The organism is Planotetraspora silvatica, assembly GCF_016863315.1.
In the GTDB taxonomy this organism is placed as follows: Bacteria; Actinomycetota; Actinomycetes; order Streptosporangiales; family Streptosporangiaceae; genus Planotetraspora; species Planotetraspora silvatica.
In genome coordinates this window covers 168,560-223,434 of record NZ_BOOQ01000010.1, presented here as the reverse complement: position 1 = coordinate 223,434, position 54,875 = coordinate 168,560, and the positions used below count along the sequence as shown (strand labels likewise).

61 protein-coding genes (2 of these 61 running past the window's edge) are annotated in these 54,875 nt (G+C 69.3%); 27 read left to right on the top strand and 34 right to left on the bottom strand.

Going from position 1 to position 54,875, the window contains the following annotated elements:
• On the top strand, positions 1-913 hold the 3' portion of the coding sequence (locus Psi02_RS10405; protein ID WP_203973243.1) for a glycosyltransferase family 4 protein. It extends 197 nt beyond the left edge of the window; only the last 913 of its 1,110 coding nucleotides appear in the window; its start codon lies off the left edge, out of view; the stop codon is at positions 911-913.
• A gap of 5 nt (positions 914-918) precedes the next feature.
• On the opposite strand, the gene Psi02_RS10400 is transcribed toward Psi02_RS10405, so the two are convergent.
• Positions 919-2,013, bottom strand: a complete 1,095-nt coding sequence (locus tag Psi02_RS10400; protein ID WP_203973242.1) for a class I SAM-dependent methyltransferase — start codon at positions 2,011-2,013, stop codon at positions 919-921.
• Positions 2,014-2,042: 29 nt separating this feature from the next.
• Here Psi02_RS10400 and rfbC (Psi02_RS10395) point away from each other — a divergent pair, with 29 nt between their 5' ends.
• Entirely contained in the window at positions 2,043-2,579 is a 537-nt protein-coding gene (rfbC, locus tag Psi02_RS10395) for a dTDP-4-dehydrorhamnose 3,5-epimerase (protein ID WP_203973241.1), read from the top strand.
• A gap of 2 nt (positions 2,580-2,581) precedes the next feature.
• Here the strand turns inward: rfbC (Psi02_RS10395) and Psi02_RS10390 are convergent, their stop codons facing one another.
• From Psi02_RS10390 to Psi02_RS10375, 4 genes are read right to left on the bottom strand one after another with little or no spacing between them, the layout of a single operon-like run.
• Positions 2,582-3,610, bottom strand: coding sequence for an NAD-dependent epimerase/dehydratase family protein (locus tag Psi02_RS10390; RefSeq protein ID WP_203973240.1), 1,029 nt, complete (start codon positions 3,608-3,610; stop codon positions 2,582-2,584).
• A 12-nt stretch (positions 3,611-3,622) separates the two neighbouring features.
• Positions 3,623-4,264 (bottom strand): PIG-L deacetylase family protein, encoded by a 642-nt coding sequence (locus tag Psi02_RS10385; RefSeq protein WP_203973239.1) that lies wholly within the window; start codon positions 4,262-4,264, stop codon positions 3,623-3,625.
• Complete coding sequence (locus tag Psi02_RS10380; RefSeq protein ID WP_203973238.1) at positions 4,261-5,043, bottom strand: glycosyltransferase family protein; 783 nt, start codon at positions 5,041-5,043, stop codon at positions 4,261-4,263. Before Psi02_RS10380 ends, Psi02_RS10385 begins: the two co-directional genes overlap by 4 nt.
• Positions 5,043-6,248, bottom strand: coding sequence for a class I SAM-dependent methyltransferase (locus Psi02_RS10375; RefSeq protein WP_203973237.1), 1,206 nt, complete (start codon positions 6,246-6,248; stop codon positions 5,043-5,045). The genes Psi02_RS10380 and Psi02_RS10375 overlap by 1 nt, the downstream gene beginning before the upstream one ends.
• Positions 6,249-6,319: 71 nt before the next feature.
• Here Psi02_RS10375 and rfbC (Psi02_RS10370) point away from each other — a divergent pair, with 71 nt between their 5' ends.
• Positions 6,320-6,910, top strand: coding sequence for a dTDP-4-dehydrorhamnose 3,5-epimerase (rfbC, locus tag Psi02_RS10370; RefSeq protein WP_203973236.1), 591 nt, complete (start codon positions 6,320-6,322; stop codon positions 6,908-6,910).
• Here the strand turns inward: rfbC (Psi02_RS10370) and rfbD are convergent.
• The 4 genes from rfbD to Psi02_RS10350 are packed head-to-tail and all read right to left on the bottom strand — an operon-like array spanning position 6,904 to position 11,195.
• Positions 6,904-7,785 (bottom strand): dTDP-4-dehydrorhamnose reductase, encoded by an 882-nt coding sequence (rfbD, locus tag Psi02_RS10365; protein ID WP_203973235.1) that lies wholly within the window; start codon positions 7,783-7,785, stop codon positions 6,904-6,906. The two genes, rfbC (Psi02_RS10370) and rfbD, sit on opposite strands and share 7 nt — an antisense overlap.
• Positions 7,782-8,705: a dTDP-glucose 4,6-dehydratase gene (gene rfbB, locus Psi02_RS10360; RefSeq protein ID WP_203973234.1), complete on the bottom strand. Its 924-nt coding sequence runs from the start codon at positions 8,703-8,705 to the stop codon at positions 7,782-7,784. The genes rfbD and rfbB overlap by 4 nt, the downstream gene beginning before the upstream one ends.
• Positions 8,702-9,766 (bottom strand): glucose-1-phosphate thymidylyltransferase, encoded by a 1,065-nt coding sequence (locus Psi02_RS10355; RefSeq protein WP_203973233.1) that lies wholly within the window; start codon positions 9,764-9,766, stop codon positions 8,702-8,704. Before Psi02_RS10355 ends, rfbB begins: the two co-directional genes overlap by 4 nt.
• A 1-nt stretch (position 9,767) precedes the next feature.
• Positions 9,768-11,195, bottom strand: coding sequence for a sugar transferase (locus tag Psi02_RS10350; RefSeq protein WP_239094768.1), 1,428 nt, complete (start codon positions 11,193-11,195; stop codon positions 9,768-9,770).
• Between the two features lie 369 nt (positions 11,196-11,564).
• On the opposite strand from Psi02_RS10350, the gene Psi02_RS10345 reads away from it, so the two are divergent.
• Positions 11,565-12,584, top strand: a complete 1,020-nt coding sequence (locus tag Psi02_RS10345) for an LCP family protein (protein ID WP_203973231.1) — start codon at positions 11,565-11,567, stop codon at positions 12,582-12,584.
• Between the two features lie 37 nt (positions 12,585-12,621).
• Positions 12,622-13,386 carry a crotonase/enoyl-CoA hydratase family protein gene (locus Psi02_RS10340; protein ID WP_203973230.1) on the top strand — a complete coding sequence of 255 codons (765 nt, stop codon included), beginning with the start codon at positions 12,622-12,624 and terminating at the stop codon, positions 13,384-13,386.
• A gap of 32 nt (positions 13,387-13,418) precedes the next feature.
• Here the strand turns inward: Psi02_RS10340 and Psi02_RS10335 are convergent, their stop codons facing one another.
• The 3 genes from Psi02_RS10335 to Psi02_RS10325 are packed head-to-tail and all read right to left on the bottom strand — an operon-like array spanning position 13,419 to position 15,377.
• Positions 13,419-13,781, bottom strand: a complete 363-nt coding sequence (locus tag Psi02_RS10335; RefSeq protein ID WP_203973229.1) for a hypothetical protein — start codon at positions 13,779-13,781, stop codon at positions 13,419-13,421.
• A 43-nt stretch (positions 13,782-13,824) separates the two neighbouring features.
• Positions 13,825-14,439: a GntR family transcriptional regulator gene (locus Psi02_RS10330; RefSeq protein ID WP_203973228.1), complete on the bottom strand. Its 615-nt coding sequence runs from the start codon at positions 14,437-14,439 to the stop codon at positions 13,825-13,827.
• Entirely contained in the window at positions 14,436-15,377 is a 942-nt protein-coding gene (locus tag Psi02_RS10325; RefSeq protein WP_203973227.1) for a DMT family transporter, read from the bottom strand. Before Psi02_RS10325 ends, Psi02_RS10330 begins: the two co-directional genes overlap by 4 nt.
• Before the next feature lie 373 nt (positions 15,378-15,750).
• Here Psi02_RS10325 and Psi02_RS10320 point away from each other — a divergent pair, with 373 nt between their 5' ends.
• Both Psi02_RS10320 and Psi02_RS10315 read left to right on the top strand, forming a co-directional pair.
• Complete coding sequence (locus Psi02_RS10320) at positions 15,751-17,805, top strand: sensor histidine kinase (protein ID WP_203973226.1); 2,055 nt, start codon at positions 15,751-15,753, stop codon at positions 17,803-17,805.
• Positions 17,802-18,155, top strand: coding sequence for a DUF742 domain-containing protein (locus Psi02_RS10315; protein ID WP_203973225.1), 354 nt, complete (start codon positions 17,802-17,804; stop codon positions 18,153-18,155). The genes Psi02_RS10320 and Psi02_RS10315 overlap by 4 nt, the downstream gene beginning before the upstream one ends.
• 59 nt (positions 18,156-18,214) lie before the next feature.
• On the opposite strand, the gene Psi02_RS10310 is transcribed toward Psi02_RS10315, so the two are convergent.
• Both Psi02_RS10310 and Psi02_RS10305 read right to left on the bottom strand, forming a co-directional pair.
• On the bottom strand, positions 18,215-18,619 hold the full coding sequence (locus tag Psi02_RS10310; protein WP_203973224.1) for a hypothetical protein: 405 nt from the start codon (positions 18,617-18,619) through the stop codon (positions 18,215-18,217).
• A 75-nt stretch (positions 18,620-18,694) separates the two neighbouring features.
• Positions 18,695-19,069, bottom strand: a complete 375-nt coding sequence (locus Psi02_RS10305; RefSeq protein ID WP_239094767.1) for a hypothetical protein — start codon at positions 19,067-19,069, stop codon at positions 18,695-18,697.
• A 245-nt stretch (positions 19,070-19,314) separates the two neighbouring features.
• On the opposite strand from Psi02_RS10305, the gene Psi02_RS10300 reads away from it, so the two are divergent.
• From Psi02_RS10300 to Psi02_RS10290, 3 genes are all read left to right on the top strand, one after another.
• The gene (locus Psi02_RS10300; protein ID WP_203973223.1) at positions 19,315-20,310 is read left to right on the top strand and encodes a zinc-binding dehydrogenase; all 996 of its coding nucleotides are present in this window, start codon (positions 19,315-19,317) and stop codon (positions 20,308-20,310) included.
• Between the two features lie 22 nt (positions 20,311-20,332).
• Positions 20,333-21,094, top strand: a complete 762-nt coding sequence (locus Psi02_RS10295; protein WP_203973222.1) for a class I SAM-dependent methyltransferase — start codon at positions 20,333-20,335, stop codon at positions 21,092-21,094.
• Positions 21,095-21,182: 88 nt separating this feature from the next.
• On the top strand, positions 21,183-21,557 hold the full coding sequence (locus tag Psi02_RS10290) for a hypothetical protein (RefSeq protein WP_203973221.1): 375 nt from the start codon (positions 21,183-21,185) through the stop codon (positions 21,555-21,557).
• Positions 21,558-21,577: 20 nt separating this feature from the next.
• On the opposite strand, the gene Psi02_RS10285 is transcribed toward Psi02_RS10290, so the two are convergent.
• Positions 21,578-22,759, bottom strand: coding sequence for an FAD-dependent oxidoreductase (locus Psi02_RS10285; protein WP_203973220.1), 1,182 nt, complete (start codon positions 22,757-22,759; stop codon positions 21,578-21,580).
• Between the two features lie 54 nt (positions 22,760-22,813).
• Between Psi02_RS10285 and Psi02_RS10280 the strand changes: the two genes are divergently transcribed.
• Positions 22,814-23,383 (top strand): PadR family transcriptional regulator, encoded by a 570-nt coding sequence (locus tag Psi02_RS10280; RefSeq protein WP_239094766.1) that lies wholly within the window; start codon positions 22,814-22,816, stop codon positions 23,381-23,383.
• Positions 23,384-23,392: 9 nt separating this feature from the next.
• On the opposite strand, the gene Psi02_RS10275 is transcribed toward Psi02_RS10280, so the two are convergent.
• The 9 genes from Psi02_RS10275 to Psi02_RS10235 all read right to left on the bottom strand — a co-directional run bounded on the left by Psi02_RS10275 (position 23,393) and on the right by Psi02_RS10235 (position 30,948).
• On the bottom strand, positions 23,393-23,989 hold the full coding sequence (locus tag Psi02_RS10275; RefSeq protein WP_203973219.1) for a dihydrofolate reductase family protein: 597 nt from the start codon (positions 23,987-23,989) through the stop codon (positions 23,393-23,395).
• A gap of 128 nt (positions 23,990-24,117) precedes the next feature.
• The gene (locus Psi02_RS10270) at positions 24,118-24,597 is read right to left on the bottom strand and encodes an SRPBCC family protein (protein WP_203973218.1); all 480 of its coding nucleotides are present in this window, start codon (positions 24,595-24,597) and stop codon (positions 24,118-24,120) included.
• Positions 24,590-24,973, bottom strand: coding sequence for an ArsR/SmtB family transcription factor (locus Psi02_RS10265; protein WP_203973217.1), 384 nt, complete (start codon positions 24,971-24,973; stop codon positions 24,590-24,592). The genes Psi02_RS10270 and Psi02_RS10265 overlap by 8 nt, the downstream gene beginning before the upstream one ends.
• A 234-nt stretch (positions 24,974-25,207) precedes the next feature.
• Positions 25,208-25,624 carry a PIN domain-containing protein gene (locus tag Psi02_RS10260; RefSeq protein WP_203954583.1) on the bottom strand — a complete coding sequence of 139 codons (417 nt, stop codon included), beginning with the start codon at positions 25,622-25,624 and terminating at the stop codon, positions 25,208-25,210.
• Positions 25,600-25,911, bottom strand: coding sequence for a hypothetical protein (locus Psi02_RS10255; RefSeq protein ID WP_203973216.1), 312 nt, complete (start codon positions 25,909-25,911; stop codon positions 25,600-25,602). Before Psi02_RS10255 ends, Psi02_RS10260 begins: the two co-directional genes overlap by 25 nt.
• 107 nt (positions 25,912-26,018) lie before the next feature.
• The gene (locus Psi02_RS10250; protein WP_203973215.1) at positions 26,019-27,500 is read right to left on the bottom strand and encodes an MFS transporter; all 1,482 of its coding nucleotides are present in this window, start codon (positions 27,498-27,500) and stop codon (positions 26,019-26,021) included.
• 75 nt (positions 27,501-27,575) lie between these two features.
• Positions 27,576-28,064: a MarR family winged helix-turn-helix transcriptional regulator gene (locus Psi02_RS10245; protein ID WP_203973214.1), complete on the bottom strand. Its 489-nt coding sequence runs from the start codon at positions 28,062-28,064 to the stop codon at positions 27,576-27,578.
• Between the two features lie 90 nt (positions 28,065-28,154).
• The gene (locus Psi02_RS10240) at positions 28,155-29,651 is read right to left on the bottom strand and encodes an MFS transporter (RefSeq protein ID WP_203973213.1); all 1,497 of its coding nucleotides are present in this window, start codon (positions 29,649-29,651) and stop codon (positions 28,155-28,157) included.
• 160 nt (positions 29,652-29,811) lie between these two features.
• Entirely contained in the window at positions 29,812-30,948 is a 1,137-nt protein-coding gene (locus tag Psi02_RS10235; protein ID WP_203973212.1) for a TIGR03364 family FAD-dependent oxidoreductase, read from the bottom strand.
• A 155-nt stretch (positions 30,949-31,103) separates the two neighbouring features.
• Here Psi02_RS10235 and Psi02_RS10230 point away from each other — a divergent pair, with 155 nt between their 5' ends.
• The 3 genes from Psi02_RS10230 (at position 31,104) to Psi02_RS10220 (ending at position 33,146) form a co-directional block, all read left to right on the top strand.
• Positions 31,104-31,886, top strand: a complete 783-nt coding sequence (locus Psi02_RS10230) for a GntR family transcriptional regulator (RefSeq protein WP_203973211.1) — start codon at positions 31,104-31,106, stop codon at positions 31,884-31,886.
• 7 nt (positions 31,887-31,893) lie between these two features.
• Entirely contained in the window at positions 31,894-32,568 is a 675-nt protein-coding gene (locus Psi02_RS10225) for a phosphonatase-like hydrolase (RefSeq protein ID WP_203973210.1), read from the top strand.
• Positions 32,569-32,702: 134 nt separating this feature from the next.
• Positions 32,703-33,146 carry a hypothetical protein gene (locus Psi02_RS10220; RefSeq protein WP_203973209.1) on the top strand — a complete coding sequence of 148 codons (444 nt, stop codon included), beginning with the start codon at positions 32,703-32,705 and terminating at the stop codon, positions 33,144-33,146.
• On the opposite strand, the gene Psi02_RS10215 is transcribed toward Psi02_RS10220, so the two are convergent.
• The gene (locus Psi02_RS10215; protein WP_203973208.1) at positions 33,136-33,750 is read right to left on the bottom strand and encodes a TetR/AcrR family transcriptional regulator; all 615 of its coding nucleotides are present in this window, start codon (positions 33,748-33,750) and stop codon (positions 33,136-33,138) included. The two genes, Psi02_RS10220 and Psi02_RS10215, sit on opposite strands and share 11 nt — an antisense overlap.
• 170 nt (positions 33,751-33,920) lie before the next feature.
• Between Psi02_RS10215 and Psi02_RS10210 the strand changes: the two genes are divergently transcribed.
• Entirely contained in the window at positions 33,921-34,754 is an 834-nt protein-coding gene (locus Psi02_RS10210) for an SDR family NAD(P)-dependent oxidoreductase (protein WP_203973207.1), read from the top strand.
• 704 nt (positions 34,755-35,458) lie between these two features.
• A complete protein-coding gene (locus Psi02_RS10205) occupies positions 35,459-37,042 on the top strand; it encodes a TROVE domain-containing protein (protein WP_203973206.1) in 1,584 nt (527 codons plus the stop codon).
• Between the two features lie 79 nt (positions 37,043-37,121).
• Here Psi02_RS10205 and Psi02_RS10200 read toward each other — a convergent pair whose 3' ends face one another.
• Positions 37,122-37,742, bottom strand: coding sequence for an MBL fold metallo-hydrolase (locus tag Psi02_RS10200; protein WP_275415179.1), 621 nt, complete (start codon positions 37,740-37,742; stop codon positions 37,122-37,124).
• Positions 37,743-38,035: 293 nt separating this feature from the next.
• On the opposite strand from Psi02_RS10200, the gene Psi02_RS10195 reads away from it, so the two are divergent.
• The 3 genes from Psi02_RS10195 (at position 38,036) to Psi02_RS10185 (ending at position 39,457) form a co-directional block, all read left to right on the top strand.
• Entirely contained in the window at positions 38,036-38,539 is a 504-nt protein-coding gene (locus Psi02_RS10195; protein WP_203973204.1) for a DinB family protein, read from the top strand.
• A 61-nt stretch (positions 38,540-38,600) separates the two neighbouring features.
• Positions 38,601-38,963 (top strand): metalloregulator ArsR/SmtB family transcription factor, encoded by a 363-nt coding sequence (locus Psi02_RS10190; protein WP_203973203.1) that lies wholly within the window; start codon positions 38,601-38,603, stop codon positions 38,961-38,963.
• A complete protein-coding gene (locus Psi02_RS10185; RefSeq protein WP_203973202.1) occupies positions 38,960-39,457 on the top strand; it encodes an SRPBCC family protein in 498 nt (165 codons plus the stop codon). The genes Psi02_RS10190 and Psi02_RS10185 overlap by 4 nt, the downstream gene beginning before the upstream one ends.
• Here the strand turns inward: Psi02_RS10185 and Psi02_RS10180 are convergent.
• The gene (locus Psi02_RS10180; RefSeq protein WP_203973201.1) at positions 39,430-40,245 is read right to left on the bottom strand and encodes an alpha/beta fold hydrolase; all 816 of its coding nucleotides are present in this window, start codon (positions 40,243-40,245) and stop codon (positions 39,430-39,432) included. The genes Psi02_RS10185 and Psi02_RS10180 overlap by 28 nt on opposite strands.
• Positions 40,246-40,317: 72 nt before the next feature.
• Complete coding sequence (locus Psi02_RS10175) at positions 40,318-42,681, bottom strand: ATP-binding protein (RefSeq protein ID WP_203973200.1); 2,364 nt, start codon at positions 42,679-42,681, stop codon at positions 40,318-40,320.
• A 217-nt stretch (positions 42,682-42,898) separates the two neighbouring features.
• Between Psi02_RS10175 and Psi02_RS10170 the strand changes: the two genes are divergently transcribed.
• Both Psi02_RS10170 and Psi02_RS10165 read left to right on the top strand, forming a co-directional pair.
• The gene (locus Psi02_RS10170) at positions 42,899-43,753 is read left to right on the top strand and encodes a TIGR03619 family F420-dependent LLM class oxidoreductase (RefSeq protein ID WP_203973199.1); all 855 of its coding nucleotides are present in this window, start codon (positions 42,899-42,901) and stop codon (positions 43,751-43,753) included.
• 65 nt (positions 43,754-43,818) lie between these two features.
• Positions 43,819-44,661 (top strand): class I SAM-dependent methyltransferase, encoded by an 843-nt coding sequence (locus Psi02_RS10165; RefSeq protein ID WP_203973198.1) that lies wholly within the window; start codon positions 43,819-43,821, stop codon positions 44,659-44,661.
• Positions 44,662-44,772: 111 nt separating this feature from the next.
• Here the strand turns inward: Psi02_RS10165 and Psi02_RS10160 are convergent, their stop codons facing one another.
• From Psi02_RS10160 to Psi02_RS10150, 3 genes are all read right to left on the bottom strand, one after another.
• On the bottom strand, positions 44,773-45,072 hold the full coding sequence (locus tag Psi02_RS10160) for a helix-turn-helix domain-containing protein (RefSeq protein WP_203973197.1): 300 nt from the start codon (positions 45,070-45,072) through the stop codon (positions 44,773-44,775).
• A complete protein-coding gene (locus Psi02_RS10155; RefSeq protein WP_203973196.1) occupies positions 45,069-45,425 on the bottom strand; it encodes a type II toxin-antitoxin system RelE/ParE family toxin in 357 nt (118 codons plus the stop codon). Before Psi02_RS10155 ends, Psi02_RS10160 begins: the two co-directional genes overlap by 4 nt.
• Positions 45,426-45,735: 310 nt before the next feature.
• Positions 45,736-46,953 carry a glycerophosphodiester phosphodiesterase gene (locus tag Psi02_RS10150; protein WP_203973195.1) on the bottom strand — a complete coding sequence of 406 codons (1,218 nt, stop codon included), beginning with the start codon at positions 46,951-46,953 and terminating at the stop codon, positions 45,736-45,738.
• A 252-nt stretch (positions 46,954-47,205) separates the two neighbouring features.
• On the opposite strand from Psi02_RS10150, the gene Psi02_RS10145 reads away from it, so the two are divergent.
• Positions 47,206-48,099, top strand: coding sequence for a phosphotransferase family protein (locus tag Psi02_RS10145; RefSeq protein ID WP_203973194.1), 894 nt, complete (start codon positions 47,206-47,208; stop codon positions 48,097-48,099).
• Here Psi02_RS10145 and Psi02_RS10140 read toward each other — a convergent pair.
• Entirely contained in the window at positions 48,078-48,938 is an 861-nt protein-coding gene (locus Psi02_RS10140) for a helix-turn-helix domain-containing protein (protein ID WP_239094765.1), read from the bottom strand. The two genes, Psi02_RS10145 and Psi02_RS10140, sit on opposite strands and share 22 nt — an antisense overlap.
• Before the next feature lie 103 nt (positions 48,939-49,041).
• On the opposite strand from Psi02_RS10140, the gene Psi02_RS10135 reads away from it, so the two are divergent.
• Both Psi02_RS10135 and lgt read left to right on the top strand, forming a co-directional pair.
• A complete protein-coding gene (locus Psi02_RS10135; RefSeq protein ID WP_203973193.1) occupies positions 49,042-49,917 on the top strand; it encodes an SDR family oxidoreductase in 876 nt (291 codons plus the stop codon).
• A 176-nt stretch (positions 49,918-50,093) separates the two neighbouring features.
• Positions 50,094-50,990 (top strand): prolipoprotein diacylglyceryl transferase, encoded by an 897-nt coding sequence (gene lgt / locus Psi02_RS10130; protein ID WP_203973192.1) that lies wholly within the window; start codon positions 50,094-50,096, stop codon positions 50,988-50,990.
• Positions 50,991-51,084: 94 nt separating this feature from the next.
• Here the strand turns inward: lgt and Psi02_RS10125 are convergent, their stop codons facing one another.
• Together Psi02_RS10125 and Psi02_RS40680 are read right to left on the bottom strand one after the other, a co-directional pair.
• On the bottom strand, positions 51,085-51,756 hold the full coding sequence (locus tag Psi02_RS10125) for a response regulator (RefSeq protein WP_203973191.1): 672 nt from the start codon (positions 51,754-51,756) through the stop codon (positions 51,085-51,087).
• A complete protein-coding gene (locus Psi02_RS40680) occupies positions 51,753-53,201 on the bottom strand; it encodes a sensor histidine kinase (RefSeq protein ID WP_275415178.1) in 1,449 nt (482 codons plus the stop codon). The genes Psi02_RS10125 and Psi02_RS40680 overlap by 4 nt, the downstream gene beginning before the upstream one ends.
• 126 nt (positions 53,202-53,327) lie before the next feature.
• On the opposite strand from Psi02_RS40680, the gene Psi02_RS10115 reads away from it, so the two are divergent.
• The 3 genes in view from Psi02_RS10115 to Psi02_RS10105 are tightly spaced (each overlapping or abutting the next) and all read left to right on the top strand, a layout consistent with a single transcriptional unit that may run on beyond the window.
• Positions 53,328-53,471, top strand: a complete 144-nt coding sequence (locus Psi02_RS10115; protein WP_203973190.1) for a hypothetical protein — start codon at positions 53,328-53,330, stop codon at positions 53,469-53,471.
• Positions 53,468-54,355, top strand: coding sequence for an ABC transporter ATP-binding protein (locus Psi02_RS10110; protein ID WP_203973189.1), 888 nt, complete (start codon positions 53,468-53,470; stop codon positions 54,353-54,355). The genes Psi02_RS10115 and Psi02_RS10110 overlap by 4 nt, the downstream gene beginning before the upstream one ends.
• Positions 54,352-54,875: the 5' portion of an ABC-2 membrane transporter-related protein gene (locus Psi02_RS10105; RefSeq protein WP_203973188.1), read on the top strand. Its footprint extends 529 nt past the window's final position; only the first 524 of its 1,053 coding nucleotides appear in the window; the start codon lies at positions 54,352-54,354; its stop codon lies beyond the right edge, outside the window. The genes Psi02_RS10110 and Psi02_RS10105 overlap by 4 nt, the downstream gene beginning before the upstream one ends.

Sequence of the window (54,875 nt, the reverse complement as noted above, 5' to 3'; positions counted from 1 at the left end):
CACGAACTGGACGCACCGCCCCGTGACCATGGCGCTCACCGCCACCAAGCTCCGCGCGGCCGAGCGCCGGCTCAAGCCGGACGTGACCCTGCAGATCGGTGACCTCGCCCTGCTCAAGGGTCCGTTCATGCTCTACCAGGACGTCAGCTTCGACGTGGTGCTCGAGCGCCCCCACCTCAGCCAGGGCCGCGGCCTGAACCCGTCCGAGGTGCAGCGACTCCGCGACCGCCAGCATGAGATCTACGCCAAGGCGGCGGGCGTCCTGACGATGAGCAACTGGCTGGCCGAGCATCTGGTGCGCGTGAGCGGGCTGCCCGCCGAGCGCGTGCATGTGGTTCCGCCCGCCGCCAACTGCGGCCCCGAGGCGGCCAGGAGCATACGGCGGGAGACGCCGCGCAGACGGCTGCTGTTCGTCGGCAAGGACTTCGTGGGGAAGGGCGGCGACCTCGTCCTGAAGGCCCTGGAGATCCTCCGTCGTGAGGTCGACCCGCAGATCGAGCTCACTGTGGCAGGTCCTGTCGACTGGCCCCTTCCTGGACCGATCCCGGACGGCGTGCGCTTCCTGGGCCGGATACCGCTGGACCAGGTGCGTCCGCTCTACGCCGAGCACGACCTGTTCGTCATGCCCAGCCGCTTCGAGGGATACGGCATCGTGTTCGTGGAAGCCCTCGCTCACGGCCTGCCCTGCGTGGCGCGCCGAGACTGCGCCATGCCGGAGATCGTCCGCCCAGGCGTCAACGGCGACCTGGTGGACTCCGACGATCCCGCCGCGCTCGCCGAGATCATCACCCGGCTGCTCTCCGATGACGACGTGTACGCCAAGACCGAGGCGGCCGCGGAAGACGTGATCAGCTACTACAGCTGGTCCCGCGTCGCCGATGACGTGCTGAGGGTGGCCGGCACCCTGCGCTGACTCGTTCATTCCTCCGGAGTCCCCCGCCCCAGGTCTTCCACGGACACCCACGTGCCCACCCCGGGCAGGCGGGACCGCACCTCCTCGAGCAGGTCGGGCAGGAAGAGCAGGACGACGTCCGGCCGAGCGGCCATCAGCTCGACCGGCGAGATCACGGGGATCGCGCTTCCCGGCATCCGCCGGCCCTGCTTGGCCTCGGACGCGTCCGCGATCGCGGGGAGCAGTTTCTGATCCACGCCCGCCTGGCAGAGCAGGGCCACCGACCTGGAGGCCGCTCCGTAACCGAGCACGGTCTCGCCGGTGCCGGCGCGCTCGTGCAACCAATCCGCCAGCGCGCCCGCGCTTCGGCCAACGGTGGTCTGCAGCCCGGAGAGCACTTCGGGCCGTAAGACCCCCGCGCTCTCCTCCTCGACGACGAGCTCCGCCACCGAGCCGTCAGGGGCGCCCTCGCGCGCGACCACGAGGAGCACGGTACCTCCGTACAGATCGAACCGAAAGGCGGTGCGGACGACCAGGCCGCACTGCTGGAGCATCGTGGCGAGCGCCGGGGTCGAATAGTACGCATAGTGCCCGTGCCGCAGAGAATTCCACTGGGCTCCGCCCAAGATCGCCGCGAGCGAATGATACTGCAGCAGCAGGACGCCGCCGGGCGCGAGCCGCTCCACTCGCGCACGCAGCGCGGCGGCCTGGTCGGGCTCGTGCATCATGCCGAAGCAGTCGACGATGACATCCGCCTGACCGTCCGTCGCAGTGAGCCCGCGATCGGCGAGCAGGCCGAGCCAGGAGCCGCCGTGCGGACTTCCGTACTCGAACACGGTTCCGCCCACGGGCAGCAGGCCCGCCGCGGCGACACGGCTCACCGCGTCGGCCGCCTGCTCCACCAGCGCCGCCGGCTCGACCCCCCTGGGCTCCTCGGGCGTGGTCGCGTCCTCGGCGAGCTGAGCCAGGCCACACGACCCGCACACCCACATGCGCAGCGGATAGACCGGATCCGGGCCGGCGTCGTGCAGGGCGGGGAAGTGGTCGCTGGCGGGCTGCGCGCCCAGGTCCAGCACCACGACGCCCTCACCGGACCGGCACCAACGGCATTCGATCACCACGAGACCCCCAGCTGGGACAAGATGAACGCATGCGAGTAGAGCACTGCGAACTCCCCGGGGTCCTGCTTTTCGTTCCCACACCTCATCGGGACGACCGGGGGTTCTTCACCCGGACGTTCGACGCGGACGTGGCCGCCGCCGCGGGTCTCGACCCCCACTCCTTCGTCCAGGACTCCCAGTCGCGTTCGGAACGGGGAGTCCTGCGCGGACTGCACGGCCGATCGGGCGACGGCGAGGGAAAACTGGTCCGCTGCGCGCGCGGCGCCGTGCACGACGTGATCGTCGACGCCCGGCCGGATTCCCCCACGTACGGCAGGCACCGCGCGTTCCGGCTGGACGACGAAAGCTTCGCCTGCCTGTACGTGCCCCGGGGTTTCCTCCACGGGTTCCAGGTGCTGACCGAGGTGGCCGACATCTGTTACCGCATCGACCGGCCACACGATCCGAGCGAGGACCTGACGGTCCGCTTCGACGATCCAGACCTCGGCGTCGCCTGGCCTCTCCCGGCGGCGCACGTCAGCCCCCGCGACGCCGCCGCAGGGTCCTGGGCTGATCTGAAGAGCTGAACTCACACGGACACCGGCTTCATGACATCGTCGAGTGTGCCCGCGCGCTGCCGCGCCGACAGCCACGCCAATCGGGTGAAACGCGCGTCGAAGGCCTCCTGGCTGAGCTTGTGCTCGGTGTAGGCCGCGGCCAGTTCCTGAGCGCCGGCGGGCACACTCCACGCGCAGTCGAAGCCGGGTAGCGCCGCCCTGATCCGCGAGAAGTCGACGCGGTAGGACCGCGGGTCGGCACCGTTCTCGCCGGTGATGAGCAGCTCCGATCCCGGCACGGCCTCCACCACGGACTGCGCGATGTCCGACACCCGCACGTTGTTGCGCTCGGTGCCGACGTTGAACGCGGTGGCGTGCACGCTCTCGCGGTCCGCCTCGAGCACCGCGGCGAACGCCTCGGCGATGTCGCGAGCGTGCACCAGCGGCCGCCAGGGAGTCCCGTCGGACAGAACCTTCACCGTGCCGGTGAGCAGCGCGTGCCCGACGAGATTGTTGAGCACGATGTCCGCGCGGAGCCGCGGTGAGAAGCCGAACGCAGTGGCGTTGCGCAGGAACACCGGGCTGAAGTCGGAGTCGGCCATGCCGACCACGTCATCCTCGACCCGCACCTTCGACACGGCGTACGGCGTGACCGGCCGCAACGGCGCCTCTTCGCCCACCAGGTCGTCGCCGCCCGCGGCACCGTACACCGAGCAGGTGGACGCGTAGAGGAACCGTCGCACGCCCGCGTCCTTGGCCAGGCGTGCCAGCCGTACCGACGCGTGGTGGTTGATGTCGTAGGTCAGCTCGGGCGCGAGCGAACCGAGGGGATCGTTGGACAGCGCGGCGAGGTGGACGACCGCGTCGAAGCCCGCGAGGTGCTCCGGCCCGACGTCCCGCAGGTCCACCGCGATCCCCTTGGGCTCGACCGGAGACGGCCCCAGCACGCAGTCGGCGAAGAGCCCGGAGTCCAGGCCGACCACGTCATGGCCGGCGGCGGCGAGGACCGGAGCCATCACCGTGCCGAGGTACCCCTGGTGGCCGGTCAGTAGAACGCGCACGGATATGTCTCCCTAGTAACCCACGATGATTTTCGCCGCGTGGAACGCCTCTGCGTAGCGGCTCTGACACTGAACTCCGCGCACCCGGGCAAGGCCGCGGAACGTCTCTTCGTCGAACCAGCTCCTGATGTGCTGGGACGGGTAGTGCTCATGCAACAGATCGATCTTCTCCCGCAGCGCCGTCTCGGACAGCGGGGTGAAGACGTTCGGCTGTTCCAGATCGGATTCCCACTTGAGGATCTCGTATCCGAGTACCAGATGGTCCCGAAACGCCGTAGGTACCAGCTTGGCCAGCGCGCGATGGTCCTGATGCGCGTCGTGCGGCGCGGGCGCGAAGATCACATCGGGCTCGCACCGCCGACGCACCTCCTCCAGCGCCTCCTTGGCCCGCTCCCAGTGCACAGGCAGCCGGCCGTCGGGCACGTCCAGGATGGTCAGTTCGAGCTCCGCCTTGACGCAGAAGGCGGCGAGCGCGGATCGCTCCTCGCTCTCCCTCGGCGTACCGCCGCCGGACAGCACGAGCGCGGTAACCCGTACGCCCGGATTGGCCCGGCAGAGCTCGAGCAGCGTGCCGCCGGCCCCGATGGCGAGGTCGTCGCAGTGCGCCCCGAGGAGGAGGATCTCCCGGCAGCGCTCGGGGCTCAGTTTGATCATTGGCGGCTCTCCCAGAGGGCCCAGGGCCGATCGCCGCGCGCCCACGCCCGGTCGAGCTCGAGCCGCTGGTTGAACGTGTCGCTCGGCCGCCAGTATCCGCTGTGCGGATAGGCCAGCAGCCTGCCGTGCTTCGCGAGCTCCGCACAGCCGTCCGCGACGAGGTCTCCGCCCTCGGGGATGTGATCGAAGATCTCCTGGCGGAGCACGAAGAAGCCGCCGTTCATCCATAACGGCAGCTCGCTCACCGGGGTGATCCCGCCGACCATGCTGCCCTCGCCGAGTTCGACGACGTGGAAGGTGTTGTTCGGCGGGACGACCATCATCGACGCACCGGCGTCGGTCGCGGCGAAGCGGTCGATCATCTCGGACAGCGGCGCGTCGGTGAGCACGTCGGCGTAGTTGGCCAGGAACATCTCCTCACCGTCGAGGTGGTCGCGGACCCGGCGCAGCCGCTCGCCGATCGGCGAGTCGAGCCCGGTGTCGACCAGGGAGATGGACCAGTCCGAGATGTCGGTGGACAGCAGCTCGACCTTGCCGTCGCGCAGCACGAAGTCGTTGGAGGCGGTCTCCCGGTAGTTCAGGAAGAAGTCCTTGATGTGCTGGGCACCGTATCCCAGGCACAAGATGAACTCGTTGTGCCCGAAGTGCGCGTAGTAGCGCATGACATGCCAGACCAACGGTCTGGGCCCGACGATCTGCATCGGCTTGGGCATGTCTCCGCCGGGGAGCTCGCTGCGCATCCGAGTGCCGCGCCCGCCGCAGAAAAGGACCACCTTCACTACACGATCTCCAAACTCGGAATGGGGAAGACGAGCTTTCCCCCCCAGTCGCGTACGTAGGACAGCTGCTCGGTGAGCTCGTCGCGGAGGTTCCAGGGAAGGACGAGCACGTAGTCGGGGCGATCTTCGGCGATCCGCTCGGGCGCCAGGATGGGGATCCGGGTGCCGGGCGTGAACCTGCCGTGCTTGTACGGGTTGCGGTCGACCGTGTACGCCAGCAGGTCCGGCCGGATGCCGCAGTGGTTGAGCAGCGTGTTGCCCTTGCCCGGAGCGCCGTAGCCCACCACGGTCTTGCCCTCGGCCGAGGCGTCGACCAGGAAGCGCAACAGGTCCCGGCGCACCCGCGCCACCCGGGCGCCGAAGTCGGCGTAACCGGACAGCTCGTGCAGTCCGGCGGCCTTCTCCCTGGCGAGGACCTCGGTCACCCGCTCGGACGGCTCGCCGTTCGGCCTGGCCCACAACCGGATCGAGCCGCCGTGGGTCGGCAGCAACTCCACGTCCACCAGCGTCAGCCCGCCGCTCGCCAGGGCCCGCTGCGCGGAAGCGACCGTGTAGTACTGGAAGTGCTCGTGGTAGATCGTGTCGTACTGGTTGAGCTCGATCAGCGTGAGCAGGTGCTGGACCTCGATGGAGACCAGGCCGTCGTCGGCCACGAGAGCACGCAGGCCCTTGGTGAATCCGATGACGTCGGGAATGTGCGCGTAGACGTTGTTGGCCACCACCAGATCGGCGGGGCCGTGCTCCTCCCGCACGGCGGCGCCCGTCTCCGGCGTGAGGAACGCGGTGAGCGTCGGCACGCCCTTGTCCCTGGCGGCCTGGCCCACGTTCGCGGAAGGCTCGATGCCCAGGCACCTGATCCCCTGCGCCACCACATGCTGCAGCAGGTAGCCGTCGTTGCTGGCCACCTCCACGACGAAGGCGTCGTCTCCGAGGTCTCTGGCCGCCACGAACTCCCGCGCGTGCTCCACCCAGAAGGTCGAGAACGAGGAGAAGTAGGCGTACTCGGTGAACGTCTCCTCAGGCGTGATCAGAGGCGGGATCTGAGCCAGCCAGCACTCGGTGCACACCCGCAGGTGCAGCGGATAGGTGACCTCGGGCAGGTCGAGTTGGTCCGCTGTGAGGAACAGCTCGCAGGGCGGCGTCGCCCCGAGATCCACGACACCGACGAGGTTCGCAGAACCACACAGCCGGCAGGGGGCCGTCATGAAAAATCACCTTCTGAGTCGTTTGTTGGCTTTCAGGCAGCTAAATCATCTGTTGTGGCATGCTTCGAAACATGGATCGCCTTAACATCGACGGCGCTTGGCGCTATACCCCTCGGATTCACGCCGACCCGCGTGGCGCATTCCTGGAGGCATTCCGAGGATCCGACCTGGGGGAGGCGATCGGGCACCGACTGGACGTCGCCCAGATGAACTGCTCGGTCTCCCAGCGCGGTGTGCTGCGCGGGATCCACTTCGCCGACCTGCCGCCGGGCCAGGCCAAATACGTCACCTGCGTTTCCGGGGCGATCCTCGACGTCGTGGTGGACATCCGCGTCGGCTCGCCGACCTTCGGCGACTGGGAGGCGGTGCGTCTCGACGACGAGTCCCGGCAGGGCCTCTACATAGCGGAGGGCCTCGGCCACGCCTTCCTCGCGCTGAGCGAGCAGGCCACGATCGTCTACCTCTGCTCCGCGCCGTACGCGCCGGGTCGCGAACACGGGATCCACCCTCTCGACTCGACGCTCGACATCGATTGGCCGCTCGAGACCTTGCCCCTCCTGTCCGAGAAGGACGCGGAAGCGCCCACGCTCAAGGAGGCGCTGGACGCCGGGCTTCTGCCCGACTACCGCGCCTGCCTGGACTTCTATGACGGGCTTCACTGAGCCGACCTCGACGCCGGCCCCGATGCGACGGGCGCCAGCGCCGGCCAGGCCGCGCGCAGCGCCTCACGCCAGTCGCGGATCGGCGCGATTCCCGTGTCCGCCCAGCGGCCGTGCCCGAGCACGCTGTTGGCCGGGCGCGCCGCGGGGCGGGGGAAGGCGGCGCTCGGCACCGGCCTGACCCGGTCGGGGTCGGTTCCGAGCAGCGTGAATATCTCCCTGGCGAAGCCGTACCACGTCGTCTCGCCCGAGCTCGTGCCGTGGTAGACGCCGGCGGGCGCGTCCGACTGGGCCAACCGAACCAGCAGGTCCGCCAGATCGGCCGCCCACGTCGGCTGGCCTCGCTGGTCGTCCACCACGTCCACGGTCTCGCGCTCGGCGGCCAGCCGGATCATGGTCCGGGCGAAGCTCGGTCCGGCCACGCCGTACAGCCAGGCGGTGCGGACCACATGGTGCCCGTGTTCGAGCGCGGCGCGCTCGCCGGCCAGCTTGGTCCTGCCGTAGGCGTTCACCGGGGCGGTCGGCGCGTCCTCTCCGTACGGCTCGCGCGCGGACCCGTCGAAGACGTAGTCCGTGGAGACGTGCACCAGCCGCGCACCGGCGAGGGAGCAGGCCTCCGCCAGGGTCGCGACCGCGAGCCCGTTGATCTCCATGGCCTCGTCCTCGTGTTCCTCGGCGTCGTCCACCGCGGTCCACGCCGCGCAGTTGACGACGACGGAGGGGCGGTGAGCCGCCACGAGATCGCGCACAGCCCGCGCGTCACACAGGTCGAGGTCCGCCCGGCCGAGGGCGAGGACCGGCTCGCCGGTCGCGCCGGCCCGCGCCGACACGTCGGCGGCCAGCATCCCGGCGCCGCCCGTGATCAGCCATCCGCTCACGCCCACCAACCCGGATGGTCGACGTACCAGCGGACGGTGTCCTTCAGTCCCTGGTCGAATGAGATCTCCGCCTGGTAGCCCAGCGCGCGGAGCTTGGAGTCGTCGAGGGAGTAGCGGCGGTCGTGGCCCTTCCGGTCCTCGACGAACTCCACCATGTCCCAGCCCACCCCGCACAACTCCAGCAGGTGGCCGGTCAGCTCGAGATTGGTCAGCTCCGCCGTACCGGCGATGTGGTAGACCTCACCGGGCGTGCCCGCCTCTGCGACCAGCCGGATCCCCGCGCAGTGGTCCGCCACGTGGATCCAGTCACGGACGTTGCCGCCGTCGCCGTAGACGGGGATCTTCCTGCCGCTGTGGAGGTTGGTGACGGACAGCGGGATGAACTTCTCGGGGTACTGGCAGGGGCCGTAGTTGTTGCCGCAGCGCGTGATCGACACCGGCAGGCCGTGGGTCACGGCGTAGGCCTGCGCGATCATGTCGCCGCCCGCCTTGGCCGCCGAGTACGGCGAGCGCGGACGCAGCGGCGCCTCCTCCGCCCAGGAGCCGACGTCGATCGACCCGTAGACCTCGTCGGTCGAAACCTGGACCACGCGGGGCGTTCCGGCATCCAGGCACGCCTGCATCAGCGTCTGGGTCCCCAGCACGTTGGTCCGCACGAACTCGGCCGCGCCGTCGATCGACCTGTCCACATGGGACTCCGCCGCGAAGTTGACGACCAGGTCGTGGCCCGGCACCACGTCGGCCAGCAACGCGGCGTCACAGATGTCACCGTGCACGAACGTGTGGGAGACGTCGGCGAGGTTGGCACGGTTACCGGCATAGGTGAGCTTGTCCAGCACCGTCACGCTCGCATCGCCCGCCAGCATGCGGACGAAGTGCGAGCCGATGAAGCCGGCACCCCCCGTTACCAAGACTTTCATGAGCTGATCTGCACCTTACTGTGATCGCCGAGCACCAGACGATGGGCTTTGGGCGCGTTGAGAGCGGGGGTCACCTCGACATCGTGCCCGATGAGGGAGGCCTCGATCCGCCGGACGCCGTCGATCGAGGAGCGGGACAGGAGGATCGAATACTCGATCTCGCTGCGGCTCACGCGGCAGTCCCTCGCGATCGAGGTGAAGGGGCCGATGTAGGAGTCTTCGATGACGCTCCCCTGCCCGATGACGACCGGGCCGACGACCCGGGAGCCGCGCACCGAGGCGCCCTCCTCCACGATCACACGGCCGATGAGCTCGGAGTCGTGGACGTCCCCCTCCACACGCGGCTCCAGCGACTCCAGCACGAGGCGATTGACCTCCAGCATGTCCGTGACGTTGCCGGTGTCCTTCCAGTAGCCGGAGATCTGGGTCGGCTGGACCTGATGTCCCGCGTCGATCAGCCACTGGATGGCGTCGGTGATCTCCAGCTCGCCACGCCACGACGGTTTGAGCGCGCTGACCGCCTCGTGCACGAGCGGGGTGAACAAGTAGACGCCGACGAGGGCCAGATCGCTCTTGGGCTCGCGCGGCTTCTCCTCCAGGCCGACGACCCTGCCGTCCGCATCGAGTTCCGCCACGCCGAACTGCCCCGGGTCCAGGACCTTCGTGAGCATGATCTGCGCGCTCGGCCGTTCCGCGCGGAAGCGCTCCACGAGCCCGTCGATCCCGCCCACGATGAAGTTGTCCCCGAGGTACATCACGAAGTCGTCGTCACCCAGATACTCACGGGCGATCAGGACGGCGTGCGCCAGGCCGAGCGGCGCCTCCTGCCGGAGGTAGGTGACGTTGAGCCCGAAGGCGGAGCCGTCGCCGACCGCCGACTCGATCTCGGCGTGGGTGTCCCCCACGACGATGCCGACGTCCTCGATACCGGCCGAGGCGATGGCCTCCAGACCGTAGAACAGCACCGGCTTGTTGGCGACCGGTACCAGTTGTTTCGCCTGGGTGTGCGTGATGGGCCTGAGCCGGGTGCCGGAACCACCAGCCAGGACGAGCGCTTTCAAGTTAGTAAGCCCCTTCTCCGCGGGTGACCGCCGACCAGGTCTTCCATAAAACCTGGAGATCCAACATTAGGGACCAATTCTCCACGTACCGAAGGTCGAGACGTACCGACTCTTCCCAGGACAGATCGGACCTGCCGCTCACCTGCCACAGCCCCGTCATCCCCGGCTTCACCACCAGACGGCGGCGGACGTCGGTGCCGTACTTGGCGACCTCGGCGGGGAGCGGCGGCCGGGGGCCGACGAGCGACATCTCCCCGCGCAGCACGTTGAGAAGCTGGGGAAGCTCGTCGAGGGAGTAACGGCGCAGCAGACCGCCCACCCGGGTGATCCTTGGATCGTTCCTCATCTTGAACAGCACGCCGTCCGAGTCGTTCTCTTCAAGAAGAACGCCCTTGAGGCGTTCCGCGTCGGCGACCATCGTCCGGAACTTCAGGACCTGGAATTCGCGACCGTGGCGCCCCACCCTGGTCTGCCGGAACAACGCTCCACCTGGGCTCGTCGCCCGGATGACGATGCCGATGGCCAGCATGGGCACGGCCAGGATCAACAGCGCGAGGCACGCCACCAGCTTGTCGAACGCACTCTTGACGAGTTGGTGGATGCCGTCGATGTCCGGGTGTTCCACGTGCAGCAGCGGCATGCCCGCGACGGGCCTGACACTGATCCGGGGGCCGGCGACGTCCATGAGCGCGGGAGCGACGAACAGGTCGGCCCCCCGGGACTCGATCCCCCAGGCGAGCCGGCGAAGGGCGGTGCCGTCCAGTTCCGGGCACGCGAGCACGGCGACCGCGTCGGCCGCGGCCAGGTCGACGACCACGGGAACCTCGCCGAAGTCGCCGAGCACCGGCACGCCGTCGACGTCGAGCACCTGGTCCTTGCCCGGCCTGTACGGCAGGCACGCGGCCACGACCCGCATGCCGTGGTACGGCTGGCGCCTGAACTGCATCACGAGGTCGATGACCGAGGCCCGATGCCCCACGGCGACGACGCGTCGCATGTATTCGCCGTTGCTGCGCGCACGGTGCAGACGCTTGCGCATCCTGTGCCTGAACAACAGCGTGATGAAGATGGCGAGCGGCAACATCGCCATGACATAGCTTCTGGCGATCATCGTCTGGGTGGCGTAGGCGCCGATGGCCACGGCGGCGATGAGGCTCACACCGCCCTCGGTGACGGCGCGGAACTCCGCGGTGCCCTCTCCATGGGCGCGCTTGCGGTACCCGCCGGACATCGCCATGACCACGGGCCAGATCGCCGTGAGCAACAGTCCGAAGTAGAGGTCGTAGAGGGGAATGAAGGTCCCCAGTCGCAAGCGTGTCAACTCGACCGCGGAGAAGGCGATGACGGCGGAAAACAGGTCACCCGCTACCAGGACCTTCCGGTATGAAGTGGTCCACAAGCTGGGCGAAGACCGCACAACGACGTCCATGGGAACCACCGGCGGCTGGGGCAGCCCCGCACGAGCTTCCATCTCACCACGCCCTTTAGTCGCTGGAGTGTGCAGGAGATTGACGCGTAAAGCATCCCAACGGTTCACATGGAACTCAGGCGTTCCAGGGACGGGTACCCAGATCGATACTAAAGAGCGACCGGACGGGATGGAACGGTGATCACTGTCCACAATCGGCCGCGGTGAAGCGACCGTTATCGCTTGACGGAACGGTCCAAAGGTGCCGCATTCCCGCGAAATACAACAGAAGTTCACCTGCCCGGAAATGACGGGGACCGAGACGGATGTCGGAATGGACTAACGTTCCGGCGGATCTGCTTCCGCGCCTCTCCCCCCAGGTGGCCTGCGATGACCTCCATAGAAGACCTCCTCGACGCCGACGCCGTACGGCCGCCCCCCCGGCGACGCAGGGTGGCGATCATCGTGTCGCTGATCGTGCTGCTGCCGATCGCGGGGATCTTCGCTCTTCTCATGCAGCGCCAGTACGTCTACGACAACAACATCGAGCGGGTGCAGCAGGTCTTCCCCGAAGAACGGGAGCGGCCGGCGAAGGTGATCGGCGCCGCGCAGAACTGGGTGGTCATCGGGGCCGACCGGCGACCCGGCGAGTCCGGTTTCCAGCGGTCGGACAGTCTCATGATCGTCCACGTGCCCGCGGACAGAAAGCGGATCTTCCTGATCTCCATTCCGCGAGACTCCTACGTCCCGATCCCCGGCCACGGCAGAGACAAGATCAACGCGGCGTACGCCTACGGAGGCCCACGGCTACTGATCAAGACCGTGGAGAACCTCACCAAGGTGCGGATCGACCACTTCGCCGCCCTGGACTTCAACGGCTTCATCACGATGAGCAAGGCGCTGGGGGGCGTCGACCTCTACATCGCACGCGACACCGTCGACCCTGCCAACAAGGTCACCTGGAAGCAGGGGACGGTTCGCCTCGAAGGCGAGAAGGCACTGCTGTTCGTCCGGCAACGGTACGGTCTGCCGGACGGCGACTTCGACCGGATCAAGCGCCAGCAGGCGTTCCTCCAGGCGATGGCCCAGAAGGCGATCAGCAAGGGCACGCTCACGAACCCCTTCAAGCTCGACGAGTTCCTGCAGGCGATGACCAAGTCCATAACGGTGGACTCGGGCGTCTCCATCGGCACCCTGCGTGATCTGGCGCTCGAACTGCGCGATATCCGGGGCACCGATTTGGTGTCGACCACCATCCCCGTCGCCGGCACCGGGATGGTCGGGGGAGCGAGCATCGTCCGGTTGGACGACGATGAGGTCGCGAGCATGACCGAGGCCGTCAGGAACGACGCGCTGGACGACTATTTCGCCCACGGAGGCGTCGTCAACGACGGCTCCTTCATCCAATGACCATCCCCTGACGGCGCCACCGAACTATATTCCAGACGTGTCCGTACGCATCGACCGGCGTGGCCCGGTGACGACCGTGATCCTGCACAGGCCCGACGTCCGCAACGCGGTCGACCGGGCCACGGCGACCGCCCTCGCCGACGCGTTCCGCGCGTTCGACGCCGACGAGAGCGCGTCCGTCGCCGTGTTGTGGGGTGACGGAGGCACGTTCTGTTCAGGCGCCGACCTCCACGCGATGGGCACCGAGCGCGGCAACCGGGTCGAGACCGGCGGAGACGGTCCCATGGGTCCCACCCGGATGCGCCTGTCCAAGCCCGTCATCGCCGCGGTGGAGGGCTTCGCCGTCGCGGGAGGTCTGGAACTGGCCCTGTGGTGCGACCTCCGTGTGGCGGCCGACGACGCGACGTTCGGCGTCTTCTGCCGCAGATGGGGAGTCCCGCTGATCGACGGCGGCACGGTACGGCTGCCGCGCCTCATCGGATCGGGACGGGCGCTCGACCTGATCCTCACCGGCCGTGCCGTACCTGCCCGTGAGGCGCTGGACATCGGCCTGGTCAACCGCCTGGTCCCGGCCGGCAGCACACGCGAGGCCGCGGAGGCGCTGGCCGCGCAACTCGCCGCGCTTCCCCAGGCGTGCCTGCGCGAGGACCGGCTCGCGGCGTTGGAGCAGGAGGGGTTGCCGGAGGATGAGGCCATGGCCGCCGAGTTCCGGCACGGACTCGTGTCGTTGGACGCCATGCGGGCGGAGGGCCTGGCGGGGGTGGAGAGGTTCCGCACCGGAGCGGGCCGGCACGGCGTCTGACGGAGAAACGGCGTCTGGCAGAGAAGACCGTCTCAGTCGTATTCGAGATCGGGTAACGGCGAAGGCGGATCGGGACTCCGCCATACGACGACATATCCGTCGTTGGCCGTCTCCACGGCCATGTTCAGCCGCTCGAGGTCGAAGTCGGGCAGGTATCTCAGTCGCGCGAGGAAGCCGGCATCGGTCGCCGACCGGGGGACGACACAGCCCTCTCCGTCACGGTCGAGAAGGACGATGAGCACGTCGGGCCGCCCCTCGCCCGCTGCCAGCCCGCCGACCCGGACCTCCACGACGTCCTCCCATGCGAGGGCCTCGACGCTGCCGTCGGAGTAGTGACGGGTGACGCCCTCTTCGGTGACGTAGACATAGGAATCCGGCACTGCGTTGCCGTGCATGGGCGCGATTGTGACGACTGGGGGGCGCTCCGTGCAAGAGACGTCAGGATTCGCGCCACCGCAGATGGCCCCTGACCGCCCGCCGGGCGGCGTCCTCGGGACCTCGCGCGATCATCCGCAACAACTCCCGGTGCTCGGCCACCAGATCGTGACGGTCCCCGTACACGTCACGCAACCGCACGAGACCGAGACGCGTCTCCGCCGCGAGCGAGCCGTAGAGACGGTCCAGGCGCGGGCTGCCGACGGCGGCGATCAGCGCCTCGTGCAGGGCCATGTGCTCGGCCACCACCGCGGACCACGGAGCGTCGGCGGGCAGGCCGCCGAGCCGGTCCAGCGCGGTCTCCGCCCCGGGAGTGCGGCGGCCCGCGAGCGCTCGCGCCATCAGTTCCTCGAGCGGCAACCGGACGTACATCAGGTCGGCGAGGTCGTCGGCCGTGACCTCGGGGACGTACGCGCTGCGGTTGCGCTCGCGCCGCAGCAGCCCTTCGTGGACGAGGACGGCGAGCGCCTCCCGCACCGTCGGCCGGGCGACGCCGTACCGGGCGGACAGCTCCTGCTCGGGCAGCGCCTCGCCCGGCCCGATGTCCCCGGAGAGCACGCGCTCCCGCAGGGCCGCGGCGAGCGCCTCTACGGTGGAGACGGGCCTGAGCGTGGTCACGGCACCGAGCCTAGACGTGCGGGCACCCGCTCCGCGGGGCCGGAAGCGGTTCCGCCGGGAAGGGCGACGACGGCGAGGCTCAGGCCGAGCAGCGCGAGGCCGCCCCAGGAGAGCGGGGACAGATGCTCGTGCAGCACGACCAGTCCGAGCAGCGCCGCCACCGCGGGCTCCGCGAGGGCGAGGGTCGCCGCGGTCGCCACCGGAGTCGTCCGAAGGCCCCTGCCGTAGAGGAGATAGGCGAGGGCCGTCGTCGCGCAGCCGAGATAAAGCGTGGCGAGCAGGCCGCGGGGGTGCGCCAGCCAGCCGGCGCCGGTCACAAGGAGGACGGGCAGCATGACGACGGCGGCTCCGCCGAACAGGACGCCCATGACGATCGCGGACTCCGTGCCGCGTCCGATCGCCTGGGAGGCGACGACCGCGTAGAAGGCGTAGAGCAGGCCGCCGAACAGGGCGAGGGCGATCCCCCAGGGGTCGGCCCCGCCCGTCACGCCGCCGGAGACACCTCCCCAGACCAGGACGGCGCAGCCGGCGATGGCCGCGGCGGTGGCGAACGTCCAGCGGCGGCTCGGCGGCTCACGGCCGATGAGCCAGGACAGGAGTCCCGTGAACACCGGCCCGCTGCCGATGGCCACCACGGTGCCGATGGCCACACCGGTGCGCTGAACGGCGGCGAAGAAGCACAACTGGTAGCCCGCGACGGCTCCGGCCGCCAGGACCTGCCCCCAGGGCACAACTCCCCTCCCTCGTGCTGCGACCTGCGGATTCGCGCGTCGCGACCGCGTGAAGGCGGCCACCGAGGCGAGCACCGCCCCTCCGAGGACCAGCCGGGCCGCCGCGAGGGGCACGGGGTCGGCGGCGGCCACGGCGCCCGCCGTGCCCGCCGTGCCCCACAGGACCGCCGCGGCCACGACGACGAGGGGACCGGATCGCAGAGCCATGCACAGATTGTCTGACAACTAGACAGCTACGACAAGGCCCAGGGCGTCCCAGAACTCAATCGGGAAATAAGGAAAACAACCCCCGGGAAAGGACGGGAACCCCCGCGATAAAACCGGGGAACGGATTACGCCGGACCGCCCGCACGGCAGCACCGCGCCGCACTTCCTCCATGGGCTTCCCCGACCATGATCACAAAAGCCAGTGCGCCCTCGTGAAATGTCGGAACTTGTTAGGACAAATACTTGGTTTCCCTGCTCACCCATTGCTAGGGTTTCGCCACTATTGACACATGTGTCTTCGGAACGGGCGGGGCTCATGGCTGGACGGAAACGTTCCATTCGTTTCAAGATTTTCGCGATCCTGCTGGTTCCGTTGACCGCCCTCGCGGTGATCTGGGGGTTCGCCGCCACCCTCACCGTCCAGAGCGGACTCGAGCTGCTCAAGATCCAGACGGTGTACGACAACGTCGTGGTTCCCACGCGCTCGCTCCTTGGTGAGATACAGCAGGAACGGCTGCTGTCCGCCGCCTATCTCGGCAGGAAGTCGTCCACGCGCGACGACCTCGAGGCGCAGCGCAAGCGCACGGACGCCTCGCTCGAGGAACTGGTCCGCGTCTCGCAGAAGGCTCGGGACGAGACGCCGCCGGCCATGTGGCAACGCATCCAGGAGCTCATCGACCAGGTCCGCAGGTTCGACGGCCTGCGCGGGCGCGTCGACGGCCACAGCCTGTCGCGGCTGGAGGCCATCGAGGACTACAGCACCGTCGCGGAGGTCGGCTTCCAGGCGTACGACCGCCTGATGATCTCCCCTGACATGGACCTCATCGAGCAGACCAAGGCCATCATCCTGATCGGCCGCAGCCGCGAGGTCATGAGCCAGGAGTCCGCGCTGATCACGGGCGTGCTCGCCATCGGCAGGATCTCGCCCGACGAGCGCGACGCCTTCGCCAAGATGGTCGGCCAGCGCCGCCTCCTCTACCAGCTCGGCAACAGCCAGCTCGACGCCGAGCTGATCAAGGGGTTCGCGGCGGTGAACGCCTCGCCCGCCTACGCCTCGTTCATGTCCATGGAGAACGAGATCATGGTCGGCGTGCAGCCCAACACGCGGCTGCCCCGCGACGCGAACACCTGGCACACCACCGCGGAAGGAATGGTCGGCACCCTCTCGCAGATCAGCGGCGACGGCAGCAAGGCGATCGCGGACCGCGCCCTTCCCCTGGCCAAGGGCGTGCTCTACCGCATCGGCATCGCCGGAGCCCTGGGCCTGCTCGCGGTGATCGCCACTCTGTTCATCTCCGTCAGGTTCGCCCGCGGGCTCGCGGCAGAGCTCATCGGTCTCCAGCGGGCCGCGCTCGAACTGGCCGACCGGCGCCTGCCCGCCATCGTCCAGCGCCTGCGCCGCGGCGAGGACGTCGACGTGGCCACGGAGACGCCTCCGCTGGTCACCCGGGGGGACACGGCCGAGGTCGTCGAGGTGGGGAACGCCTTCACCTCGGTGCAGCACACCGCCGTGGAGGCCGCGGTCGGTCAGGCGGAGCTGCGCAAGGGCGTCGGCAACGTGTTCCTCAACCTGGCCCGTCGCAGCCAGTCGCTCCTGCAGCGCCAGCTGGCCCTGCTCGACGGGCTCGAACAGCAGGTCGCCGACCCCGACATGATGGAGAAGCTCTTCGCGGTCGATCACCTGACCACCCGCATGCGCCGCCACGCGGAAGGCCTGATCATCTTGTCCGGCGCCCACCCCGGCCGCGGGTGGCGCAACCCCGTCAGCCTCTTCGACGTGGCCCGCGCGGCCGTCGAGGAGGTCGAGGACTACCTGCGGGTGAGCGTGGTCGTGCCGCAGGGCCCCGCGGTCATCGGCGGCAGCGTCACCGACCTGGTCCACCTCCTGGCCGAACTGGTGGAGAACGCCACGATCTTCTCGCCGCCGCACACCCAGGTCATCGTCCGCGGCGAGGTGGTGGCCCGCGGATTCGCGGTGGAGATCGAGGACCGCGGTCTCGGCATCAGCCCGGAGGAGCTGGCGCAGCTCAACGAGCGGCTGGCCGACCCGCCGGAGTTCGACCTGGCCGACAGCGACAGGCTGGGCCTGTTCGTGGTGGGCCTGCTCGCCCGGCGCCACGGCGTCCGCGTGTCTCTCCGGACCTCTCCGTACGGCGGGACCAGCGCGGTCGTGCTCCTGCCCAAGGAGATCGTGGTGGAGAACGCCGGCGACGAGCACTCCGTCGAGCGGCTGATCCCGCCGCGGCCACCGGTCCCGCCGGTGCTCGCGCTCACGCCGCCGGCCCCCGGCACCGCCGCGGACCGTGACGAGGACTCCCTGCCCAAGCGCGTACGGCAGGCAAATCTGGCACCCCAGCTCCGCGAGGAACCTCGCGACGTCTTCAGCTCCTTCCAGGCCGGCTGGCAGCGCGCCCAGGAGGAGTCATGACAGAGCAGGAGTTCGGCCCCCTCCTACGGCCCTACACGCTGACGCGGGGCCGGACCCGGCCCAGCGGGCCGGACCTCGACCTGATGACCATGATCAGAACGGCTCCGTCCGCCCACACGCGGGCGGCGGGGCTGCCTCCCGAGCACCTGCGGATCCTCCAGATGTGCCTGGCCCCCGCCTCGGTCGCCGACATCGCGTCGGACATGGGCATGTCGCTCAACGTCATGCGCATCCTCCTCAGCGACCTGCGCGATCAGGGCCTCATCACGGCCCGGCCGCAGGCGACCGTCGCGCAGCTTCCCGAGGAGCGTCTCCTGCGCGAGGTCATCCAGGGACTCCAGGCGCTCTGACCCTCCGTCACGACCGGCCCTCCGTCACGATCTGGCCTTCGTCACGACCTGACCTTTCGTCACGATCCCCGGGCGAAGGATTCGATCAGCATGCCGACGTGTCCCCTGGCGGGGGCCGTCAGCTCCTCGGCATACCGGTCGAGCACGGCCGTGAACCGCTCCACGTCGGAGGTCGCCGCCGGGGGAAGCGCCAGCTGGACCGCCTCGCCGTCCAGCACCATGTCACCCTCGATTGTGAACCGGTCCTCCTCCAGCCAGGCCCGGATCTCGAAGACGACCTCGTGACCGAGCACCGCCAGTTCAAGGCCGAGCCGTACGGCGTGGCCGCCCAGATCCGAGACGGGCGTCCAGCGGACGTGGGGGAAATGGTCCTGGGAGACGGCTCGGCCCGTCTCCGTGAATAGCGCCGCCGTACGCAGCAGAGCTCGCAGAAGTCCGGCGGCGCCCTGACTGTTGGCGTCCACTCCGGCAGGTTAGATCACTTAGAGGCGGTGATCGGACGAATCATCGATGTGGCGGGGCTTCCTCCTCGTCGTGCGTCACCCGAAGGCGTAACACTCCACCTCGGCGCGGCGGAAGGTGAGGCCTCCTCCGACGGATTCGCTCACGCAGGCCTGCTCTCGCGGGCTGAGGGTCAGCTCGCCGCAGACCGACACGCTGGAGTAGGTGCGGCAGTCGAGATCGGGGTTACGTGCGCCGATGCGATAGTTCCGCTTGACGTCCGTCCGGCATTGGGCCCGCGCGCCGGCCGTGTCCCCGAAGCGGCACTGTCCGAGCAGGATGTGGTACTGCGCGCTGCTGACCTCTTCTTGTTGGCGGCCGTCCACCCGGTGCCGGCCATCCGCGTATGCGGCGGCGACCGCTCCGAGCATGGTCATCGCAGCGAGCACGGCGACAGCGACGATCTTCTTCATGGCGTCCCCCCCACGAGGAGACGTACCCGCCACATAGAAATCCCGACCCTTTGTCACTTTCCGGATATATCCGGCTTTAGCCCATCGGGACGGGCTGGGGTTCGCGAGCGGCACGGACGTCGTACGCGTCGCCTCCGGCCGTACCAGCGTGAAGATCGTCCTCGTCCCGTGAGCACGACTTGACTTCAACTTAAGTTGAAGTTGCAGACTGCGATCCCGACACCCGATCGGCCGGAGGGGATCACGTGCGTGCGGTGTGGTTGAAGGAGTTCGGCGGACCCGAGGTTCTGGTCGCGTCCGACACGCCCGACCCCGTGGCAGGTCCGGGACAGGCACTCGTCGAGGTGGCGTTCGCCAACATCACCTTCGTCGAGACCCAGTTCCGCGCGGGCGGTTTCGGGCCGTTCAAGGCGGACCTCCCGATGATCCCGGGCAACGGCGTCGGCGGCGTGGTCGTCTCCGTGGGCGACGGCGCCGACGACCGCCTGGTCGGCAGGAGCGTGGTCAGCGGCACCGGCGGCTCGGGGGGCTACGCCGAGCTCGCCGCGGTGGACGCCGCCGGGCTGATCGAGGTGCCGGACGGCGTGGGACTCGACAGCGCGGTGGCGCTGCTGGCCGACGGCCGTACGGCGATGTGGCTCCTCCAGACGGCGGCGTTGCGCCCCGGAGAACGTGTGCTGGTCGAGGCGGCGGCGGGTGGCGTGGGCAGCCTGCTGGTGCAACTCGCACGTGCCGCCGGGGCGACCGTCGTCGCGGCGGCCGGCGGCGCCCACAAGACCGGGGTGGCCCGTGACCTGGGCGCCGACGTGGCCGTGGACTACCTGCTGCCGGACTGGACGGACCGGGTGCGCGAAGCCGGGGGCGGGGTCGACGTCGTCTTCGACGGGGTCGGGGGCGAAATCGGACGGTCGGCGTTCGACCTGCTCGGACGCGGCGGCCGGATGCTGAGTTTCGGCATGGCGAGCGGCCACTGGGCCGGCGTCTCGGAGGAGGAAGCGGCTGATCGCGACGCGACCCTTCTCCGGGGCGCCCAGCTCACGCCCGAGGCGTCGCGGGCGTTCACCGCGGACGCGCTGGCGGAGGCGGCGGCGGGGCGGTTGCGGCCGTCGATCGGGCAGCGCTTCCCCCTGGAGCGGGCGGCCGACGCCCATGCCGCGATCCAGTCCCGGGCGACCGTCGGCAAGACCCTGCTGGTGACGGGCCGATCCCCCGCCGCCGGAAATCCCTTGGACGTTTCATGAGGGCCACTGTCAGCCTGGGGACGTGACGAATACATGGACATTTGACGAACTCGTGGCCGACGCCGAGTCCGTCCCGGTCGAGGGCTGGGACTTCTCCTGGCTGAACGGCCGTGCGACGGAGGAGCGCCCGTCATGGCGTTACTCGCGGCTCATCGCGGAGCGGATGCCCCATGCCTCGGCCGCGCTTGACATCCAGACAGGGGGCGGTGAGGTGCTCGCGGGCGTGCCGTGGCTCCCCGCCCTGACGGTGGCGACCGAGTCGTGGCCGCCGAACATCGTGCGTGCCAGCCAGCGGCTGCGCCCGCGCGGCGTCGCCGTCATCGCCGACGACGACGAGCCTCGGCTCCCGTTCGGCGACGATGTCTTCGACCTGGTGATCAGCCGACATCCGGTGGTCACCTGGTGGAATGAGATCTCCCGCGTCCTGCGGCCGGGCGGAACCTATCTGTCGCAACAGGTGGGGCCGCGGAGTGTCGTGGAGCTCACGGAGGTCTTCCTCGGCCCCCAGCGGCCGAACTCGCATCGCGACCCCGAGGTGGCCAGGCGGGAGGCCGAGGCGGCCGGCCTCGAGGTCGTCGACCTCCGCATGGAGAGCCTGCGCACCGTGTTCCACGACGTCGGGGCGGTGATCTACTTCCTGCGGAAGGTCATCTGGATCGTCCCCGGCTTCACCGTCGACCGTTACCGCGCGGAGCTGAAGGTCCTGCACGACCGGATCCAGGCTGAAGGGCCGTTCGTCGCCCATGCGACGCGGTTCCTCATCGAGGCCCGCAAGCCGGCCTGACACGCTCGAGAGAAGAAGGCGGCCGCGAGGAATTCCGCCGCCCTCGGTCCGGTGGTTCTTGTCGTGGCCGGTCGGTAGCCTGCCCGGCATGAACCACGAGATCGTGATCGAGACCTGGCGCCGGCTGCTGGATCCCGCCAAGTCGTGGGTGCTGTTCACGCATGGAACCTGCGTGATCCTCATGGAGCCCGCCGGCGACCTGGCCCAGCAGGCGACCACCATCCTCCGGGAGTACGGCCCCGTTCACGTGGGCAGTCCGGCCGGGGACTTCGACGTCATCACGCTCGACGACGTCCCCGGCTGGGCGGTGACCGGCCATCATCCCGACGTCCTCACCTACGTCGCGCCCGACGAGCTGGAGGAGCACGGGCACCTCCACGTCGGCCTGCTCGGCCGGGACAAGCGCGATCGCGACGGGCGTGAGCCCGCCGTCGTCCATGTGGAGGACATGCGCCCGAGTTGACCGTCCCCTTGTGGGACGGCTCAGCGGCGCGGCGCGGCCACCTGGTCGTCCCAGGAGATCCGGTAGTCGCGGATCCACGCCATCAGGTCTCTCTTCTCGATCTGCCGCATGATCAGCGGCATGCCCAGGTCCCGGACGAATGCGCCGAAGGCACCCGGGGCCTTGCCGCTTCCGTTGCGCCTGCCCTGCTTCACGACGCGCTCCACCCGCCCTCGCCGTAGCCGTTCGTAGGCGGCGAAGGCGTCGCGAGTGCCGGGGACGTCGCGCAGACACCTCGCCAGCACGACCGCGTCCTCGATCGCCATGGACGCCCCCTGGCCCGCCGAGGGCGAGGTCGCGTGCGCGGCGTCGCCCACGATCACCATCCGCTCGTTGAACCACTTCGGGACCGTCGGGAAGTCGTAGGTGTTCCATCCGGGGATGATGTGGTCGGTCGCACGGATGATGTCGATCATGGGCCCGGCGTCGTCCCTGAACAGCTCCAGCAACTCGGCCCGCCACTGGCCGGGGGTGATCGCCGCGAGTTCCGCGGGGGTCGGCTCATCGGGGCTCGGCGGGTTCGCGAACCACCACACCTCCCCACTCGGATGGATCAGGTAGCCGAAGAAGCACCTCTTCCCGAAGATGAAGTAGCTCGTGCCCGGTTCGCCGGGCACCGTGACGCCGCGCGCGAATCCGCCTGTGTTGAGCAGGCCGACGTGACGTGCGCGGGGCGCCCCGGGGTCGATGAGCGTGCGCGTGCGGGAGCGCAGCCCGTCGGCCCCGATCAGCAGGTCGCCCTCCGCCGAGGTGCCGTCGGCGAAGTCCGCCCGCACCCGTCCCCCGCTGATCGAGGCGTCGGTCAGACGCCTGCCGTAATGGATGTGCGCGCCGCGCCGTACGGCCTCGTCGCGCAGCACCTGATAGAGGTCGGCGCGCTTCAGGGTCCTGCTGGGCTGGGCCAGCGTCGCCAACTGCTTGCCCCGGCCGTTGCTCATCCGCATCAGCGACGAGTCCATGCCCAGGTCGCACACGAGGTCGTGCAGGTCGAGGACGCGTAGAGCCTCCAGACCGTTGACCGCGAGCGTGAGGAAGGCGCCCACACCTTCCGACCCGCGGTCGTAGGCCTCGAAGACCTCGCTGTCGATGCCGGCGCGCCGGAGCGCGATGGCGGTGATCGGCCCGGCGATGCCCCCGCCGATGATCAGAGCTCGTTTAGTCATGAACTAACTATACATATTATGACTAAGATCGGGCAACCCCTTATGCTGGACCGCATGTCGACACGGCGATCTCCCCTGGCCATGGCCTTGCTCTCCCTGGCCGGCGAGGCGCCGATGCACGCGTACCGGATGCAGCAGCTGATCAAGGAACGGCACAAGGACGACGTGGTCAACGTCGCGCAGCGCAACAGCGTGTACCAGACCATCGAACGGCTGCTGCGCGACGGGCTCATCGCGGTGCTGGAGACCTCCCGCGAGGAGAACCGGCCGGAGCGGACCGTCTACGAGCTCACGGACGAGGGCCGCGAGACGTTGCGGCAGTGGATGCGGACGATGCTCTCCACTCCGTCTCGCGAGTTCCCCGAGTTCCCCGCGGCGCTGGCCTTCCTCCCCGTGCTGGAGCCGGAAGACGCCAGGGCGGCGCTGGAGTCGAGGGTCGCCGCGCTGGAGACTCGGGTGGCCGCCCTGCAGACCGAGTTGACCGACGGGGCGAGGTTCCTGCCCCGCATCTTCCTCGTCGAGTCCGAATACCAGCTGGCCGCGGTCAAGGCCGAACTCGAGTACGTCCGGGGACTCGTGGAGGATCTCCGTACGGACGAGATCACGTGGGACTACCGCTTGTAGCGGCCGGAATCAGCGGACGACCCTGTAGTAGAGGTGCGTGACGCGGTCGCCTTCGATGATCCGCGGATTGTCGAGCTTCACGGGAGCGCCGGAGAGGTTGTCGAAGAAGCGGATCCCCGCGCCGAGGAGCACGGGCACCAGGTCCACCCTGATCTCGTCGACCAGGCCGGCGTTGATCGCCTGTTGCGCGATGTTCGGCCCGGCGACGCCGACGGCCTTGTCGCCCGCCACGGCCGAGGCCTGCGCGATGGCGCTTTCGACTCCGTCGGTGACGAAGGTGAAGGGCGTGTCCTCGCGCGGCCAGCCATCGGGGACGGAGTGGGTGACCACGAAGACCGGCGCGTCCAACGGATGGCTGCCACCCCAGCCGCCGGTGTGGTCGAACAGCCTCCGCCCGACGACCAGGGCGGCCGAGCCGTCGATCATTTCCCGGACATGGTCCGCGCTCGCCTCCGATACCAGGAACGCGGCCGGGCCTCCGGTACCAGGCGTCTCGATGCGCACCGGGCCGTTGGAATACCAGTCGAACAGGTGCTCCACGCCGTCGGTGGGGCTGGCGACGAAGCCGTCCAGGGACATGGAGAGCTGCGTGATGACCTTTCCCATGATTACCTCACTGTTCGATCGGGGCGGAGCCGCTACCCCACGACGGGCCCACAGGACCGCGCCGCGGAGGTCGGTCTCCGTCCGGGGGCGGCGGACCGGCTCCGGCCCGCCGCCCCGCACGAAGTGCTTCAATCGTTCTGCAGCCTCGCCAGCAGCTCCTCCAGCCGCTCGTCGGAGTCGCGGACGCCTCGCTCCATCCCGGAGGCGACCATCCCGTCGCGGTCCTCGACCGACTGGAAGCTGGACACCGTGCGCACGTGGGTCCTCCCGTCCCGCTCCTCGAGGGTGAGCTTCTCCAGGGCGACGTGGCCGGGGACACCCTCGAACTCGAAGGTCTGCACGGTGGCGTCCGGCGACGGGGTCCCGTGGAAGACCCCGTGGAAGCCGTAGTCGTTGCCGTCGGCATCCGTGCTGATGTAGCGCCACTTCCCGCCGTCACGCACGTCGAACTCCTCGATCTTCATGGTCAGGTCGCGTGGTCCCATCCACTGCACGAGCAGCTCCGGGTCGGTGTAGGCACGGAAGACCAGGTCGCGGGGCGCGTCGAACTCCCGCTCGATGATGATCTGCGAGGTGCCGGGCTCCGCGGTGATCTGCGTCTTAACCATCTTCGTTTCCCTTCATGGAGACCGCCTCAGCGCGGTCGGGATCGTCTTGCCGGTTGTTCTGCAGCGCTGCCAGCAGCTCGTCGAGCCGCTCATGACTCTCGTCCCAGAACCGCTGGTAGCGAGCCAGCCAGGTGGTCACATCGCGGAGCGGCTCGGCCTCCAGATGACTGAGCCGAGCGGTCGCGCGCCGGCTGCGCGAGATCAGCCCCGCGGTCTCCAGCACCTTGAGATGCCGCGAGATCGCGGGCTGTGTGACGTTGAACGGCTCCGCGAGCTCGGCGACGGTCGCGTCACCGTTCGTCAGTCGTGTCAGGATCGCGCGGCGGATGGGGTCCGCGAGCGCCTGGAACACGAGACTGAGCTGGTCGGTCGCCATTCATAACCACCTTGTTTCAAAACGAGTAGGTTAAATATGCGTCCGCACGTCTCCCCCTGTCAAGGCCCTTCCGGGAAACGCCCGCGTTCCTCTTCGGAACCGCGCAGCCTCGGCTCTCGATGCGGGGAAGCCGCCGAGACCACACTCGGCCACTGTGCGACGCCGCTCACCCTCGGGGAGCGGGCATGCGGACGCCGGAGGAAACTCGGCGATGCCGTCCTGGCACGCGGGCCGTCAGACCCTGACGAGGCGAACCGTCTTTCCGCAGAGTTTCCTCATGTCGTCCTCGTCGGACGTCAACACGACCACCGGCCTCACGGAGTGAAGAGCCGTGGCCGCCACGACCGCGTCGATGGCGTACTTATGTCCGTGGAGGCCACTGGCGCGGAGCAGTTCGAGCGCCCGAAGAGAGACCTCTTCGGTCACCGGCTCGACCCGAAGCCTGGACAAATGCCATCGCAGCCGATCGCTCTTCACCCGGCCATCGAATGCCTCGATGGGCGTCACAGCGCTGACGACGACGCGGAAATCGTTGCTTTGAGCCTCACGCATGATCGCCGTGACTCGCTGGTCGGCCGCACACCACCGGGAGAGACCTTCGGAGTCGAGGACGACGGTGCCCGCGCTCAGCTTGCTTCGTGCGCGTGCCATCCACCGTCTCCCTGCAACTCGGGTGCGGACTTCACCTGGCGGAACAGCTCCGCCGCCTCATCACGGAAGACCTGCGGGACCGGACCGCTCTCCGCCTCATTGGCCTGCAACGCCTCTTCCAGCAGATCTCGCTCGATCTGACGCTCAACGGCGGCATCCACGTAGGCGGAGAACCCGCGAGCTCCGACACGCTCTTTGATGGCACGGATGTTGCCGGCCCGCAAAGAGACGCTGACCTTGGCGGCCGGGCCCTCCCCCGGAGCGAAGTCCTCTTCAGGCTCACCCATGCGGCGAGTTTACTACTTGATGTAGCAATAAGGCCACCGCCTGCGCCGACCCGGTCGGGTGGCCTCGGACGTCCGAGGCCACCCGATCTCGCCGGTCTCGCCGGAATTCAGACGGTCGTCGCCGTCGCGGGTGGCGTCGCCGTCGCGGGAGACGTCGCCGTCACCTTCCCGGGCTTCCCGGGCGCCGGCTTCTTGAGCACCAGGGCGGTGAGGGCGACCCCGGCGGCCAGCAGGCCGGCCCCGACGACGAACGCCAGGTGGTAGCCGCCGGTGAGCGCCGACGCCGCCTGGGCGCCTTCGGCCGCCAGGTGCTCCGCGCGAGACGCGGCCAGGGTGGACAGGGCCGCCACACCGAGCGCGGCGCCGATCTGCTGGGTGGTGTTGAACAGGCCGGAGGTCACTCCGGCGTCCTCGGGCCTGGCTCCCGACATGCCCAGCGCGGTCAGCGCGGGCAACACCAGGCCGCCGCCGGCGGTCAGCAACATCACGGGGAGCAGGTCCACGACGTACGTGCCGTCCACCGGCAGGCGGATGAGCAGCAGGCGCGCCGCCAGCAGCAACACCAGACCGCACAGCAGGATCGCGCGCTCGCCGAATCGGGAGATGAGGCGGGCCGAGAAGCCGAGCGAGACCGCACCGATGGCGAGAGCCGCCGGGAGCATCGCCAGGCCGGTGGCGGTCGCGCCGTACTCGAGGACGCCCTGCATGTAGAGGGCGATGTGGATCTGGAAACTGAACAGGGCTCCCAGCACCAACATCTGGATCAGGTTGGATCCCCAGACGTTGCGTGCGCGGAACACGCGAAGCGGCAGCAGAGGACGCGCCGCGGTGGCCTGGCGTACGACGAACCCCGCGATCAGGGCCAGGGCGAGAGCGACCAGGCCGAGGGTCCGCCCCGACGTCCAGCCGTACTGCTCCGCCTGGACGATGGCGTAGACGCCGAGCATCACACCACTGGTGACCAGCGCCGCGCCGAGCGCGTCGGCGCCCTTGCCGAGCCCGAGCCCGCGATCGTTCTCCAGGAGAGGTACGGCCAGCAGTGCCGCGGCGACACCGATCGGCAAATTGATGAGGAACACCCAGTGCCAGCCGAGCGCGTCGGTGAGCACTCCACCGAGGACCTGGCCGATCGAGGCGCCGACGGCTCCGGTGAAGGCGAACGCGCCGATCGCCCTGGCTCGCTCGCTCGGCTCGGTGAACAGCGTCACGATCATGCCGAGGCTCACCGCCGAGAACATCGCTCCGCCGACTCCCTGCAGGAACCGGGTCGCGATCAGCATCTCGGCGCTGCCCGCCAGCCCGCACAGCAGCGAGGCGACGACGAAGACCGCGAGGCCGGCGAGGAGCATGCGCTTGCGGCCGATCAGGTCGCCGAGCCGCCCCGCGAGGAGCAGCAGACCCCCGAAGGCGATCATGTACGCGTTGACGGTCCAGGTCAGGCTGGACGGGGAGAAGTTCAGGTCTCGCTGGATGGCCGGCAGCGCGACGGTGACGATGCTGCCGTCCAGGACGACCATGAGCATCCCGGCGCAGAGCACTATGAGGGCGAGCCAGCGAGACCGGGGTCCGGTGGCAAAGGTAGAGGGCATGTCGGCGACTCCTGTCGAATGGGCGACAAGAGAGACCGTAGCAGATAGATCTGTAGTAGACGATCCTCTACAGACCTATTTCGCTCGCTGCCGCGCCCGGCGGATCGGCTGCGGATTGGCGTCGGGAACGGCCAGATGCCCTGCGACCAGACGGTTCATGGCCCGGAGGAGGACCTCGCGTTCGTCTTCGGGAAGCGACGCCAGGGCATCACGGTGCACGCCGTCCACGATCTTCTGGCTCTGCTCGGCGACGCGGGCGCCTTCGTCGGTGACGGCGATGATCCGGGCCCGCCGGTCCGTGGTGGAGGGGCGGCGCTCGGCGAGACCGGCCTCCTCCAGCGCGTCGACCGTCACCACCATGGTGGTCTTGTCCATGTCGCCGAGCTCGGCGAGCTGGATCTGGGTCCGTTCCTCTTCCAGCGCGTGAACCAGGACGCAGTGCATTCGCGCCGTAAGCCCGATCTCGGCGAGCGCCGCCGCCATCCGGGTCCTCAGGACATGGCCGGTGTGGTCGAGCAGGAATGACAGGTCCGGTTGGGTCCGGCCAGGTGCCATGGCGGTCATGCCGCCAAGTCTAGCAATTCGATCCGTGACAGATTATCTGCCGATGAACATCTGGTATCGATGCCCGCCCGTACTCCCGCTCGGGGCCGGTCAGGGCGGGGTGATGCGCGGCGCCACCGCCGCGGCCTCCGCGCCGGACAATTCGTCCAGCGACCGCCCGCGCGGCTCCATCCGGAACAGGTACGTGATGACCAGCGCCACCGCGCAGATCCCGGCGATGCCGAAGAGCAGCGCGCTCTCCCCGATCACGGCGAGCAGCACCGGGAACAGGAAGGTGCCGAGGGCCGCCCCGAGCTTGCCGCAACCGGTGGCGAAGCCGTGCCCGGCGGCGCGCATCTCGGACGGGAACACCTCGGCGGGCAGCACGAACGTGGTCGCGTTCGGCCCCATGTTCATGAACGTGTTGAACAGGGCGAAGCCCAGCACGATCAGCCACAGGTGCGCCTCGGCGCCGCCGGTCAGCAGCCCGGCCAGGCCGAGCAGGCTGAGCGCGACCGTCATCACGGCGAAGCCGCTCAGTTGCAGCGGCACCCGGCCGACCCGGTCCACCAGGAAGATGGCGAGCACGAACCCGACCACCAGGAAGACGTCGAGCAGCGCGGTTCCCGCGGTCGACACGATGTCGTCGGCGATGAACGTCGCGTTCGCGCCGCCCAGCGCGAGCGCGGCGAGGAGCGTCGGGGTGAAGATGCCCACCCCGTAGGTGGCGATGTCCATCAGGAACCACGGCACCGCGGTGAAGACCGTGCGCCGGATCCACTTCCGGGCGAACAGTTGCGGCTGCAGGAACGCCTTCAGCCCTTCCGGCGGCCGCTCGTGCCGTTCCCGGTCGGCGTCGGACACCCGCACCGCTCGCCCGGTGAGCGCCTGGGCGACCCGGGCCGCCTCGTCCGGATGGCCGTTCTGGGCGAGCCAGCGCGGGCTCTCCGGCACGTTCCGGCGCAGCCAGATGATCCACAGCGCGGGCAGCACGCCGAATGCCAGCATGAGCCGCCACGAGCCGATCGCCGGCAGCAGAACCAGGATCACCACCGCGACCACCGCGCCGAGCAGGATCCCAGCCGCCTGCAGGCTGAACGCGCTGACCAGCCAGCGCCCCCGGTTCCGGGTCGGCAGGATCTCGGCCAGGTACCCGGCCGCGATCGGATAGTCCAGCCCGATCGCCACCCCCAGCACGAACCGGAACGCGATCAGCGACCAGATGTCCCAGGCCAGCGCGCAGAACACAGAGAACACCACGAACAGCCACAGGTCGATGCGGAAGATGCGGCTGCGCCCGAACCGGTCGCCGAGCGGCCCGAGCACACCCGCCCCGAAGGTCGCCCCTACGATCGCCGCGGCCGAGACCAGCCCCTTCTGCGCCGGGGTCACCGAGAAGTCCTGCGAGATCAGCGGGTTCGCCACGCCGATGATGAAGAAATCGAACCCGTCCAGCAGGATGCCCATCGCCGCGAGCAGCCAGATGCGCTTGTGCAGCCGCGACATGCGGGCGCCGTCGAGCGCCTCGCCGAGCGCCGGCGGCCGGCCGGCCGTCTCCTCGATCTTCACCTTCTCCACCCGAAAATCGATCAGTCCCGGAACGGACACCTACCGACAGCGGGTGCGCGGCACCCGGAAGTAGATCCCCCGATCGCCCGGCCGCACGCGACGGGTACCGTACGCAGACCCGATCGATAGCCGGCGATGGGGATTTTCGATGCCCTGTCCAGCGGGAAACGACTCCGCACCGCCTGCCGTACGGAACCGATCAGCCGAGCAGCCCGCCGAGGACGTCCTGCGCGAGCCCCAATGCGGTGGTCATGCCGACGCCGGAGGTGACCGAGACGACCCGGACACCGGGGCCGGCGGCCTCGATGAGGAAGTCGCGATCCGGCGACGAGGCGTAGACGCCCTGCCACCGCTCTCGGACGGTCAGCGGCCCGCAACCGAGCAGGGACGCGATCTGCCCCAGGATGGCCTGATCGAGGGACTCGAAGGTGAAGGGGTCGACCGTACGGCCGTAGGTGTGCGTGTCCCCGATGGTCAGGTCGCCGTCCGGGCGCTGGGTGAACATGAGGTTCAGTCCGGCGGCCACCAGGTCGGGGTGGTCGGCCGCGAGGCGTTCCTTGACCGCCGGCAGCGAGGGGCACTCCTCGAAGCCCCCGTATCGCAGCAAGGAGAAGCCGCTGAGCACGGCCGGGTCGATGACCCGATCCCCGGGAGCCGCCACGCGCAACATCTGCAGGGCGCACCGGACGACACCGGCCTCGTCGGCGAGACCGGGGAAGTGGCGGTCCACGTCGTGCCCGACGGCCACGATGACATGATCCGCCGAGACGTCGCCGCGGCTGGTCCGGACGAGACCCGGCTCGATCGCCAGGGCGGTCGTGGCCCACCGGAACCGGACGCCCTGGGCGCGCAGCCAGGCCGCGATCATGTGGACGGCTTCGCGGGGATCGACCCGGATGTCCTGCGGGAGCCACGCACCGCCGATGACGTCCGCGCCGATCGGCAGGCGGGCCTCGACGTCGTCCCTGTCGAGCATCTCCACCTGATCGCCGCGGGACTCGCGGAGCTCCTCCAGCACGGCCCGCTCGTCCTCGGCGCGGGCGACGACGACGGTTCCGCTCTCACGCAGCCAGAAACCCGCCTCCTTCGCCAGCCGGATCCACGCGGGACGGGCCGCCATGGCGTACTGCAGCGCCTGGCCGCCCTGCGCGGTGAAGCACCCGTGGCCGAAGTTCCGGACCGACGCTCCGACGGCCCGATCGTCGCGTTCGACCACCACCACCGAGAGACCGCGGCGGACGGCCTCCACGGCGTGCGCGAGGCCGACGATCCCGGCCCCGACGATGACCAGGTCGGCGCTGTCGGAGGAGCGGGCGAGCAGAGGTCCACTTGTCATGACAAGTAGCCTCGCTCAGGATCGAACAGGAGTCAACGTGGGGATGAAATCCGTTGAACCATGTTCTCGCAGGATTCATTTCCGCTGATCATTACAGGTGAAGTGCCGCCAGCGCCCACTTGTGCCGACAGGGAGTATCTGTATAGTCAAGTTCCGTGGACGAGCCCCTCTACCAGCGCATCGCCGACGATCTGCGCCGCCGCATCTCCCGCGGCGACCTGCCCGTCGGATCCGCGCTGCCGTCCGAGTCGCAACTCTGCGAGCAGTGGGCGGCCTCGCGCGGGCCGGTGCGCCAGGCGCTCAGCGCGCTGCGTGCCGAGGGGCTCATCGGCGGCGGCCGCGGCCGTTCGCCGGTCGTGCGGACGAGCCAGGTCCCGCAGCCGTTCGAGACCCTGTTGTCCTTCTCCCACTGGGCCCGCAGCCTGGGCCGCACACCCGGTCAGCGCACGCTGGAGATCGCGCGCAGGCCCGCACGCCAGGAGGTGGCCGACGCACTGGAGATCGACGAGGGCGATCCCGTCGTCGACCTGGTACGGCTACGCCTGCTGGACGGGCGGCCCACGATGATCGAGCGGACGACCTTCGTGGAATCCGTGGGGCGCCTGCTCTTCGACTTCGCCTTCGATCCGGACTCCCGCTCGATCTACGCGTACCTGGCGGGCCAGGGAGTCGATCTCAGCGTCGCCCGGCACGTGTTCGACGCGGTCGCCGCCGACCCGACGGACGCCTCGCTTCTCGAGGTCCCCGAGGGCGCACCCCTGCTGCGGGAGCGGCGGCGTGCCGGCAGCGCGTCCGGAGAGCCGTACGAGTACTCCGACGACCGCTATCGACCGGACATCGTCACCTTCACCATCGAGAACGCCGAGCAGGCGCATCCCTCCGTCGGACGCGCCTGGCGGCCGACCCCTGCCGACAGCACCCAGACACACCCCAAGTGAGGAACTCATGCCCATCGAACTGATGGTCCTGGACATGGCCGGTACGACGATCGAGGAATACGGCGCCGTCTACGAGGCGCTGGCCGAATCCGTGACCGCGGCGGGCGGGAAGCCGTCGGAGGCGGACATCCAGCGCTGGATGGGCGCGGGCAAGCGCGAGGCGATTCAGCATCTGCTCGAAGAACACCTCGGCCACGAAGTCGAGGAGGCGACGGTCGACGCCGCGTTCGCCGACTTCCGCGCCCGTCTCGACAAGGCCTACCGCGACCGGCCGGCCGTGCCGCTGCCCGGCGTTCCCGAGGCGCTCGCCCGCATCCGCGCAGCCGGCGTGAAGGTGGCGCTGACGACCGGGTTCGACCGCGAGGTCACCGAATCCCTGCTGAACACCCTCGGCTGGGACGACGAGGTGGTCGACGCGGTGGTGTGCGTGGACGACGTCCCGGCGGGCCGGCCGGCCCCATACATGATCTTCCGGGCGATGGAGGCCACCGGCGTTCACGACGTCGCACGGGTCCTCGTCGCGGGAGACACCATCCGCGACCTGCAGGCCGGGACCAACGCCGGCGCCGGATACGTCGTCGGCGTCCTCACCGGAAAGCTGGACGCCATCGGCCTGGGCGCCGAGCGGCACACTCACCTGCTGCCCGGCGTGGCGGACCTGCCCACCCTGCTGACGTCCTGACTCGATCAGCGGACCTGCCGGCCGGACGACCGACCGTCGCACCGCCGGGGTGGTGCGACGCCGGCCTCGCCGCGGGCGGCGATCCGCACCAGCCGGGCGCGGGCGTGCTGATGGCTCGCGGGAACGTGAACCGCATGATTCACGACAGCGCCGTACGGCAGGCCGAGTCGCCGGTCCGGCACTACGGCGCCCGGCTGCGCGGCATGGTGGGCTCACGTAGGAAGGCCCCCGGGATCACCGACTTCGAGCCGCTCAGCCGACGTCCTCGTGCACGGACAGGACATCGCGATCCCGCTCGGACGGGATCGGCCCATGCCGGTGCGGGCCGGGGCGGCGGCCGCGACCCGCGTCTGGACGATGGGACGGCCCTTCCACGCGCAGCGAGGTTGACCGGGTTCGAGTTCGTGGCCACCGACTGCTCCTGGTCCACAGGCCGGGGTCACCGAGTCGAAGGCACGATCTCCGCGATCCTGCTGTTGCTGACCTGCCGAGACGTCGCGCTGTCCCAACTGTCCGGCCCTGGAATGGCCGAACTACGGGCCCGCCTCAGCTCTCCGCCCAGGGGAGTCAGGGCGTAGTCGGCAGGCCCTCGTCCCCCTGCCGCTCAGGCGAGACCAACGCGTCGATCAGCGAGTCAGCCGTGGCCCTGAGGCGCTGGGCGTCCTGGTAGACGCGTTCCATGACGACGATCCCCCGGGTCATGGTGATCAGGACTCGCGCCGCCTCCGCCGGAGGGATGGCGAGCCGCGAGCGGGCCTCGTCGGTGGAGAGACGCTGTTCCAGCAGACGCTCCATGTCGTCGAGCAGGCCGCGAAGCGCGGCGCGGATGCGCTCGCCGTCGGCCTTCGTGTCGATCGCCGTCTTCGTCGTCAGGCATCCGCGGGTGGGGGCTCCCGTGGTCATGGATGTGATCGTGAAGTCGAAGAAGTCGCGGAGAGCCTGATCGACGCTCGGATGGGCGAGCGCTCCGGCCGCCTCGGCCGCGAACTGGTCGGCGTAGTCCGCATAGACACGCAGGAACAGCGCCTCCTTGTCGCCGTAGGCGTTGTAGAGCGACCCGCGAAGAACGCCTGAAGCCGTCGCGAGGTCCTGCATCGAGGTCGCGCCGTAGCCCTTGAGCCAGAACACGTCCCGGGCGCTCTCCAGAGCCCGCCGCTCATCGAATTGACGTTGTCCAGCCATGTGGCGACCCTAATCATCTTTGACAGAGCTGTCAATGTATGCAAGCCTGTCAAAGATGACAAGGGTGTCAAAAATGATGCCTCGACACCCTTCGGGCGAATGGCGACGCCGGGCGATCCCGTACTCACCAGCGGTCTTCGCGCTCTTCTCGATCTCGAAAGGTCCCTTCGATGAACAGCTCTCACCTTGATCTACACGCACGCCGCACCCTCATCACCGGTGCGGGCAGCGGGATCGGCCGTGCCCTGGCCCTGGAACTGGCCTCCCGTCACGGTGTGCTCGCCCTGGCCGGCCGACGTCCCGGACCTCTCGCCGAGACCGCTGCGCTGGTCGCCGAGCGTGGCGGCACCGCCCACACGATCACCGCCGATCTCGCCGTCGACGGGGAGCCCGAACGCGTGATCGCGGAGACCGTCGCCGCGCTCGGCGGCCTCGACATCCTCGTCAACAACGCGGGGAACGTGCGGGCCGGCGCGCTCGACGACATCGACGTGTCCGACATACGCGCCATGGTCGAGCTCAATCTGGTCGCCCCCATACTCGCGGCCAAGGCGGCGCTGCCGCACCTGCGCGCCGCGGGCACACGGCACGGACACGCCGCCCTGGTCGGCATCGCCTCGGCCTCCGCCCTGGTCGGCCTGCCCTACTACGCCACCTACGCGGCGACCAAGGCCGGTCTCACCCGATTCGACGAAGCACTGCGCCGCGAGTTGATCGGCAGCGGCGTCCACGTGGCCACGGTCTACCCCGGCCCGGTCGACACGCCGATGATGGCCTCGTCCCAGGCGGGCCCGGACCTGGGGTACGGACTCCGTCCCGTCGACGAGGTGGTCGCCGAGATCGTGGCCGGCCTGGAGGCCCGCCACGTCGACATCGACACGCAACTGCCCGAACGCCGCGCGTTGCAGGAGCTCAACACGCGGGATCCGCTCGCCGTGGACGCCGCCCTCGCGCCGAGGCTCGCCGAACGCCGGGCCGCCGTCAGCACCCACCGCAGCATCTGACCTCACGGAGACGCCGCGCCTCCAGTCGGGCGAAGCACATTGAAGAAGGGCGCGCCGACTTCCAGCCCATCGGCAAAATGCGCCCACCGTCATAATGCGCCCATCGCCGCGAAAAATAGAATGCGCGCCTGATATCTCACCGGATATCGTCTGATCTTGTACCTCCCGGTGCGCAGGCAACGGTTACTTCGCTCTTTCAAAGCGGCAACGCGGGTTCGAATCCCGCCACTGGCCTCGGCCAGTGTCGTCCAGTGGCCCAGGACACCTACCGTCGCCGCCCTGACCTCGGGTGGGACACAACTTGATATTGCACCTCCCCGGTGCGAAGGTCCCGGCTACTTCTCTCCAAAAGAAACCGTCCGGTACCACCTCTGATCTCGGGGAGACACAACTTAATATGCACCTCCCGGTGCGATTGGCAGCAGTTACTTCATTGGTCGAACACCTTCGGGTGGCGGGTTTCGATACCCGCACACTGCCGCCGACCTTTGATCTCGGGAGGAGAAACGACTTCAGAATGTGCCCGGTGCGCAGGTGACGGTTACTTCGATAGGGGATCGAGCGGTCGCAGGTTCGAGTCCTGCCCGGCCGGCGTGTCCGGCCGGTAGCTCAGCTGGATAGAGCACTTGGCTCCGTCGCCGATCTCGATCTCGGGCACGAACTCTGAACGCGGGCTCCTCCCACACAGGAAGGGGCCCGTTCCCATGTCGAAGTTCAACACGACCGCCGCGCGCCCGGCCACCACGAGCCCGGTCACGACCGGGGCCACCCCCGGCATCCGCACCCACGAGGGCGCGCCCGGGTACATCCGCGACGCGAAGGGCGAGCTCTTCCTCCTCGCGGTCTCCAACATGGTCGGCGAGAACACCTTCTACGAGAAGGCCGGTGACCGCGACGCGCGCTTCCGCGCGCTCGTCCACCAGGTCGCCGTCGAGGACCTCGACTGGATGGCCCGTTTCCTCCCGTGGCTGCGCGGCGAGGCCAACATGCGGTCCGCGCCCGTCGTCGCCGCGCTCGAGGCGGTCAGGGCCCGTCTCGCGGCCGGCCTGCACGGCGGCAACCGCGACCTGGTCGCGTCCGTCTTGCAGCGCGCCGACGAGCCCGGCGAGGCTCTCGCCTACTGGACCTCCCGGTACGGCCGGGCGATCCCGAAGCCGGTCAAGCGCGGCGTCGCCGACGCCGTCCAGCGCCTGTACACCGAGCGGTCGCTGGCCAAGTACGACAGCGGGACCAGCGGTTTCCGCTTCGGCGACGTGATCGACCTCGTCCACCCCACGGCGGCCGACGACAAGCCCGCGCAGGGCGACCTGTTCACGCACGCGCTCGACCGGCGCCACGGCCGGGACAAGCCGATTCCGGAGTCGCTGTGGATGTTGCGCCGACGCGCCGAGTTGCTGGCGCTGCCGGTGGCGGAGCGGCGCACGGTCATGGCCGCCGACCCCGGCCGTCTGCGTTCCGCGGGCATGACATGGGAGGCGCTCGCCGGATGGTCGCAGGGCCCGATGGACGCGCAGGCCTGGTCGACGGTGATCCCGTCGATGGGCTACATGGCGCTGCTGCGGAACCTGCGGAACTTCGACCAGGCGGGCATCGGCGACGAGGTCGCCGGGCAGATCCTGGCCAAGCTGGCCGACCCGGAGGAGGTCTCCAGGTCCCGGCAGCTGCCGTTCCGGTTCTACTCGGCGTACCGCAACGCGCCGTCGCTGCGGTGGGGCCACGCGCTGGACAAGGCGCTGACGCTCGCCACCGGCAACGTGCCGTCCTTCAAGGGCCGGACGCTGGTCCTGGTGGACACCTCGGCGTCCATGTCGTCCGGGGCGGTCTCGGCTCGGTCGACGGTCACGCCGGTCCAGGCGGCCGCGCTGTTCGGCGTGACGCTCGCGGCGCGCGGCGACCAGGTCGACCTCGTCGGCTTCGCCGACGGGACGTTCCGGCACGAGATCCGGTCCGGCGCCTCGGTGCTGCGCGAGGTCGACCGGTTCTGCGGCCGGATCGGCGAGGTCGGCCACGGAACACGGATCGCCGACTCGTTGCGGCGCTCGTGGAAGGGCCATGACCGGGTGGTGATCCTGTCGGACATGCAGACCGTGACCGGCCACTACGCGGGCGGCGTCACCGACGCGGTGCCGGCGAGCGTGCCCCTGTACGGCTTCAACCTGCAGGGGTACCGCGCGGCGGCGATGCCGACGGGTCAGGGAAACCGTCACGAGTTCGGCGGGTTCTCCGACGCGTCGTTCAGGCTGATCCCGCTGCTCGAGGCGGGCAGGTCGGCCGACTGGCCGTTCTGACCGGGAACGCCTCGCGCCTCCTCTCTCAAGAGGCGGCGCGGGGCGTTCGCGCGGCGGCGGCTCAACGGCCCCGCCAGGGTCAGGCTCCGTACGACCGTGCCTGCTCCAGGGTCCAGGGCTCACTGTGACTGTCGACGTACCAGTCGTACTCGTCGCTGACGAGGCCGGCCACCATCGTCAGATCGGGGGCGTCATCGGGGGCGCGCAGATGTGCCGGTGGCGGGTAGTAGCAGTCGCCCAGCAGCGCGACGGCCGAATCGGGCACGAGCACGATGGTCGAGTCGGGCGCGTGTGCGCCTCCGACGTGGCGCAGGCGCACACCGGCGGGAAGGACCAGCTCATCGGTGAAGGTGCACTGTGGCGGCAGGATGGTGAAACCGTCCCAGGTCTCCATGGCCAGCGCGCGGGCGCGGAAGCTCGGCCCCAGGAGCGGATTCGTACGGACCTCGTCGCGCAGATAGCGGTGGCTCCACGGCCGGGCCGCCTCGCGCTGGAGGATCTCCTGTCCGGCGATATGGCCGATGATCTCCACGTCGGGCCAGGCGCACGCACCCCAGACGTGGTCCCAATGGTGATGCGTGTAGACCAGCCACCGGGCGGCCGGCAACCCCGCCGCATCCATGGCGGACTGGATCTCACGGGCGTGCGCGGGGCTGTGGCCCGCGTCGACGATCACGCTGCCCGCATCGTCGGCGACGATGGCGACACTGCCTCGAATGTTGTCTGGATCGGGGTCGCCGGGAACGAGCCAGACCCGTCCCGCGAGCGGCCGTACGCTGATGGTGTCGATGACCGTGGAACCTTCGGCTCGAGGTCGGAGGGACCGTGCTGAGCCTGAATCCTATGTCGGCGCCGCCTGACGCGGATCGCCCTGACACGACGCGGCCATCGGCCTCGATGTCAGCCGAGGCGCCGAGGAATCCCCTTGCGTGGCGGCGCGGTCGAGCACTTAACCGTTCGACATGAGAGCGGGGACCGGACACCATCTACACAATGACACGAACCGATACACCCCCGACCTGGGATGAGCGCGCCTCGCTCACCACCTTTCTCGCCTACGTCCGGGACACCGCCCGCATGAAATGCGACGGCGTCTCGCCGGAGGACGCGCGCAGGGCCCCGCTGCCCGGCTCACCCTTGATGACCTTGTGCGGACTCATCAACCATCTCCGCTGGGTCGAGTACTACTGGTTCGAGGTGATGTTCCTCGGCGCGGAGAACGAAGGGCCGTGGACGGACGAGGATCCCGACCGGGAGATGCGCATCGCGGTCGACATCCCTCTCGCGGATCTGCTGGCGGAGTACGAGGCCCAGAGCGCCCGCTACCGGCAACTTGTGACCGAACACGACCTCGAGGCTCCGGCCAAGCGTCCGATCGGGGACGGCCGGCATCCGAATCTGCGCTGGATCCTGCTCCATCTGATCGAAGAGATCGCACGGCACAACGGACATCTCGACGTCGTGCGGGAACTGGTCGACGGCACCACCGGCGCCTAGCCGCGGCCGCGTTTCCCGCCGAAACCTCGCGGACGCGTAACCGACAGGTTACGCTTCATGGGTGGACGAGGTGGCAGGAGCGATCGCCGACCCCGTGCGGCGAGAGATCCTGCTGATGCTCCGGGAGGAACGGCTCTCCGCGGGGGAGATCGCCGAGCGTTTCGCGGTCAGCAGGCCTGCCGTGAGCAGGCATCTGCGCGTGCTCAGGGAGAGCGGGCTGGTTCACGACGAACTCGTCGGCCGCCGGCGGTTCTACGTGCTCGACACCGGGCGGTTCACCGAACTCGCCGAGTGGCTCGCGCTGTTCGCCCGTCCCTCCGGTTGGGAACACCATCTCGACGCACTCGAGACAGAGGTCTATAGAACCCGCCGCGAACGCCGGGAGCGCGGCGTCGCGGACCGGGGAAGGGAGAACACCGCATGAGCCTCACGCCCACCGGCCGATTGCTCCGCACCGGCGCCGGAAGCGATCTGATCCTCACTCGTACCTTCCGCGCGCCCGCCGAGGATGTGTGGGCCAGTCTCACCGAACCCGACCGCACCGCCCGCTGGTTCGGCCCCTGGGAGGGCGAGGCCGCGCCAGGCCGGACGATCAAGGTGCAGATGACGTATGAGGAGCAGGCGCCGTGGTGTGAGATGCGGATCGACGCCTGCGACCCGCCGCGACGCCTCGCCCTGTCGACGACCGACGAGTTCGGGGCCTGGAAAGTGGAGTTGTCTTTGTCCGAGGCGGACGGTGCGACCGAACTGCGGTTCGTGCACCACCTCGTCGGCGAGGACGGCATCGGAGAGATCGGCGCCGGCTGGGAGTACTACCTCGACATGTTCGTGGCCGCGCGCGAAGGTTCGCCCCGGCCCGACTTCACGGACTACTACCCCTCGATGAAGGGCTACTTCGAGGCATTGTCCGCAGGCTGACCTCCGGCGAGGATCTCGGCGAATTCGACCGGATGGGCCAGGTGCGGGAAGTGGCCGCTACCGGGGAGGACGGTGATGGTGACGTCGGGCAGAGCCGACTCCAGCCAACGCCGGTACATCGGATTCGGCTCGTTCCCGGTCACGTGGTGGTACGCGACGCCGCGTGAGCGGATGGTCTCCAGGTCGCGCGTCCGGCGTTCAGCGAGGTCCTCCGCGGGCGTGACCATGACCTCGTGCCAGTAGCCGAGGAGAAGGTCCTGCCGGGGGGTCGTGGCCGTACGGACGAGTTCCTGCGCGGTCGGTGGCAGCAGTTCGATGTGCATCCCGGCAAGCATGGAGTCCCAGACCTCCGCATAGGCCGGGCTCCGCAGCACCGGCTCGGCCCGGCGCAGCACCTCCCCGAAGCCGCCCACCAGCAACGGCTGATCCACATTGACGACGCCTCTGGCCGGGTACGTCGCGGCGTAGATCGTCGCCAGCACGCCGCCGAGTGAGTGTCCTACGACGATCGGCGCGTCGAGTCCGGCGTCGGTCACCGCCTGGTGCAGGACCTCGACGACCTCGTCGAGGTCGTAGGAGACGCGCCGCGCCGAGTCCCCGTGCCCGGGCAGGTCGAAGGCCAGCACCCGCCGGTCCGGGTCGGCGGTCGCCAACGCGTTCAGAGCCGGCCCCCACTGGCGCCGGTCATAGGAGAGGCCGTGCAGGAAGACCAGTGGCGGCCGATCATCGGCTGTGCCGTGGCTGTCGGCGGCAAGATCACCGAAGTGGACCCGATGTGTGTCACGCATGTCCGTCTCCCGTCCCCGAGGCTTCACCGAGGAGGCGTAACTCCGGAGTGCACAACCTGTACGTGGTGCGGGTCACACGTTCCAGCGGGCCGGGCCGCCCGGGGCCGGTTGATACCGGAAGAGCCTGCCGGTGTGCAGAGACGCCCGAAGATGAGCCCCCGCCAGCGGCGCGGCCGACTCCACCCGTTTGACGGTCGCCCACAACGCACGGGTCGCATTGACACGGGCCCGTTCGGCTTCGCCGACCTGTACTCGCGGCCGGCCACCGAGACCACTGGCCCGCCGCAGTTCGGCCAGCAGGGCGGTCCGTTCCTCCTGGACGGCAGCCGCCCGTTCGGCGTCGCCGGTCCGGTCGGCCGCGTCGAACTGCTCGTCGAGCGCCGCCAGTCTGCGCCGGTAGGACGTGCGGGCGACCTCGTCGAGAACCGGGTCACCGTCGGGCACCCGCAGGCCCGCGCCTCCCGCCACGAGATCCAGCGCGGCGATCTCCTGCCCGGGCGCGGCCAGCAGCGCCCGCAGGTACCCCAGCCCACGCCCGTCGCGTAGCCGGACCGTTTCCGCGCCTGCGTCGAGACGCCAGTCGTCGCCGTCGCGGCTCAGCCGCCACTCGTCGGCAGGCGGGGCGAGCGCGGCGAGAACCCCCGCCATGCCGAGACGCTCCGCGATCGAACGGGCCCGGCCGAGATCGTCGCCGGCTCGGGGCCTGTCTCCCGCACCGTCACGTGCGGACAGGGCGCGGCCTCGGGCGGCCAGGGTGTACGCGAGCCAGGGCAGGGCTCCGATCCGTTGCTCCAGCGCCGCCGCGCCATCCAGGTGGGACACCGCTTGGTCGAGCCGGCCCAACCGGGCGGCCAACCGGCCCAGGTAGTCGTCCACCGGCCCGGTGATCGTGTTGGCGCCGCCCCAGACGACCAGACGCCCCCGGTAGGGAAGCAGCGCGTCGTACAAGGCCTGCGCGTCCGCCGGTTCCCCGACCCGCGACGCCACGATCGCCAGGTCGGCCACTACTCCCAGCCAGCGCGGCCCGGACCCGGCGAGCACGGCCGGCAGCAGCCGTTCCAGCTCGAGACCCGCCTCGACGTCGCGACCGGACTCGGCCAGGGTCCTTGCAGCGGTCGCCTCGAAGAAGTGGCCGGGCAACCGCCGGGCGAGGTCCTGCCAGGGGTCCACGAGCGACGCGAACTCGCCCCGCATCGCGGCAAGTGATCCGCGCAGCGACCCGGCCAGGCGGTCGGTGTCGGTGATCCCCGCCCGCCGGCCACGCGCGGCGACCTCGGCCGCGAGCGCCGCCGCCACGTCGAACCGTCCGCGAACCGTCGCCAGCATCGCCTGGCGCGCCAGCACCACCACCGCCGCTTCGGCGTCGCCGGCCAGCTCACCGGCCCGGGCGTAAGCCGTGAGCGCGGCCTCGGCGTCTCCCAGCTCACCCAGCTCCGTCAGGGCGATGAAGCGCCAGAACAGTCCGCGCCGCTCGGCCACGGCGTCGCCCGCCCGTCGAGCCTGCTCGACGATCTCCGATGCGGTGGTCAGGCGTTCATGGGCGGCGGCCGGATCCCACAGGGCGTGCAGCCGGCAGTCGAGGACTTCGGCGATCGTGCCGGGGCTGCCTGTCGTCCGGGCCAAGGTGACCGCCTCATCGATCAGCTCGCGCCGGCGTGCCCCGGCCGACGGGTCGCCCAGCAGTTCACGGGCGAGCCTGGCCAGCACCCGCGCCCGGGTCGGGGGAGGCAGCGGGCGCCCCGCCGCGGCCTCCAGCAGGCGGATCAGACCGACATCGAGGTCGAGGAACTCCGCCCGCGACGGCGTCGTCAGCGCCAGGTGGATCACCGCATCGGCGGAGGCGTCGAGACCGGCCAGCTCACCGACGAGATCGATGGCGGCTCCTGGCAGTCCGCACGATGCCAGCCACACCGCGTGGACCGCCTCGGCGGGCAGGTCCGCGGTCAGCATGGCGAGTTCCGGCTCCGTCAGGCCGCGCAGGCGAATCTCCGGCGTCAGCCCGAGGGGATCCTCCGCCGTCGCGAGCAGCACGGTCGCGCCGGCCCCGAGGCGGGAGGCGAGCAGAGCAAGGAATTCCACGGCCGCCGGACCGGCCCGGTCGACGTCGTCGACCAGGAGGAGGCGCGGTCCGCCGCGGACGGTCATCCTGGCGACGCGATCGAGGTCTCGGGGCCCGTCGCCGGGCGGAGGTCCGTCCGCTTCGAGATCGCCCAGCAATCGATCCCAGATCAGCAGACCGGAGTCGAGGCCCGTCCCCGCCGCACGGACCACCGGCATCCCACGGGCGCGGGCCAGTTCCGCGGCGGCGCCGGTCAGCGCCGTCTTGCCGGAACCGGGTGGCCCCGTGACGACGAGGTGTCCGCCGATCCCGGCCGCGGCCCGGTCGAGCAGCTGTTCCACCGCAGCTAGAACGCTGCGACGGCCGATCAGGGTCACGTGCGCAGCGTATCCGTCGCCATTCGTGCCGACGTGAGCGGCGGGGACGAGTAGGTCGTGGGCGCACCTCGATCGACCGGTTCCCGGTTGCCTTGACGCCAACGACAAGGTTCTAGCCTGGGCCACGGCAGACCGGTGGGGCGACGTGACATGGCCACGATCGGCCGCGCCGGCCCACGACTGCGCAGGCGTCGCATCGGCTCACCGAAGGAACCACATGAAGTTCGCGATCAGCTACAACACGGCCTTCTACGGCGTGGACCCCGACAGGATCACGGCCTTCGCGCGGCACGCCGAGGACTGCGGCTTCGAGTCCCTGTACCTGCCGGAGCACATCGTGCTGTATCCCGGCGCGATGTTCGGGGCCCATGAGATCCCGCCGTCACTTCCGTACGCCGATCCGCTCGACTGCTTGAGCTTCGTCGCCGCGGCCACACAGCGGATCCTGCTCGGAACGGGCGTGCTGCTGCTGCCGTACCACCACCCGGTCATCCTCGCCAAGCGCCTGGCCACCATCGACGTGCTGTCCAAAGGGCGGATGCGGCTGCTGACCGTGGGGCTTGGCATGCTGCCGGGTCAGGCCCGAGCGGTGGGCGTCGACTTCAGCACCCGCGGCCGCCGCGCCGACGAGGCGATCGACGTGATGCGACTGCTCTGGGCCGGCGGCGAGGACGGCGTCGGCTTCGACGGGGAGTTCTTCTCCTTCGACAATCTGTCCAGCTTCCCCAAGCCGTACGGGGTCACTCACCTGCCGATCCACATCGGCGGATCGAGCCGGGCGGCCGCACGCCGAGCCGGGCGGCGCGGCGACGGCTACTTTCCCGGCGGTGCGCTTGACCAGGACGAGCGCGCCGTCCAGATCGAACTCGCCCGATCGACCGCCGCCGAAGCCGGCCGTAGCCCGGAGGCACTCGAGTACACGCGCTGGGGGTCGATCGGCATGACCGTCGAACAAGTCGCGACATTCGCCGCGCAAGGCGTGACCCGCGTCGTCGTGAGTCCCACCACCGCCGAACCGGATCTGCAACGCGATGAGATGTCCGCGTTCGCCGAGCGGTTCGCCCTCCTCTAACGATCCCCTCGGCCCCGGAAAGATCGCGATGCCGTAGAGGCGAGGCTGTGTGCCATTCTTGGCGCATGCCCGAGACCACGCCGAGCGACGAAGACGGGCTCGCGCTGAATCGTGCACTTTGGGACGTACGTGCCCGTATCCATGGCTCGACGGCCACTGACCGGTTTTACGATGTCGAGTCGTTCCTCGATGGGCGCCAGACGCTATACACGCTCGAACGTGAACTGGCGGGCGACGTGGCCGGCAAGGATCTGCTTCACCTGCAGTGCCATTTCGGAATGGACACCCTGAACTGGGCTCGCATGGGAGCCCGGGTAACCGGCGTCGACTTCTCCCCTGTGGCGGTCGAGCGAGCGCGTCTGCTGGCGGAGCGGGCCAGTCTTGCGGCCACTTTCATCGAGGCCGACACCCAGCGATTGCCCTCGAACCTGGCGCACGGCTTCGACCTGGTGGTCGCCACCTACGGAGTCCTCTGTTGGATCGCCGACGTCGACGCCTGGATGCGGAGTGCGGCGATGGCGCTGAAGCCGGGCGGAAGCCTTGTCCTGGTGGACATGCATCCGGCCTTTCAAACGGTGGCCGCCGTCGATCCGCTGATCGCCGACTGGCCGTACGGCGGTGGGGAATCTCAGCGCGAGATGGTCACCGGGACATACGCCGAGCCCGGCCGCACGATGCCGGCGCAGGAAACGATCCAGTATCCGCACTCGCTCGGTGAGATCGTGACCGCGGCCGCCGACGCGGGCCTCACGATCAAGCACCTGGGCGAACACATCGCGACAGACCTCGACCCTCGCAGCATCCTCAAGCAGGGCGAGGACGGCCTGTACCGCCTCCCCTTCGGCGACTCCCACCTGCCCATCCTGTACTCGCTGCGCGCGGTCTCACCAGGCTCACCTCTGCCCTAGAGCGCCGTCGGCTGAGCAGACCAGCGTCGACAGGATCTAGGGAGCGGTTAGGACGATCTTGCCTTGCCGTAGTCCTCATTCGGCGAACGCATGAGCTCGGGCCGGCTCAGCTCAAGCGGCAGGAGCCCGTGGTGTCAGACGGACCTCGACATCCGCGTCCAAGGCGCGTGCCAGGCGTTCCAGAACCGGCAACGTGGGGATCGTCCCGCCGGCCTCGAACCGCGCCACCGCCGACTGCGTCATGCCGGTCTTGCGTGCCAGGTCGTTCTGACTCCAGCCTCGCCCTTCACGCATCGCCCGAACCGTCTTGCCCAGTTCGTAGGCGAGACGCGTCGCCTCATAGGCCTCAACCGCACCCGGCTCGGTCAACCGGCGATCCCTGAGCTCTCGCCAGCTCTCCTGCTCGCTCATATCGCCTCTTCTTCCCCATCGACGGTGTGCGCCAGTTCGACACAGCGACGCATAGCTCGCCGAGCCCGTTCGACCTCACGGTCCTCGCGTGGCCGCGTCTTGTGGAACACCGTCAAGAGCACGATCCTGCGGCCCGTTGCAATCCAGTAGGTGATACGTACAGCGAACTCGTCGAGGTGAAACCGCAGTTCTCGGAGCTTGCCGTCAAGCTGCTTCGTATGCGGCTCACCCAGCAAAGGGCCCTCCGCAGCCAGCAGATCAACGTAGAAGGCCGCCCTCGCGAACGCCTCCGCAGGTAGATCTTCAAGCCACTTCCGGACCTCTGGTTCCAGTTCCACGGTACCCCAGCTCATAGCGTTGATGCTATGAGCTGAAACTCTGTCACTTCGTGCTTTTACATGAACACGATGCGACATCAAGCCTTGCGGGCGAGAGCACACAAGGTGTCACTTCGTTTGACGCTGGCGCCGCCGAGACCGCGACGACCAATCAAGACGGAGGGCGATCATGCCACGAGGAGACAAGATCTCCTGGCAGAAAGGTCCCGCCGCTTACCGCAGTGGCACCCGTATCGGATCTCGAGATTTGCGTCCAGGGCCCACGCCGAAGAACGGCGGGGCGTGCGCACCATGCCGGTGAACACACCCCGCTCTCAAGATTGACTCAGCCCTTGCTGGGCACGAGCCGCGCAGTGGAAGCGTGTACGGCGCCGTCGCCGGCGAACGACACCGACGAACCACGCCAGTTCACGCCTGGCACGGTCACGCAGCCGTCATGACCGGTGGTCAGGTTGATCGACTTCTTGCCTTTGCCCTTGACCAGGTGCACCGTCTTGCCGGGGAAGCCCAGGCCGTTCTCGGCGTTGACCAGGCACACGTCGTCGCCATGCGCCTTCTGCTGACGGTGGACGACGAGCCGGGAGTGGACCGCCTCCCCCGCCGCGGCCACGATGAGGGCGGGCTGGTTGGTCTGGACTCCGTCGGCGCCCATCGAACGAGCGAGCTGGAACTGGGCCACTTCCTGCTCGGCCCCGGCGTCGTAGGCGTGCGGCATGACGACTGCGCACGCGTCATGGGCCGCGGCGATGGACTCAGGCGAGTACTCGGCCAGGGTGGAACCGTAGACCTTGGCGACCTGCCCGATCTCGTAGATCAAGAAGCCAGGCTCCCACGAGTCACGGTTGTAGATGATCCGGGCGCCGGGCTCGGCGACCAGGATCCGCGGGTCGCCCGAATTCCAGATCGACTTTTCGATGAGACCGTACTTGCCCACCAACTCGGCGAGCTTGCCTTCCTCGGTCACCGACCCCTTGACGTCGAGTTCGACGCCGCGGCCGACCCGCTGGGCGAGGGCGAGGATCTCTTCCAGCGAGGCGATCTGCGCCGGGTCGTACTCGCCGCCCTTCCAGGGCTCGTAGTCGGCGGCGTTGAGGGCGCGCACCTCGTCGTAGGTCAGGTCCGCGATGTTGCCGGTGCCGTTGGTCGTGCGGTCGACCGTGGAGTCGTGCAGCGCGACGAAGCGCCCGTCCTTGGTCTGCTGGACGTCGACCTCGACCATGTCGACCCCGTACGCGAACGCGTACTCATACGACTTCAAGGTGTTCTCGGGAGCGAGCGTGTTGGCTCCCCGATGCGCCGAGATCAACACATTGGCGGAGCCCTTGTCCGGGATTCCCGCGTCGACCCAACGATCCGGCTCCGGAACCTGGTCGCACACCGGCTGCTTCACCAGCGGCTTCAGCGCGGCTATCACCTGCCGGACCTGCTCGACCCGAGGGTCGTCCTCTGCGTGGGCGCCGGCATTGCCCGCAACCAGGCCCGCAGTGATCACGGCGGCGGCGACGAGCGACCGCACTGCTCGGCGCGCAGTGGGGAACCTCATGTCCGACCCTCTCGACAAATCCCAGTAATGTGTCGAGCATTTCGGTGTTGCCGAACCCACCGGTGAATCGTCCTTGACGATCAAGCGGCATATCTCCGACATTTGTGACCGGCGGATCATCCGGCGGTAGCGTTCCGGCGCGGAGTCCGAACGCCGGGTGCGGGAACGGGTCGTCACATTGGACACCGACGCGTGCCTGACAAGGAACAGATCCGAGGTTCAAGTCCTGGTAGCGAGGTTTGGAGTGCGGGGATGACCGACCACATCCTCCGGTTACTGGCCCGGCATCTGCCCGGGTACGAGATCAGGACCATCACCGGCCTGGGCGGCGGATCGGACAACATCGCGTACGAGGTCAACGGTGAGATCGTCGTACGGCAGAGAAGGGACGACGACCCGACCTCCCGGCGCGAGGCGACTCGGCGCGAGGCGGCCCTTCTGGCCGTCGTGAGCGAACTGTCCCCACTGCCCGTACCTCAGCCGATCTTCGTGGAGGACGGTGCGGGCATCCTCGCATACGCAAAGCTCCCAGGCCTTCCGCTGAACCTGCATCCGGTCCCGGAGCCCGTGCGACTGGCGGCACCTCTGGGGGCCTTCCTCAGTCGGCTCCACACGGCCCCGGCAGAGCGGATGGCGGCGCTGGTGCCGCGCGACGCCTATCCGCTGGGAGACCTACGGGAGGATGCCGAGCGGGACTACCGAGACATCGTGCCGCACATTCCGGTGCCTTCTCGCCGCCTCGTCGAGGACTTCCTCGCCCACACGGCTCCACAGGGGCCCGACACGCTTGCCTTCTGCCACAACGACCTGGGCAGCGAGCACATCCTCGTGAACGTCGAGACGAGCACCGTCACGGGGGTCATCGACTGGACCGACGCGGCCCTCGCCGATCCCGCCTACGACCTCGCCCTGATCTACCGGGACCTCGGTCCGGAGATCTTCGACCTGACGCTGACGCACTACGAGGGCCCTTTCGACGTCGCCGGGCACGAGCGGGCCGTCTTCTACGCCCGGTGCTCGCTGCTGGAAGACATCGCGTACGGCCTGCGCACCGGCGCCCGGCAGTACGCGGACGCCGGTTTGGCCCACCTCCACCGGACCTTCTCCGAAGCCTCCTATGACGGTCAGCGAGCGGGACGCGCGTGACTTCGAGACACGGTTTGGGGAGGGCGCGACGCGGATTCCTCCGGCAGCGACCCCAGCAGGGTGAGGGCGTCGGCACTCGGTGAGCCCGGCTCGGCGTGGTAGACGACGAGCAGTTGCCCGTCGACGCCGGTGACGGCGAACTTCTCATAGCGCAGCTCGAGATCGCCGACGATCGGGTGCCGCAGGCGGTGCACACCGCCGCCCGGATGCGGCTTGGCGTCGTGGCGCGACCAGAGCCGGCGGAACAGGTCGCTCTTCACCGACAGTTCGCCGACCAGGTCGGTCAAGCGCGGGTTGTCGACGTCCGGGCCGACCATCACCCGCAGGGCGGCGACCAGACTGCTGATCCGGTTCTGCCAGCCGGGCAGAAACTCCTGCACGGCAGGGTCGAGCAGCACCGAGCGGAGAACGTTGGTGCCCGGGGTGAAGATCGGCGACAACGCCATGGCGAGACGGTTGGCCGCCAGGACGTCCTGGAACGGCCCCTGGACGTACGCGGGGGTGTTGTGCCAGACGTCGAGCACAGATTGCACGCCTGGTCGGACCCGCTCGGGGCGCCGCCGCCGAGGTTCCTCCGGGGCGCCGAGCGCGTGCAGGTGTGCGGTCGCGTCCTCGTCGAGGCCGAGCGCGCGGGCGATCGCATCGATCACCTGGGGTGAGGGACGTCGGTCGCGGCCCTGCTCGAGCCGCGTGTAGTACTCGGTGCTGATCCCGGCGAGCATGGCCAGTTCGTCCCGTCGCAGCCCCGGCACCCGCCGATGGCCGTTGTGGGGCAGCCCGACATCCTCGGGCCGGATCAGCTCGCGCCGGGCCCGCAGGTATTCGCCGATCAGGTTCACGCTCTCGACCCTAAGCCGGTCAGGGCCCCCACTGGGTAGCCCTGGCAGCACCCCTCTCAACAGGGGAATAGTTGATTTGCCGGGTTCGGCGCACGCTACCGGCATGACTTCACGAACCTGGCTCATCACCGGAGCCAACAGCGGTTTCGGCCGGCACCTCAGCGAGCAACTCCTGTCCGGTGGCGACCGCGTCGTCGGCACCTTCCGCGCTCTCGGCAGCGTCGACGATCTGTCGGCCCGCTGGCCGGACGCCTTCCGCGCGGCCCACCTCGACGTCACCGACCCGGCCGAGATCACCGCGGTGGTCGACGAAGCATGGGCCGCCCTGGGCCGGATCGACGTCGTGGTCAGCAATGCCGGGTACGGCCTGATGGGCGCGGCCGAGGAGTTCACCGACGAGCAGGTGGTGCATCAGATCGCGACCAATCTGACCGGCTCGATCCGGCTGATCCGCGCCGCGCTGCCGCACCTGCGCCGGCAGGGCGGCGGCCGGATCCTGCAACTCTCCTCGGTCGGCGGCCAGGCGGCGTGGCCGGGCGGGTCCCTGTACCACGCCACGAAGTGGGGCGTGGAAGGATTCGCGGATGCGCTGACCGGCGAGGTGGCCCCGTTCGGCATCGGCGTCACCATCGTCGAGCCAGGCGGCGCCCGCACCAACTTCCGCTACGGCAGTTCGGTGCTGGCCGACCGCATCGAGGCCTACGACGGCACGCCCGCCGCGGGAATCCGCCGCATCCTCACCGAACGCACGACCGAAGCCATAGGCGACCCGGCCCGGATGGCCACCGCGATGATCGCCGCCGTCGACCAGAACCCGGCACCCCGCCGCTTGGTCTTGGGCAGCGACGCCTACCAGGCCATCGAACACGCCCTGAACGCCCGACTGGCCGACGTCCGCACCCAGCGCGAGTCGGCGGAGGCGACGGACGCCCCCCTGGAGGGCGTGACCACGGGCGGCCCGGCCGACCTGAACGCGTAGAAAACTCGCCATGCAGGTGCGTGCCGCGCGACCCAGACGCCCAGCACGGCCGAAGACCGTATCAAGGCCGCCGTCGAACGCTGCACCGGCTCGTCTATGCCACGTCACGTCGTAGAAGGTTTGCGATCAGGTCACGAAGGCGGCCGAGCGGCCTCACGTTGACTAGCCTCACCGGCATGCCCCTCGCCTCGATTCCGAGCCCTGCCGAAGGGGTCTGGCATCTCGGATTCATCCCGATCCGGGCCTACGCATTGTGCTTCGTCCTCGCGATCGCCTTCGGCATCTGGCTTAGCGAGCGCCGCTGGCGCGCCCGCGGCGGCGAGAAGGGCGCGATCAGCGACATCGCGGTCCCCGCAGTGATCTTCGGTCTGATCGGCGCTCGCCTCTACCACGTCATCACCGACTGGCAGACCTACTTCGGCCCGCGCGCGATCAAGGAGCCCTACCGGGCGCTGTTCATCTGGGAAGGCGGGCTCAGCATCTGGGGCGCGATCGCCCTGGGAGGCGTGGGCATGTGGCTGGCCTGCCGCCGCCGGGGGCTGTCTCTGGGCGCCGTGGCCGACACGGTCGCGCCCGGCATCGCGTTCGGGCAGGCGATCGCCCGCTGGGGCAACTGGTTCAACCAGGAGCTTTACGGCAGTCCGACCACGTTGCCGTGGGGCCTGGAGATCGACCAGGCGCACGGCGGCGAGGCAGGCGTGCTCTACCACCCGACGTTCCTGTACGAGTCGCTGTGGGACGCGGCGCTCGGTTTCGGACTGATCCTGGCCGGCAGGCGGTTCACGCTGCGCCACGGCCGCCTGTTCGCCCTCTACGTCGCCGGCTACACGTTCGGGCGGTTCTGGATCGAGGGGCTGCGGATCGACCCGGTGGGCGGAGTGGACCACGCGGTGACGCTCCTGGGGCTGCGGATCAACCAGTGGACCTCGATCGTGCTGTTCGTCGGCGCGCTGGTCTATCTCTGGGTGACGCGCAACAAGGACACCGAACAGATCGTGGTAGCGGCCTCACAACACAAGGCCTCGCACGAGGAGAACGGCGGGCAGGCCTCAGATCCCTCCGGGAGCACCTGACGCGACCGGCATGCCGAAAGCCTCCCGAACACTGTTGTGGCAAGTCCACACTTCAGGTACTTGCCGCTTGGCGCCGTTGTCCAGTGGATTCAGGTCAACCGGTGCCGCCGGGGGAGATCAGGCCGGTCTCGTAGGCGACCACCACGGCTTGGACACGGTCACGCAGGCCGAGCTTGGCCAGGATGCGCGCGACGTGAGTCTTCACCGTGGCCACGCTGAGGGTCAGCCGGTCGGCGAGTTCGGCGTTGCTCAGGCCGGTCGCGAGCAGGCGCAGCACGTCCAGTTCCCGAGGCGTCAGCTGGGACAGATCGCGGTGGAGGGTGGGCTTCACGTTGTCGCGGCGGGCGAAACGTTCAACCAGGCGGCGGGTGATGGTGGGCGCGAGCAGGGCGTCGCCGGAGCGCACCAGGCGTACCGCGGCCACCAGGTGTTCGGGTGTGACGTCCTTGAGCAGGAACCCGCTCGCCCCCGCGGCGAGCGCGGCGTACACATAGTGGTCGAGGTCGTAGGTGGTCAGGATCAGCACGCGGGTGTCCTCGGCGCCGCCCGCGAGGATCCGCCGGGTGGCTTCGAGGCCGTCCATCCGCGGCATCCGGATGTCCATGAGCACGACGTCGGGCCTGGTACGGCGGACCGCGGCGACGGCTTCGTCCCCATCGGCGGCCTCTGCCGCCACTTCGATGCCGTCGGCGGCGAGGATCATGCGGAATCCCGTGCGTACCAGTGCCTGGTCGTCGGCGATGACGGCGCGCAACCGCTCGGTCATGTCGTCCTCCACGGGACGCGGGCCTTGATCCGGAATCCGCCCCCGAGAGTCCGTCCGGCGTCCAGAGTCCCGCCGTAGACGGCGAGCCGCTCGCGCAACCCGATCAGCCCCCTGCCGTCGCCGGCCCGCGGCCAGGCACTCCGTGTCCCGCCGGTGTCTGTCACCTCGATCTCCAGCCAGTCGCCGTCCTGACCGATCGTCACGAACGCGGCGGCCCCGGCCGCGTGCTTGATCGTGTTGGTGAGGGCCTCCTGTACGACGCGGTAGGCGGCGAGGTCGATCCCGGGAGGCAGCGGCCCCGGCGGCGACACCTCGACGCTCACCGGCACGCCGGCGGCGCGGACCCGTTCCACCAGAGCGTCGAGCTGGTCGAGCCCGGGTTGGGGTTCGAGGCCGTCGGAAGGCCCGTCGAGACGCTCGCCACCCGGGCCGGCGAGCAGGCCCATGACGTTGCGCAGTTCGGCCATGGCGGCCCGGCCGCCGGACTCGATCGCGAGCAGAGCCTGTTTCGACTGCTCCGGCTCCATGTCCATGACCTTGCGGGCCGCGCCGGCCTGGATCACCATCACGCTGACATTGTGGGTCACCACATCGTGAAGCTCGGCCGCAATGCGGGAGCGCTCCTCCTCGACAGCCCTGCGCATGGCGTCTGCCTGCGCCTGCTGCAACTCGGCGAGCCGATTCCGGCTGGCTCCCAGCTGTCGCCGCCAGAAACGGACGGAGCTTCCGAAGACGCCGACGCTCAGCAGGACGACGAACGGCCCCATCCAATTCGGCAGCCCAGGCGCGACATCCCGGAAGGCGCCACCGGCCAGCCCGGCCGCGACCACCAGGCCACCTATGGCCAGGAACCGGTTACGGCTGTAGGCGACGGCACCGTACGCCGCGACAGCGCAGGTCAGCACGGTGATCCAGGTGGCAGCCGCGTGGGTGGCCAGCGCCGCCGCCAGCACCACCCAGAAGGTGATGAGCGGGTACCGGCGCCGCGCCGCCAGCGGTAACGCCGTCAGCGCCACCAGGAACGCGGGCGGGTCGTAGGGCTGAGGCTTGGCAGGCGCGTTGCCTGACGGGTCGCCAAAAGGTGGGGGCAGGCCGTTGGACGGGACGCCAGGAGGTGGTGGGTAGCCGGTCGGGGGATCAGGAACCGGCGGGAGATCAGGAACCGGCGGTGCGGGCGGAGCGACAGGTCGGAGCCGCAAGTACTCCCTCACTTCGGAGTGATCCGCGATCACTGGATGTTTCGCCGATACGGTCACCGCGATGACCATCAGGACGATCGCGACCACCACGTCGACGGCGAGTGCTCTGCGAGACGGCCTTGGGGGTCCGTCGCCACTCAGCCCTTGCGTGCCCCGGACGCCCCGCCCGTCCGGGTAGTCCTCGTCCAGCCGGCTGCCCAGATCGAGCACATGCCGCCACCACGGTGGTCGTTCACCGGTTTCCACCGGCACATTGTCACCGCCTGCCTGCCCGTCCCGCATCGGCCGTTGTGACGGGACTCATGGTCTTCGGGAGTACATCGCAGGGATGACCTGGCGGCCCCTCGTTCTCAGGCAGTACGCGATCTCGGTATGACGGCCGACGCGCACCGGCAAGGGCAGCGCCTAGTTTCGTTCCCGCCAATCACGCCGCTCTGGAGCCGCGGCCTCGCCGAAGGCGTCGAGGCGCTGTTCATGACCGCCTTTCGGATCACCTATCAGGAGGACATCGCGTGACTTCTGTCCTGCAAGCCCAGGCACTGGGCAAGAGGTACGGCAAGCGCTGGGCACTGAGCGACTGCACCATCGACATCCCGGCCGGCCACGTCGTCGGGCTCGTGGGCCCCAACGGAGCCGGCAAGACCACACTGCTGAAGCTGGCCGGCGGCCAGCTCCAACCGACGACGGGCGACATCACGGTGCTCGGCGAGCGGCCCGGGAGCACGCCCGCGCAGCTGGCCAGGGTCGGGTTCGTCGCCCAGGACACCCCGCTCTACGCGGCATTGACCGTTGCCGAACACCTGCGGTTGGGCGCCCGGCTCAACCCCCGCTGGGACGCCGCGCTCGCGCGGGAGCGCAGCGGACATCTCGGGCTCGATCCCTCGCACCGGGCAGGCAAGCTGTCGGGCGGCCAGCGCGCCCAACTCGCCCTCACCCTGGGACTGGCCAAGCGGCCCGAACTACTGATCATGGACGAGCCGGTGGCTTCGCTCGACCCGCTCGCCCGCCGCGAGTTTCTCCAGGGGCTGACGGAGGCCACCGCCGACCACAAGCTGAGCGTGGTGCTCTCCTCCCACCTGGTCTCCGACCTGGAAAAGGTCTGCGACTACCTGATCGTCCTCGTCGACTCGCGCGTCCGGGTAGCCGGGGAAGTCGACCGGTTACTGGCCACCCACCACCGCCTCACCGGCGCCCGCCACGCCTTCGATCGGTTCCCCTCCGACCAGCGAGTGATCTCCGTCAGCCACACCGATCGGCAGAGCACCGTCGTCATCCGTACCGACCCACCGATCCACGACCCCGCCTGGACGGTCAGCCGGCTCAGCCTGGAAGACCTCGTCCTCGCCTACATGGACAAGTCCACGGAGAACCGGCGAGCCCCCCTGGAGGTGCAGCAATGATCTGGCTGACCTGGCGCCAGTTCCGCGGCTCGGCCGTGATGACGGCCGCCGTACTCCTCGTCCTCACCGTCGTGCTGGCCCTGACCGGCCCGGACCTGGCCTCCCGCTACACCGCCGGACTCGCCGGCTGCACTCCGGACGACACCTGCGACCAGTTCTTCGACCGCTTCTTCGACGAACATCAGCTCCCCTTCGTCGCCGTCAGCTTCGTCGTGCTGGCGCTGCCCGCTCTGGTCGGGCTCTTCTGGGGGGCACCGTTGATCACCCGCGAACTGGAGGCGGGCACGCACCTGCTGGTGTGGAACCAGAGCGTCACCCGTGGCCGCTGGCTGGCAGTCAAGCTCGGGCTCATCGGCCTGGCGGCCATGACCGCCGCCTGCGTATGCGGCCTCGCGGTGACGTGGTGGTCCGATCCCCTGGACAAGTCGGCTGTTCCAGACCTGGCCTTGATGGCTCCCCTGGTGTTCGGCGCGCGTGGCATCGCACCGATGGGGTACGCGGCCTTCGCCTTCGTTCTCGG

Bases quoted from the DNA above. Each gene is read 5' to 3' on its own strand.
- rfbC (WP_203973241.1), top strand. From the start codon at position 2,043: ATGCGAGTAGAGCACTGCGAACTCCCCGGGGTCCTGCTTTTCGTTCCC.
- Psi02_RS10385 (WP_203973239.1), bottom strand. From the start codon at position 4,264: ATGATCAAACTGAGCCCCGAGCGCTGCCGGGAGATCCTCCTCCTCGGG.
- Psi02_RS10375 (WP_203973237.1), bottom strand. From the start codon at position 6,248: ATGACGGCCCCCTGCCGGCTGTGTGGTTCTGCGAACCTCGTCGGTGTC.
- rfbC (WP_203973236.1), top strand. From the start codon at position 6,320: ATGGATCGCCTTAACATCGACGGCGCTTGGCGCTATACCCCTCGGATT.
- rfbB (WP_203973234.1), bottom strand. From the start codon at position 8,705: ATGAAAGTCTTGGTAACGGGGGGTGCCGGCTTCATCGGCTCGCACTTC.
- Psi02_RS10350 (WP_239094768.1), bottom strand. From the start codon at position 11,195: ATGGACGTCGTTGTGCGGTCTTCGCCCAGCTTGTGGACCACTTCATAC.
- Psi02_RS10345 (WP_203973231.1), top strand. From the start codon at position 11,565: ATGACCTCCATAGAAGACCTCCTCGACGCCGACGCCGTACGGCCGCCC.
- Psi02_RS10335 (WP_203973229.1), bottom strand. From the start codon at position 13,781: ATGCACGGCAACGCAGTGCCGGATTCCTATGTCTACGTCACCGAAGAG.
- Psi02_RS10325 (WP_203973227.1), bottom strand. From the start codon at position 15,377: ATGGCTCTGCGATCCGGTCCCCTCGTCGTCGTGGCCGCGGCGGTCCTG.
- Psi02_RS10315 (WP_203973225.1), top strand. From the start codon at position 17,802: ATGACAGAGCAGGAGTTCGGCCCCCTCCTACGGCCCTACACGCTGACG.
- Psi02_RS10305 (WP_239094767.1), bottom strand. From the start codon at position 19,069: ATGAAGAAGATCGTCGCTGTCGCCGTGCTCGCTGCGATGACCATGCTC.
- Psi02_RS10290 (WP_203973221.1), top strand. From the start codon at position 21,183: ATGAACCACGAGATCGTGATCGAGACCTGGCGCCGGCTGCTGGATCCC.
- Psi02_RS10285 (WP_203973220.1), bottom strand. From the start codon at position 22,759: ATGACTAAACGAGCTCTGATCATCGGCGGGGGCATCGCCGGGCCGATC.
- Psi02_RS10280 (WP_239094766.1), top strand. From the start codon at position 22,814: ATGTCGACACGGCGATCTCCCCTGGCCATGGCCTTGCTCTCCCTGGCC.
- Psi02_RS10275 (WP_203973219.1), bottom strand. From the start codon at position 23,989: ATGGGAAAGGTCATCACGCAGCTCTCCATGTCCCTGGACGGCTTCGTC.
- Psi02_RS10270 (WP_203973218.1), bottom strand. From the start codon at position 24,597: ATGGTTAAGACGCAGATCACCGCGGAGCCCGGCACCTCGCAGATCATC.
- Psi02_RS10265 (WP_203973217.1), bottom strand. From the start codon at position 24,973: ATGGCGACCGACCAGCTCAGTCTCGTGTTCCAGGCGCTCGCGGACCCC.
- Psi02_RS10260 (WP_203954583.1), bottom strand. From the start codon at position 25,624: ATGGCACGCGCACGAAGCAAGCTGAGCGCGGGCACCGTCGTCCTCGAC.
- Psi02_RS10255 (WP_203973216.1), bottom strand. From the start codon at position 25,911: ATGGGTGAGCCTGAAGAGGACTTCGCTCCGGGGGAGGGCCCGGCCGCC.
- Psi02_RS10250 (WP_203973215.1), bottom strand. From the start codon at position 27,500: ATGCCCTCTACCTTTGCCACCGGACCCCGGTCTCGCTGGCTCGCCCTC.
- Psi02_RS10245 (WP_203973214.1), bottom strand. From the start codon at position 28,064: ATGACCGCCATGGCACCTGGCCGGACCCAACCGGACCTGTCATTCCTG.
- Psi02_RS10235 (WP_203973212.1), bottom strand. From the start codon at position 30,948: ATGACAAGTGGACCTCTGCTCGCCCGCTCCTCCGACAGCGCCGACCTG.
- Psi02_RS10225 (WP_203973210.1), top strand. From the start codon at position 31,894: ATGCCCATCGAACTGATGGTCCTGGACATGGCCGGTACGACGATCGAG.
- Psi02_RS10220 (WP_203973209.1), top strand. From the start codon at position 32,703: ATGATTCACGACAGCGCCGTACGGCAGGCCGAGTCGCCGGTCCGGCAC.
- Psi02_RS10215 (WP_203973208.1), bottom strand. From the start codon at position 33,750: ATGGCTGGACAACGTCAATTCGATGAGCGGCGGGCTCTGGAGAGCGCC.
- Psi02_RS10210 (WP_203973207.1), top strand. From the start codon at position 33,921: ATGAACAGCTCTCACCTTGATCTACACGCACGCCGCACCCTCATCACC.
- Psi02_RS10205 (WP_203973206.1), top strand. From the start codon at position 35,459: ATGTCGAAGTTCAACACGACCGCCGCGCGCCCGGCCACCACGAGCCCG.
- Psi02_RS10195 (WP_203973204.1), top strand. From the start codon at position 38,036: ATGACACGAACCGATACACCCCCGACCTGGGATGAGCGCGCCTCGCTC.
- Psi02_RS10185 (WP_203973202.1), top strand. From the start codon at position 38,960: ATGAGCCTCACGCCCACCGGCCGATTGCTCCGCACCGGCGCCGGAAGC.
- Psi02_RS10180 (WP_203973201.1), bottom strand. From the start codon at position 40,245: ATGCGTGACACACATCGGGTCCACTTCGGTGATCTTGCCGCCGACAGC.
- Psi02_RS10170 (WP_203973199.1), top strand. From the start codon at position 42,899: ATGAAGTTCGCGATCAGCTACAACACGGCCTTCTACGGCGTGGACCCC.
- Psi02_RS10165 (WP_203973198.1), top strand. From the start codon at position 43,819: ATGCCCGAGACCACGCCGAGCGACGAAGACGGGCTCGCGCTGAATCGT.
- Psi02_RS10160 (WP_203973197.1), bottom strand. From the start codon at position 45,072: ATGAGCGAGCAGGAGAGCTGGCGAGAGCTCAGGGATCGCCGGTTGACC.
- Psi02_RS10155 (WP_203973196.1), bottom strand. From the start codon at position 45,425: ATGAGCTGGGGTACCGTGGAACTGGAACCAGAGGTCCGGAAGTGGCTT.
- Psi02_RS10150 (WP_203973195.1), bottom strand. From the start codon at position 46,953: ATGAGGTTCCCCACTGCGCGCCGAGCAGTGCGGTCGCTCGTCGCCGCC.
- Psi02_RS10145 (WP_203973194.1), top strand. From the start codon at position 47,206: ATGACCGACCACATCCTCCGGTTACTGGCCCGGCATCTGCCCGGGTAC.
- Psi02_RS10135 (WP_203973193.1), top strand. From the start codon at position 49,042: ATGACTTCACGAACCTGGCTCATCACCGGAGCCAACAGCGGTTTCGGC.
- lgt (WP_203973192.1), top strand. From the start codon at position 50,094: ATGCCCCTCGCCTCGATTCCGAGCCCTGCCGAAGGGGTCTGGCATCTC.
- Psi02_RS10125 (WP_203973191.1), bottom strand. From the start codon at position 51,756: ATGACCGAGCGGTTGCGCGCCGTCATCGCCGACGACCAGGCACTGGTA.
- Psi02_RS10115 (WP_203973190.1), top strand. From the start codon at position 53,328: ATGACGGCCGACGCGCACCGGCAAGGGCAGCGCCTAGTTTCGTTCCCG.